The organism is Haemophilus sp. HMSC068C11, assembly GCF_001815355.1.
Classification (GTDB): Bacteria; Pseudomonadota; Gammaproteobacteria; order Enterobacterales; family Pasteurellaceae; genus Haemophilus_D.
This window is the reverse complement of record NZ_KV820375.1, coordinates 173015-230685: the sequence shown is the minus strand read 5'-3', so window position 1 is coordinate 230685 and position 57671 is coordinate 173015. Positions and strand designations below refer to the sequence as shown.

General features: G+C 39.7%; 53 protein-coding genes, 2 pseudogenes and 1 riboswitch (1 of these 56 cut by a window edge). Of the genes and pseudogenes, 34 read left to right on the top strand and 21 right to left on the bottom strand.

Annotation, left to right across the window (positions count from 1 at the left end; genetic code table 11):
* From leuS to HMPREF3020_RS08130, 5 genes are all read right to left on the bottom strand, one after another.
* Positions 1–2219 carry the 5' portion of a leucine--tRNA ligase gene (gene leuS, locus HMPREF3020_RS08150; RefSeq protein WP_070776151.1) on the bottom strand. It extends 370 nt beyond the left edge of the window, so 2219 of the gene's 2589 nt are visible here — the first part of the coding sequence; it begins with the start codon at positions 2217–2219; the stop codon falls past the left edge of the window.
* Positions 2220–2337: 118 nt separating this feature from the next.
* Positions 2338–2625 (bottom strand): DUF167 family protein YggU, encoded by a 288-nt coding sequence (yggU, locus tag HMPREF3020_RS08145; RefSeq protein WP_070776150.1) that lies wholly within the window; start codon positions 2623–2625, stop codon positions 2338–2340.
* Positions 2626–2703: 78 nt separating this feature from the next.
* Entirely contained in the window at positions 2704–3249 is a 546-nt protein-coding gene (locus tag HMPREF3020_RS08140; protein WP_070776149.1) for a YggT family protein, read from the bottom strand.
* Positions 3249–4196 (bottom strand): magnesium/cobalt transporter CorA, encoded by a 948-nt coding sequence (gene corA, locus HMPREF3020_RS08135; RefSeq protein WP_070776148.1) that lies wholly within the window; start codon positions 4194–4196, stop codon positions 3249–3251. The genes HMPREF3020_RS08140 and corA overlap by 1 nt, the downstream gene beginning before the upstream one ends.
* Before the next feature lie 313 nt (positions 4197–4509).
* Complete coding sequence (locus HMPREF3020_RS08130; protein WP_049364852.1) at positions 4510–5109, bottom strand: YajG family lipoprotein; 600 nt, start codon at positions 5107–5109, stop codon at positions 4510–4512.
* An 84-nt stretch (positions 5110–5193) separates the two neighbouring features.
* Between HMPREF3020_RS08130 and HMPREF3020_RS08125 the strand changes: the two genes are divergently transcribed.
* From HMPREF3020_RS08125 to rplS, 24 genes are all read left to right on the top strand, one after another.
* Positions 5194–5505 (top strand): BolA family protein, encoded by a 312-nt coding sequence (locus HMPREF3020_RS08125; RefSeq protein ID WP_070776147.1) that lies wholly within the window; start codon positions 5194–5196, stop codon positions 5503–5505.
* Positions 5506–5772: 267 nt separating this feature from the next.
* On the top strand, positions 5773–8181 hold the full coding sequence (locus tag HMPREF3020_RS08120) for an Hsp70 family protein (RefSeq protein ID WP_070776146.1): 2409 nt from the start codon (positions 5773–5775) through the stop codon (positions 8179–8181).
* A gap of 10 nt (positions 8182–8191) precedes the next feature.
* Complete coding sequence (locus HMPREF3020_RS08115; protein ID WP_070776145.1) at positions 8192–9403, top strand: 3'-5' exonuclease; 1212 nt, start codon at positions 8192–8194, stop codon at positions 9401–9403.
* An 18-nt stretch (positions 9404–9421) separates the two neighbouring features.
* Entirely contained in the window at positions 9422–10798 is a 1377-nt protein-coding gene (locus tag HMPREF3020_RS08110) for a hypothetical protein (RefSeq protein ID WP_070776144.1), read from the top strand.
* A gap of 457 nt (positions 10799–11255) precedes the next feature.
* A complete protein-coding gene (locus HMPREF3020_RS08105) occupies positions 11256–12599 on the top strand; it encodes a Na(+)-translocating NADH-quinone reductase subunit A (RefSeq protein ID WP_070776143.1) in 1344 nt (447 codons plus the stop codon).
* A gap of 2 nt (positions 12600–12601) precedes the next feature.
* Positions 12602–13837: an NADH:ubiquinone reductase (Na(+)-transporting) subunit B gene (locus tag HMPREF3020_RS08100; protein ID WP_049375788.1), complete on the top strand. Its 1236-nt coding sequence runs from the start codon at positions 12602–12604 to the stop codon at positions 13835–13837.
* On the top strand, positions 13830–14621 hold the full coding sequence (locus HMPREF3020_RS08095) for a Na(+)-translocating NADH-quinone reductase subunit C (RefSeq protein WP_005695373.1): 792 nt from the start codon (positions 13830–13832) through the stop codon (positions 14619–14621). The genes HMPREF3020_RS08100 and HMPREF3020_RS08095 overlap by 8 nt, the downstream gene beginning before the upstream one ends.
* Complete coding sequence (locus HMPREF3020_RS08090; RefSeq protein WP_049379887.1) at positions 14621–15250, top strand: NADH:ubiquinone reductase (Na(+)-transporting) subunit D; 630 nt, start codon at positions 14621–14623, stop codon at positions 15248–15250. Before HMPREF3020_RS08095 ends, HMPREF3020_RS08090 begins: the two co-directional genes overlap by 1 nt.
* Positions 15251–15253: 3 nt before the next feature.
* Positions 15254–15850: an NADH:ubiquinone reductase (Na(+)-transporting) subunit E gene (gene nqrE / locus HMPREF3020_RS08085; protein ID WP_049362633.1), complete on the top strand. Its 597-nt coding sequence runs from the start codon at positions 15254–15256 to the stop codon at positions 15848–15850.
* Between the two features lie 10 nt (positions 15851–15860).
* On the top strand, positions 15861–17096 hold the full coding sequence (gene nqrF / locus HMPREF3020_RS08080; protein WP_049362635.1) for an NADH:ubiquinone reductase (Na(+)-transporting) subunit F: 1236 nt from the start codon (positions 15861–15863) through the stop codon (positions 17094–17096).
* A 132-nt stretch (positions 17097–17228) separates the two neighbouring features.
* Positions 17229–18269 carry an FAD:protein FMN transferase gene (locus HMPREF3020_RS08075; protein WP_070776142.1) on the top strand — a complete coding sequence of 347 codons (1041 nt, stop codon included), beginning with the start codon at positions 17229–17231 and terminating at the stop codon, positions 18267–18269.
* A gap of 2 nt (positions 18270–18271) precedes the next feature.
* A complete protein-coding gene (gene nqrM / locus HMPREF3020_RS08070) occupies positions 18272–18532 on the top strand; it encodes a (Na+)-NQR maturation NqrM (RefSeq protein WP_070776141.1) in 261 nt (86 codons plus the stop codon).
* 120 nt (positions 18533–18652) lie between these two features.
* Positions 18653–19804: a tRNA 2-thiouridine(34) synthase MnmA gene (gene mnmA / locus HMPREF3020_RS08065; protein ID WP_070776140.1), complete on the top strand. Its 1152-nt coding sequence runs from the start codon at positions 18653–18655 to the stop codon at positions 19802–19804.
* 282 nt (positions 19805–20086) lie between these two features.
* A complete protein-coding gene (locus HMPREF3020_RS08060; protein WP_070776139.1) occupies positions 20087–22114 on the top strand; it encodes a BCCT family transporter in 2028 nt (675 codons plus the stop codon).
* A gap of 64 nt (positions 22115–22178) precedes the next feature.
* Complete coding sequence (locus tag HMPREF3020_RS08055) at positions 22179–24098, top strand: BCCT family transporter (protein ID WP_070776138.1); 1920 nt, start codon at positions 22179–22181, stop codon at positions 24096–24098.
* 166 nt (positions 24099–24264) lie between these two features.
* Positions 24265–24495 carry a twin-arginine translocase TatA/TatE family subunit gene (tatA, locus tag HMPREF3020_RS08050; RefSeq protein WP_005695386.1) on the top strand — a complete coding sequence of 77 codons (231 nt, stop codon included), beginning with the start codon at positions 24265–24267 and terminating at the stop codon, positions 24493–24495.
* 2 nt (positions 24496–24497) lie between these two features.
* Positions 24498–25103, top strand: coding sequence for a Sec-independent protein translocase protein TatB (tatB, locus tag HMPREF3020_RS08045; protein WP_070776137.1), 606 nt, complete (start codon positions 24498–24500; stop codon positions 25101–25103).
* A gap of 9 nt (positions 25104–25112) precedes the next feature.
* Positions 25113–25907: a twin-arginine translocase subunit TatC gene (tatC, locus tag HMPREF3020_RS08040; protein ID WP_049372776.1), complete on the top strand. Its 795-nt coding sequence runs from the start codon at positions 25113–25115 to the stop codon at positions 25905–25907.
* Between the two features lie 56 nt (positions 25908–25963).
* The gene (gene hemB / locus HMPREF3020_RS08035) at positions 25964–26986 is read left to right on the top strand and encodes a porphobilinogen synthase (RefSeq protein ID WP_049363661.1); all 1023 of its coding nucleotides are present in this window, start codon (positions 25964–25966) and stop codon (positions 26984–26986) included.
* Between the two features lie 233 nt (positions 26987–27219).
* Positions 27220–28569 carry an NADP-specific glutamate dehydrogenase gene (gene gdhA / locus HMPREF3020_RS08030; RefSeq protein ID WP_070776136.1) on the top strand — a complete coding sequence of 450 codons (1350 nt, stop codon included), beginning with the start codon at positions 27220–27222 and terminating at the stop codon, positions 28567–28569.
* A gap of 226 nt (positions 28570–28795) precedes the next feature.
* Positions 28796–29041, top strand: a complete 246-nt coding sequence (rpsP, locus tag HMPREF3020_RS08025) for a 30S ribosomal protein S16 (protein ID WP_005697005.1) — start codon at positions 28796–28798, stop codon at positions 29039–29041.
* 44 nt (positions 29042–29085) lie between these two features.
* Positions 29086–29613 (top strand): ribosome maturation factor RimM, encoded by a 528-nt coding sequence (gene rimM / locus HMPREF3020_RS08020; RefSeq protein ID WP_065244522.1) that lies wholly within the window; start codon positions 29086–29088, stop codon positions 29611–29613.
* A 37-nt stretch (positions 29614–29650) separates the two neighbouring features.
* Positions 29651–30391, top strand: coding sequence for a tRNA (guanosine(37)-N1)-methyltransferase TrmD (gene trmD, locus HMPREF3020_RS08015; RefSeq protein WP_005634352.1), 741 nt, complete (start codon positions 29651–29653; stop codon positions 30389–30391).
* Between the two features lie 36 nt (positions 30392–30427).
* Complete coding sequence (gene rplS, locus HMPREF3020_RS08010; protein ID WP_005697898.1) at positions 30428–30778, top strand: 50S ribosomal protein L19; 351 nt, start codon at positions 30428–30430, stop codon at positions 30776–30778.
* A 60-nt stretch (positions 30779–30838) separates the two neighbouring features.
* Here rplS and rho read toward each other — a convergent pair whose 3' ends face one another.
* Positions 30839–32101, bottom strand: a complete 1263-nt coding sequence (rho, locus tag HMPREF3020_RS08005; RefSeq protein WP_005695393.1) for a transcription termination factor Rho — start codon at positions 32099–32101, stop codon at positions 30839–30841.
* A 230-nt stretch (positions 32102–32331) separates the two neighbouring features.
* Between rho and argH the strand changes: the two genes are divergently transcribed.
* On the top strand, positions 32332–33705 hold the full coding sequence (gene argH / locus HMPREF3020_RS08000; protein ID WP_070776135.1) for an argininosuccinate lyase: 1374 nt from the start codon (positions 32332–32334) through the stop codon (positions 33703–33705).
* A gap of 60 nt (positions 33706–33765) precedes the next feature.
* Here the strand turns inward: argH and HMPREF3020_RS07995 are convergent, their stop codons facing one another.
* Both HMPREF3020_RS07995 and serB read right to left on the bottom strand, forming a co-directional pair.
* Complete coding sequence (locus HMPREF3020_RS07995; protein WP_049371578.1) at positions 33766–34257, bottom strand: YajQ family cyclic di-GMP-binding protein; 492 nt, start codon at positions 34255–34257, stop codon at positions 33766–33768.
* A gap of 20 nt (positions 34258–34277) precedes the next feature.
* The gene (serB, locus tag HMPREF3020_RS07990; protein WP_070776134.1) at positions 34278–35222 is read right to left on the bottom strand and encodes a phosphoserine phosphatase; all 945 of its coding nucleotides are present in this window, start codon (positions 35220–35222) and stop codon (positions 34278–34280) included.
* Between the two features lie 68 nt (positions 35223–35290).
* Here serB and HMPREF3020_RS07985 point away from each other — a divergent pair, with 68 nt between their 5' ends.
* The 4 genes from HMPREF3020_RS07985 (at position 35291) to hpf (ending at position 40501) form a co-directional block, all read left to right on the top strand.
* Positions 35291–35968, top strand: coding sequence for a YtjB family periplasmic protein (locus HMPREF3020_RS07985; protein WP_144049853.1), 678 nt, complete (start codon positions 35291–35293; stop codon positions 35966–35968).
* Between the two features lie 85 nt (positions 35969–36053).
* Positions 36054–38051, top strand: coding sequence for a transketolase (gene tkt, locus HMPREF3020_RS07980; protein WP_070776133.1), 1998 nt, complete (start codon positions 36054–36056; stop codon positions 38049–38051).
* 303 nt (positions 38052–38354) lie between these two features.
* Positions 38355–38476: riboswitch (glycine riboswitch) on the top strand.
* A gap of 88 nt (positions 38477–38564) precedes the next feature.
* Positions 38565–39935: an alanine/glycine:cation symporter family protein gene (locus HMPREF3020_RS07975; protein WP_070776132.1), complete on the top strand. Its 1371-nt coding sequence runs from the start codon at positions 38565–38567 to the stop codon at positions 39933–39935.
* Between the two features lie 242 nt (positions 39936–40177).
* Positions 40178–40501 carry a ribosome hibernation-promoting factor, HPF/YfiA family gene (gene hpf / locus HMPREF3020_RS07970; RefSeq protein ID WP_005695412.1) on the top strand — a complete coding sequence of 108 codons (324 nt, stop codon included), beginning with the start codon at positions 40178–40180 and terminating at the stop codon, positions 40499–40501.
* Between the two features lie 45 nt (positions 40502–40546).
* On the opposite strand, the gene HMPREF3020_RS09490 is transcribed toward hpf, so the two are convergent.
* The 5 genes from HMPREF3020_RS09490 to pnp all read right to left on the bottom strand — a co-directional run bounded on the left by HMPREF3020_RS09490 (position 40547) and on the right by pnp (position 47294).
* A complete protein-coding gene (locus HMPREF3020_RS09490) occupies positions 40547–40690 on the bottom strand; it encodes a hypothetical protein (RefSeq protein ID WP_005697833.1) in 144 nt (47 codons plus the stop codon).
* Positions 40691–40745: 55 nt separating this feature from the next.
* The gene (gene mltF, locus HMPREF3020_RS07965) at positions 40746–42140 is read right to left on the bottom strand and encodes a membrane-bound lytic murein transglycosylase MltF (protein ID WP_049372788.1); all 1395 of its coding nucleotides are present in this window, start codon (positions 42138–42140) and stop codon (positions 40746–40748) included.
* Between the two features lie 95 nt (positions 42141–42235).
* Positions 42236–44074: a DEAD/DEAH box helicase gene (locus HMPREF3020_RS07960; protein ID WP_070776131.1), complete on the bottom strand. Its 1839-nt coding sequence runs from the start codon at positions 44072–44074 to the stop codon at positions 42236–42238.
* Between the two features lie 75 nt (positions 44075–44149).
* A complete protein-coding gene (gene nlpI / locus HMPREF3020_RS07955) occupies positions 44150–45091 on the bottom strand; it encodes a lipoprotein NlpI (protein WP_070776275.1) in 942 nt (313 codons plus the stop codon).
* A 64-nt stretch (positions 45092–45155) separates the two neighbouring features.
* A complete protein-coding gene (gene pnp / locus HMPREF3020_RS07950) occupies positions 45156–47294 on the bottom strand; it encodes a polyribonucleotide nucleotidyltransferase (protein ID WP_070776130.1) in 2139 nt (712 codons plus the stop codon).
* A gap of 242 nt (positions 47295–47536) precedes the next feature.
* Here pnp and nanQ point away from each other — a divergent pair, with 242 nt between their 5' ends.
* Positions 47537–48004: an N-acetylneuraminate anomerase gene (nanQ, locus tag HMPREF3020_RS07945; protein WP_014064125.1), complete on the top strand. Its 468-nt coding sequence runs from the start codon at positions 47537–47539 to the stop codon at positions 48002–48004.
* Between the two features lie 67 nt (positions 48005–48071).
* Here the strand turns inward: nanQ and HMPREF3020_RS07940 are convergent, their stop codons facing one another.
* The 3 genes and pseudogenes from HMPREF3020_RS07940 to HMPREF3020_RS09485 form a co-directional block, all read right to left on the bottom strand.
* Positions 48072–48293: a sulfurtransferase TusA family protein gene (locus tag HMPREF3020_RS07940; RefSeq protein ID WP_005631077.1), complete on the bottom strand. Its 222-nt coding sequence runs from the start codon at positions 48291–48293 to the stop codon at positions 48072–48074.
* 8 nt (positions 48294–48301) lie between these two features.
* Positions 48302–49342, bottom strand: a complete 1041-nt coding sequence (locus HMPREF3020_RS07935) for a YeeE/YedE family protein (protein WP_070776129.1) — start codon at positions 49340–49342, stop codon at positions 48302–48304.
* 164 nt (positions 49343–49506) lie between these two features.
* Positions 49507–49653: pseudogene (locus HMPREF3020_RS09485) on the bottom strand (serine dehydratase subunit alpha family protein); the annotation flags it as partial.
* On the opposite strand from HMPREF3020_RS09485, the pseudogene HMPREF3020_RS09385 reads away from it, so the two are divergent.
* Positions 49648–49869 (top strand): annotated as a pseudogene (locus tag HMPREF3020_RS09385) (transposase); the annotation flags it as partial. The pseudogenes HMPREF3020_RS09485 and HMPREF3020_RS09385 sit on opposite strands and share 6 nt — an antisense overlap.
* Positions 49870–49988: 119 nt before the next feature.
* Here HMPREF3020_RS09385 and HMPREF3020_RS07925 read toward each other — a convergent pair.
* From HMPREF3020_RS07925 to polA, 3 genes are read right to left on the bottom strand one after another with little or no spacing between them, the layout of a single operon-like run.
* Positions 49989–51293, bottom strand: a complete 1305-nt coding sequence (locus tag HMPREF3020_RS07925; protein WP_070776128.1) for an L-cysteine desulfidase family protein — start codon at positions 51291–51293, stop codon at positions 49989–49991.
* Between the two features lie 19 nt (positions 51294–51312).
* Positions 51313–51627, bottom strand: a complete 315-nt coding sequence (locus HMPREF3020_RS07920; protein ID WP_070776127.1) for a cupin domain-containing protein — start codon at positions 51625–51627, stop codon at positions 51313–51315.
* An 11-nt stretch (positions 51628–51638) separates the two neighbouring features.
* Positions 51639–54437 (bottom strand): DNA polymerase I, encoded by a 2799-nt coding sequence (gene polA, locus HMPREF3020_RS07915; RefSeq protein WP_070776126.1) that lies wholly within the window; start codon positions 54435–54437, stop codon positions 51639–51641.
* A gap of 160 nt (positions 54438–54597) precedes the next feature.
* Here polA and HMPREF3020_RS07910 point away from each other — a divergent pair, with 160 nt between their 5' ends.
* Positions 54598–54903: a cell division protein ZapA gene (locus tag HMPREF3020_RS07910; protein WP_005695425.1), complete on the top strand. Its 306-nt coding sequence runs from the start codon at positions 54598–54600 to the stop codon at positions 54901–54903.
* A gap of 49 nt (positions 54904–54952) precedes the next feature.
* Here HMPREF3020_RS07910 and HMPREF3020_RS07905 read toward each other — a convergent pair whose 3' ends face one another.
* Positions 54953–55693, bottom strand: coding sequence for an epoxyqueuosine reductase QueH (locus tag HMPREF3020_RS07905; RefSeq protein WP_049369547.1), 741 nt, complete (start codon positions 55691–55693; stop codon positions 54953–54955).
* A 1-nt stretch (position 55694) separates the two neighbouring features.
* Positions 55695–56684, bottom strand: a complete 990-nt coding sequence (gene ispB / locus HMPREF3020_RS07900; RefSeq protein ID WP_049369546.1) for an octaprenyl diphosphate synthase — start codon at positions 56682–56684, stop codon at positions 55695–55697.
* A gap of 229 nt (positions 56685–56913) precedes the next feature.
* Between ispB and rplU the strand changes: the two genes are divergently transcribed.
* Positions 56914–57225 carry a 50S ribosomal protein L21 gene (gene rplU, locus HMPREF3020_RS07895; RefSeq protein ID WP_005695431.1) on the top strand — a complete coding sequence of 104 codons (312 nt, stop codon included), beginning with the start codon at positions 56914–56916 and terminating at the stop codon, positions 57223–57225.
* A 20-nt stretch (positions 57226–57245) separates the two neighbouring features.
* Positions 57246–57503, top strand: a complete 258-nt coding sequence (gene rpmA / locus HMPREF3020_RS07890; RefSeq protein ID WP_005539872.1) for a 50S ribosomal protein L27 — start codon at positions 57246–57248, stop codon at positions 57501–57503.
* The last annotated feature ends 168 nt before the right edge of the window (positions 57504–57671 follow it).

The following is a 57671-nucleotide window of genomic DNA, read 5'->3' as shown; positions in this document are numbered from 1 at the left end:
GGCGCACGGGTTAATTTATTCATTAACTCCATTACTGCCGCGATAGCGGTATTGAACGTTTGACGGCGACCAATGTCATCACTCACTTTAGCAATTGTTTTATGGACATCACGGCGAAGTGCTTTTTGGTCTGCAGAAAGTGCGGTCACATCTAAAGCGGTTTTTGCAGGATTTTGACTGTATTCATACACCAAATTCCATACACGACCTAAGAAACGTTTTGCCCCTTCAACACCAGATTCTTGCCATTCAAGCGTCATTTCCGCAGGAGACGCGAACATCATGAAGAGGCGCACAGTATCTGCGCCGTATTTTTCCACCATTTCTTGTGGGTCGATACCGTTGTTTTTGGATTTTGACATTTTGGTCATACCGGTATGCACCAATTCACGGCCTTCTGGATCGGTTGCTTTGACGATACGACCTTTTTCATCACGCTCAAGAGTCACTTGCGTTGGGCTCACCCAAATACGCTCGTTAGTCGGGCTGGTGTAGTAGAACGCATCGGCTAATACCATGCCTTGGCATAATAATTTTTGTGCCGGCTCATCGCTCGTGACGAAACCTGCATCACGCAATAATTTGTGGAAGAAACGGAAGTAGAGCAAGTGCATTGTCGCGTGCTCAATACCGCCGATATATTGATCCACCGGTAACCAGTAGTTCGCTTCCTCTTTATCCAACATGCCTTCTGCATAGCTTGGTGAAGTGTAGCGCGCGTAGTACCAAGACGATTCCATAAAGGTATCAAAAGTATCGGTTTCTTTTAACGCAGGCTCACCGTTGAAAGTGGTTTTCGCCCAGTTCGGATCTGCTTTAATTGGGCTTTTTACGCCATCCATGACCACGTCTTCTGGCAGGATAATCGGTAAATCTTCGATTGGTGCTGGTACAGTTTCACCGTTTGGCAAGGTGAGCATTGGAATTGGTGCGCCCCAATAACGTTGACGGGAAACACCCCAGTCACGTAAACGATAGTTAACTTGGCGTTTGCCTACGCCTAATTTTTCTAATTTGTCTGCGATACCGTTAAATGCACCATCAAAATCCAAACCGTCAAACTCAGCAGAATTCACTAATTTGCCATGTTCAACGAAAGCTTGTTTGGTTAAATCAATTTCTTCATCTGCAAGCGGTGCGATTACCTGTTTAATTGGCAAATTGTATTTTTGAGCAAATTCAAAGTCGCGTTGGTCGTGAGCTGGAACCGCCATTACTGCGCCAGTACCGTAATGCATTAACACGAAGTTTGCTACCCAAATTGGTAATTTTTCACCAGTTAATGGGTGAATCGCAAATAAGCCGGTTGCCATCCCTTTTTTCTCCATGGTGGCAAGGTCTGCTTCTGCCACTTTGGCATTTTTCGCTTCACGGATGAATTCGGCTAATTCAGGATTATTTTCTGCTGCTAATTCTGCTAATGGGTGAGCAGCTGCAATACCTAAATAGCTCACACCATAGAAAGTATCTGGACGGGTCGTATAAACTGCAACTTTTTCTGCGGTATCTGCCACATCAAAAGTAATTTCTACCCCTTCAGAACGGCCGATCCAGTTGCGTTGCATGGTTTTAACCATGTCTGGCCACTGTGGTAGTTGGTCTAATCCACCTAATAATTGTTCTGCATAGTCGGTGATTTTAATAAACCATTGAGGGATCTCTTTTTGTTCTACTGGAGTATCACAACGCCAGCAGCAACCATCGTGTACTTGTTCGTTCGCCAACACAGTTACATCGTTCGGACACCAGTTTACGGTTGAGTTTTTTTTGTACACTAAGCCTTTTTTATAAAGCTCAGTGAAGAACCATTGTTCCCATTTGTAGTATTCTGGACGGCAGGTCGCAATTTCGCGATCCCAGTCATAACCAAAGCCCAACATTTTGAGTTGGTTTTTCATGTATTCGATATTTTCGTAAGTCCATTTTGCGGGTGCAGTTTTATTTTTAATTGCAGCCCCTTCAGCTGGCAAACCGAATGCATCCCAACCAATTGGCTGTAATACGTTTTTGCCGTTCATACGTTGATAACGAGAAACCACATCACCGATCGTGTAGTTACGCACGTGGCCCATGTGTAAACGACCAGATGGGTAAGGGAACATTGAAAGACAGTAATATTTTTCTTTAGACGTATCTTTGATTGCTTTGAAGACTTTATTTTCAGCCCAATATTGTTGAACTGCTGGTTCAATCAAATCGGGACGGTAATGTTGTTGCATAGAAAATCACCTTAAATTTTGACCGCACTTTGCGGCATATTTTGCTTTGTAAAATGTGATATAGGATAGCGTAAAACAGGGAAAATTGGTAGAAAGTGCGGTGATTTTTTTGCTGATTTTATAAGAGATTTTGAATTTCAGATGGAATTAATTTAGGCGAAGGAATCCAAACTTGTTTATGTCGGTTTAATTCACCTTTTTCAAGAACTATTGAGCTCTTAGGTACTTTGAATGCTTTACTCAAAAATTTCAGCAAGTGAGCATTGGCTTGACCATCAACAGGTGGCGCGGTGATCGTGATTTTGAGTTCGTCATTATGTAATCCCACAATTTGATCTTTACTGGCTTTGGGTTGCAGAATGATTTTGAGACGTAGCCCTTCAGGCGTTTGTTCGATTGCTGACATAACTAAATTTACTTACCATATTTACAATAAGGGCTGGAAAATCCAGCCCGAAAAAATAATGTTATTTTTACCTGCACTTTACGCAGCAATTGCCCATAAAAGGTTAAAGTAATCGTAAAAGAGATTATTCAAAAATAACAGGATAATGGCAATAACCATCGGTGAAAAATCAATCACGCCCACAGTTGGTAAAATGCGTTTAATGGGTTTCAATAATGGTTCGGTAAGTTGATATAACGCATAGAATGCAGGATTATTGCCACGATTAAACCAACTTAAAATTGCACCGGCGATTAACACATAGAAAATGGCCACTCCGATATTTTTAATTAGCCCCAATATACCCAAAAGTAAGAAGAAACTGAGATTTAATCCGCCAAAGAGAATCGATTTTAGTCCGCAAAGCAAGAAAACTAGAACCAGAGCAGCAGTTTCTACTTTTTTCACCACAGGAAAAACTTTACGTAATGGTGCAATAACCGGTTGGGTAAATTTCAGCGTAAATTGAGAAATGGGATTGTAATAATCCACGTTCGCTAAGGGGAGCCATACGCGTAAAATTAACACTAAACAATACAGATCGATAATCGATCCTAAAAATAATGCAGTTTGGGAAATTTCCATTATAACCAACCTTTCCGTTTGAAATAGATATAAGGCGTAAGCGCCGCACCAATCATTAATCCAATAGCCATTGGATAACCATATTTAAAATGGATCTCCGGCATAAATTCAAAGTTCATTCCGTAAGTAGATGCGACAAGTGTTGCCGGTAGGAACATAACCGATACGACCGAGAAGAATTTCATGATTTTATTCTGCTCGATATTAATATAACCCATTGCCGCCTGCATTAAAAAGTTTACTTTTTGGAACAAAGACTCATTATGCGGTTGCAAGGATTCAATATCTCGTAAGATTTCTCGTGCTTGTTCTAACTGGTTTGGCGGCAAGCGCGTTTTACGTACCAAGAAACCCAATGCACGTTGTGTATCCATCAAACACAAACGCACTTTAGAACTGGTATCTTCTTGTTCTGTTAGGGTATTTAAGGCTTCATCGAAAGCTTCATCTTGCGTACCGTTTAAAATTACGCGACTTAATTTTTCCAAATCCGCATAAACGTTTTCGATAACATCGGCTAATTGCTCAATTTTGGTTTCAAATAAGTCGAGTAAGACTTCATATGCATTACATTCGAATAAGCGCTGGCTACGAGAACGCATACGATATAAACGGAATGCCGGCAATTCACGATCACGTAGGGTAAATAGGCGGCCATCACGAATAGTAAATGCCACGCTTGCGAGATCTGCGTAGTTTTCTTCGTCTTCACAATAGAAGAATGAGTGCAAGTGCAAGCCATCTTCGTCTTCGAAGAAACGTGCGGACGCTTCGATATCTTCCAATTCGAGGAATGAGGCGAGACTTTGTCCTAAGCCTTCTTGCAACATTTCACGTTCTTCCCCTGTCGGCTCCAGCAAATCTAACCAAATGGCAGAGCTGAGATCGGCTGGTTCGTCATCAATACGAAGCAAGCGGGAATCGTTAATGGCAAAAGCGTTAATCATTGGTCATACTCCTTTTGGGATTATGAAGATCCAACTGTGAACAAAAAAAGATCAAACGAAATTGGCACTAGAGAAAAGTGCGGTCAAATTTTTGTATGTTTTAAAATGGGTTTCGTTCGATAAAAGATGCCGAAGAAAGGTAAATTGATTACCAGCGAGCTCTCGCTGATAAGAGGCGAGAGTCTAGAGCGATATTCGGTATCGACTATGACTGTCCAAAGTGTGTGTCCTTCTCGTTAAAAAATCGGTCGAATGTTACGCTTGAAAGGCGTATTCGTCAAGTGATTATTGAAAAGGACACGGCACTTTTTAATTAATTGGTATATTGATTAATGGCGTTAGTAACTTCTTGATCTTGATAAATATTATTAACAATATCTTTGAAGGTTTCGCCTAACACTTTTTGAATTTCATCATTGCTCGCATTAAATGCGCCAGATTGTGAACGGGTCGCATTAAAGGTTTTGTTGTATTGTCCGCGTGGACCTTGTACATAAACCACCGCTTGAATTTTACTGTTTAAGGTATAACGTAAATTACCTTGCTCTACTTTAGCGTTGAATTCTTTCACATCAACAGTTACGCCAGCATTCGCATTATTCGCTTGTCCGATACGGAAACCTTTACTAACTAAATTTTGTTGCATCACTTGTTGGAAAAGTTGAGTAACGCTTGGTGATGCATTTAATTTAATTAGCTCGCCTGATTTAGTATAAGTTGCAATTTCTTGTTGTGGACGAGAATCGCGAGTATTAACTGTTACCACTGCTGATTGGTTAATATTCATTGATGCAGTCGGAGATTGAGGCGCAAAAGTTAAGGTATTAGATTGCGCTTGACAACCCGCTAAAAATAATGTCGCAGCGGCCAACGTCATTGTTGATAATGCTTTGATTTTGTTTGTTACTTTCATAATTTCCTCATTGAATTAGGTTAATTTGTGTTATTCTTACAAACTTAACGCTGAATGTATAGCAAAAAGTTAGGGAGTTTATTTATGTCAAAACAGCAAGAATTATTAGAGAGAATTCAAGCCAAATTTCAACCGCACTTTGCCACCGTGGAAAATGAAAGCCATATGCACAGTTCCGGTCGAGGGGCTGATTCTCATTTTAAATTAGTGATTGTCAGCGATGCTTTTGAAGGCATGCGCAAGGTGCAACGCCACCAAAAACTTTACCAACTTTTTGCCGATGATTTAAAAAATGGCATTCACGCATTAGCGCTTCACCTTTATACAAAAAGCGAATGGGAAAGCCTAGGTGAAGCATTTCCAAAATCACCAAATTGTCTTGGTGTTGGACAGTAAGTATTTCCTTACGTTCCCTGTATTAGATTTAGGAAATACTACAAGATACTAATGTGTACATAACTCTAAATATTAAATTTTAATAATTATTTAATGAATGTATGAAAGCTAAATGATGTTTTAAAGTTACAATATTTTAGGTATTATTTAATAGTTTTATTTAGAGATTTTCTGTAGCGTATTCAAAAATTTATATGTATTAAATGTATTGTTGATTTTATGTTAAATCTCAAGTTGTTTTAAAGTTAGTAATAAGGAGTCATGTAGATGGCAACTGATATCAGTATTCAAAGCTTATTCCCTTCAGTACAAAAAAATACACTTTCAGATCCTAATCAAATGACTTTCGTTGGGATTGATTTTGGAACATCTACAACCGTAGTTTCAGTTGCTTTACGAGATTCTAAAGGAATTCAAGTTACTCCGGTTTGGATGAATCAAAAGTTTGCTGATGGGGCAGTAATGTCATCAGAAAAAGTTCCTACAGTAATTGCTTGGTATAATCAACAATTATTAATAGGTAAAGGTGCCGCAGATCTTAAGTATCGGTTAAAAAAGGGTGCAAATGTTTGGTATTCCTTCAAAATGGAGTTAGGTGAGGATGTTGGTGCTAAATACTTCAATAGTGAACTTGGGCAGAATACCCCATTTCCATTGCTGAACCCAAAAGATGCAGTAAAACTTTTTTTTAAATACCTTAAAGTTCAAATCGATCGATACATTCAACAAAATAGTTTGCCTGCTAATGTACAGTATGCGGTCAGTATTCCTGCTTCTTTTGAGGCTAACCAACGTAAGGAATTAATAGATGCCCTCGCTGAAAATGATATTTCATTAAATAAACAAGCATTAATAGATGAACCCAATGCTGCATTTTTAAGCTTTGTTCAAGCATCAGTTAATGAAGGGTACCCATTGCTTTTGCCAGATGATGATAATCCAACAATATTAGTTTTTGATTTTGGTGCTGGAACTTGTGATGTATCTATATTGGAATTAGGGAAGGATATCAACGGCGTTTACTCTAAAAATTTATCTATTTCTAAGTTTGAAAAACTAGGAGGGGATGATATTGACCGATTAATTGCTACGGATTATTTGCTCCCTCAACTTTTAGCTGATAATAATCAAGATGAAGAGAATTTTCGCACTCCAGAAAAAAAACGCATAATAAACCAACTACTTAAATTTGCCGAACAATTAAAAATACAAATCTGTGAAAAAGTGGCATTACAAATGAATCAGTTTGAATTACCAGAACTAGCTTTTAGTAAAAAAATAGAAGTTGTTAATGCTAATTTAACTATTGATACCCGATGTGGTCAGCTTTTTCTCTCACAGGCGAAATTAAGTTATGTTCAATTTGCTGAGATAATGAAGCATTTCTTAGATCAAAACCGTTTGTCTGCATATTACTCAAATTATTCTGATGAAGAATTTAACAATATTTTTAGCTCAATTAATACCGCTTTAGAAAAAGCTAATTTAAGTAATGAGCAAATTGATTATGTACTTTTTATTGGGGGAAGTAGCAAGAACCCTTATCTTCAATCTAAATTAAATGAATATTTTAAAGATTCAGATTTATTAATTCCAAGAGAATTACAAACCCATGTTTCTGCTGGAGCTGCGATTCATTCTTTGATTTATAATGGTTTTGGAAAAAATATTATTCAACCAATTACAAGTGAGCCATTATTAGTAATAACAAGAAATAATTTACCAAAAGTTTTATTAAGAGCTGGTACACATATTCCATGTGAAAAAATTGTAGTTGATGATTTAGTTACTCAACAAGGACAAAAAACGATTGAATTGCCAATTTGTTTGGGTAATGTCAATAAAATTCTCTATAACATAAAAATCAATTCAGATAGTTTAAGCGGTTTTGATGCTAATACACCTATAAAACTAGAAATTGAGATCAATACAGATAAATTATTAATAGTAAAAGCTACTGCGGCAGGAAAGAGTATTTCTGTTGAGCCTATGAATCCATTCGCTAATAAAGAACTTTCTTCAGCAGAACGAATTATTTTAGCAGCAGAACGTGAAGCTAATTTACAAACATTAAGGAATGGAGGAAAACCGACTGAAAAGAGCTTATCTACTTTAGTAGAAGCCTATGAAAAAGCAGGCAATTATTTACGAGCAGCAGAAACATTAGAATTACAAAATGAGCTCTATCCAAATAAAATAAATTTAAACCAAATAGCCTTGTTATATGATCGTGCTGGTTTTGATAGTAAGCAGTTAGAGTATTCTGAAAAAGCTTATAAAATGAATAGAAACTCTACTACAGCAAGTAATTTTGCACTGACAATTAAATATATTCATCCAGGAAAGTATAGAGATGCATTAGAAGATGCTATTTCTCTAAATAAAGATAATCCAGTTGCACTATATGAGTTAGGTAAATTACTGGAAAAGGAAAATAACCCGAAAGGGAAAGAAATGATAGAAAGATCTTTTTCTTTATTCAAAGAGAGGTTTGAAAGAAACTGCCTATCTGATAATGGTTATGATTGGTTAGCATCCATAGCTAGTTATTTAGGCCACCATGATTTTGCGAATGAAGTAAGAAATTCAAAACCAGACGAAACATTAGAAGAGCGTTTATATAATAAAAATAACCTTGCATCTTCCAAATTTAGTTCAGATATAACTACATTATAAGGAGCCAAGGATGAGTAGTTGGATGATTCGTGAAGATCAATTAGATCCTGATCAACGAGATTTTATTAATATTGAAAGTAAAAAAGAAGGTAATATTTGGATTAAAGGTTTTGCTGGTAGTGGAAAATCGGTGTTACTTTTACATAAATTAAGGGAGGTTTTACAAAAAGAGCCAGAGGCTAACGTTTGTATTATTGTTTTTACCCATTCTTTAATTGCAATGTTTGAAGCAGGAATAAAGGAGCTTAATATTAAGCAAAAGGTTCCAGTAATGACATATTTCCAATTTAGAAAAGCTTTGTACGATAAAACTTACATATATTGGTTTGATTATATTTTTTGTGATGAAGTTCAGGATTTACCTGGTGAAATGTTAGCTTTAATGAAGAGCTGGGGAAAACGTGTAATTGTTGCAGGAGATGCTAATCAATCTATTTATGATAAAGCGCCAGGTCTAGATTATCCAGTAGTAAAGTGGGGTGAAATTGAACCGCTACTTTCAGCTAGACCGTTCAATTTAAATATTATTCATCGTTTAACAAAAAGTGTGATTGGCTTAGTTGAAAAACTTCTACCAGAGATGAATATTTGGAGAGCCAAAAGGGACTTAACCAAACAAGATGTGAATGTTAGGCTAGCTAAAGCAGATAATTTAACTCAGGAAATAAAATATGTTTATCAAGAAGCGTTAAAAGCAGTGAATGTAGGAGATAGCGTCGTAATCTTATTTCCTCATCGAAAATTAATAACAGAGTTTGCTAATGAAGTACTTTCGCAAAATAGTATTGAAAAATGGAATGAAAGTAATGATAAGTATGGCAAAGTCGATTATGAGCAACTTAATGAACATTTAGATAAACATAATATCCGGTTACACTATATTGGTAATGGTGTAGGAAGTTTGATTGAAGCTAGTGACGCCCAAAAAATTATTTTAATGACTTATCATAGTTCAAAAGGATTAGATTTTGATAACGTTTTTTTACCGATGCTTGATGAGGGTAATATGTGGTTTCCCTCTGACAAGTATAACGAAGAGAAGTTAAAGACATTGTTTATGGTGGCAATGACTCGTAGTAAGAAAAACTTATACCTAAGCTATATTTATAACTTAAATCCGTTATTAAGTAATTTATCTGATAGCTGTCGTTCAATTTATATTAGTGAAATTTTAACCCCTGAAACTTCATTGTCATCTAATCCATTTGATTTTGATTTTTAATCATAGAGAAAGCTCAGAATGAAAAACTACCTTTGTATCTTATTACGAAGCCAATTTACTTTTTGGTATCGTTTTGGTTATATTCAGTTACACTCATCGCAGATGATGCCTTTTGAAGGTAAAATAACATCAAAAGAAAAAATTAATATTTTTAAGGAGTTTTTAAATATACCCTTTGAATATGATGAAGAATATTTAGTTTTTCATATAGTTGCTCAAAGTGGTTTTGAAAAGCAAAATATTGATATTCAACAGATTAAGGCAATCTATCCATTAACTGAAAATGCCAGACTCTCTATTAGCCAAAAAATTGATCCAAGAATTCAATTATCTATGCCATTTTTTAATCATGTTGAAATTGAAAAACTAGAACGGGAATTAGATAAGAAAGAACGAAAAAAAGCAATTTCCATGCTATGGTCATTATGTGATATAGAAGTAAGTTATGAACCTTATTTAGATAGATTAGGAATTGAGAATTTAGATAAGGCAATTGAACGTCGATTTGCAAGACAGAAGCCTAATGAAATTTATCGAGGTAACTACCTTGATTATCTTTATGCATATGATAGAACTGAATACTATGAACCAACAAAATTAGGTTATTTCCAAGATACAATTGCAATCCTGACATTCTATTTCTGTTTTAAGCAGGAAAATAAGGAGGATTTCTCACCTGAAAAAATTGCACAGATTACAGCGAATAGTGAGGTTTTTAAATGCTTATCGACTGTTCCAAAAGAGGATAGAAATTCTTTTAAGCTTATTTTTAATTTTATTAAAAAACAGGAAAAGTATATAGAAAAATCTAAAATTGATGGATTTGATTTTTATGTTATTACACCTATTTTCTTATTTTTAAAAGGAGAGATGATTGGTAATAATGACTTATCGAAAACATCGCTAATGGATTCAAATAAGATTAGAGAGATGAAAAAGTATAAAGAGAATTTTTATTTTGCAGTAATTCTATTTGCTTATTTTTTTGGCTATAAATATATTTATGATCAGTATTATTTTAGTAGAAAGTTGAGTATTTTTACTTCTGCGGAGGAAGAAAATATAACTGAAAGTTTAAATGATGATGACTTTGTTTTTCTTGGTTCACCAGGAGGGAATAATGAGTCTCCAATAGGGACTAAAAAAACGAGAAAAGTTAAAGAGGAAGCGGGTGAAAGGAAAGAGCTTATTGAGAAATACATAGCTGATCAAATAGCTAATAATAAGCGTTTTGAAATTCCTTTTTCTGAAATAAAGAAAAAGCTTGAACTCTGTGGTTTTAAATCTCGATTAAGTGATGAAGAGCTTAAGGGGTATTACCCTGATGCCACCATAGATAGGAAAAAGAACAAAAAATATCTTTGTTTTACGCAGAGAACACTCGCTTTACAGTGAATGCGTATAAATAAAGTTATCACCCCATTTTCTTAAGTTTTGAGTGGACCGTTGCTTATTGAAGATAAGTTAAGAAAGACTTTGACAGGTTGGTTAATCTGCCCTTAGAGAATTAGTTTAAAGATCTAATTACTTCGAGGGCAGATTTTTTATGTCTGGATATAACCATCTTTTAAACTTCACAAATATTTCACAAAAAGTAAGGGTATAAAGTGGCATAAAAGTCCAATTTTCGATAGAATGGGGCGCTTTTAATTTTCGAATTTCAATTTCTGGATGTGTAAGTGCTTTCTTACTCCTCGAGGAATTAAACAGATTTGAGTTTTTAAATTTATGTGTCAGTTAATAACACTTTGATTTGTAAGTGTTTTCTGTCACGCTCAATCGCGAGATTGCTTTTAAAGCGTGTGCTTTAATTGCAATCGTGTTTTTAACCTAGAAAAGTAGTGCAAACAGTATGATTACAATCAAAAAAGGCTTGGATCTTCCTATTGCAGGAAAACCAGCACAAGTAATCCATAGCGGTAACGCTGTGAATCAGGTTGCGATTCTTGGTGAAGAGTATGTGGGTATGCGTCCTTCTATGAAGGTACGCGAAGGCGATGTCGTGAAAAAAGGCCAAGTACTTTTTGAAGACAAGAAAAACCCTGGAGTGGTTTTCACAGCCCCTGCGAGTGGTACTATCACTGTAATTAATCGTGGCGAAAAACGTGTATTACAATCTGTGGTCATTGATGTGCAAGGTAACGATCAAGTTACTTTCGCTAAATATAACGCAGGTGAGCTCAATACGCTTTCTTCTGAACAAGTTAAACAAAACCTCGTTGAATCCGGTTTGTGGACAGCGTTCCGCACTCGTCCGTTCAGCAAAGTGCCTGCCGTAGATGCAGAACCTTCTTCTCTGTTTGTAAATGCGATGGATACCAATCCTTTGGCAGCAAATCCAGAGGTGGTGTTAAAAGAGCATTGGCAAGATTTTATTGACGGTTTAACAGTATTAAGTCGTCTATTCCCAAATAAACCATTAAATCTATGTAAAGCGGGTGATAGCAATATCCCAACCGTGGATTTACCTAACCTAAAAGTACATGATTTTGGTGGTGTTCATCCTGCTGGTTTAGTGGGGACACATATTCACTTTATCGATCCGGTTGGTGTAAATAAAACTGTATGGCATATCAATTACCAAGATGTGATTGCTGTCGGTAAATTATTTACCACGGGCGAACTTTATGTAGAACGCATTATTTCTCTTGCAGGTCCGCAAGTGAAAGAGCCTCGTTTAGTTCGTACAGTAATCGGTGCTAACCTTTCTCAATTAACGGCAGGTGAGTTAAAAGACGGTAATAACCGTGTGATTTCAGGTTCAGTACTTTGTGGTCAAACTGCAAAAGATGCTCATGACTATTTAGGTCGTTATGCATTACAAGTGTCTGTGATTGCAGAAGGTAATGAGAAAGAATTCTTAGGCTGGATTACACCACAATCGAACAAATATTCGATTACCCGTACCGTATTGGGTCACTTCGGTAAGAAATTATTCAACTTCACTACTGCAGAAAATGGTGGTGAGCGTGCAATGGTACCAATTGGTAGCTATGAGCGCGTGATGCCGTTGGATATTTTACCGACATTATTATTACGTGATTTAATCGTGGGCGATACTGATGGCGCGCAAGCGTTAGGTTGTCTTGAATTAGATGAAGAAGACTTAGCGTTATGTTCTTTCGTTTGCCCGGGCAAATATGAATACGGTTCAATCTTGCGTCAAGTATTAGATAAGATTGAGAAGGAAGGTTAAAAATGGGTTTAAAAAATCTTTTTGAAAAAATGGAACCCGCGTTTTTACCAGGTGGTAAATACAGCAAGCTTTATCCGGTCTTTGAATCGATTTATACCTTGCTTTATACACCAGGTACGGTAACGCACAAAAACACACACGTTCGTGATGCGTTAGACTCAAAACGTATGATGATTACGGTTTTCCTTGCGTTGTTCCCTGCGATTTTCTATGGGATGTACAATGTGGGTAACCAAGCGATCCCTGCCTTAAATCAATTAGGCAATTTAGATCAATTAATTGCTAACGATTGGCACTATGCACTTGCAAGTTCATTAGGTTTAGACTTAACCAATAATGCAACTTGGGGCTCAAAAATGGCGTTAGGGGCGATCTTCTTCTTACCAATTTACTTAGTGGTATTTACCGTTTGTACAATTTGGGAATTATTGTTCTCAGTAGTGCGCGGTCACGAAGTAAATGAAGGGATGTTCGTTTCAACCATTTTATTTGCGTTAATCGTTCCACCAACATTGCCATTATGGCAAGCTGCACTTGGTATCAGTTTTGGTATCGTGGTAGCGAAAGAAATCTTCGGTGGTGTAGGTCGTAACTTTATGAACCCTGCGCTTGCTGGTCGTGCATTCTTATTCTTCGCTTATCCGGCTCAAATTTCTGGTGACTTAGTATGGACTGCTGCAGATGGTTTCTCTGGTGCAACCGCACTTTCGCAATGGTCTCAAGGTGGTCAAGCAGCATTACAACACACTGTAACTGGTCAACCTATTACTTGGATGGATGCATTCATCGGTAATATTCCTGGTTCAATGGGTGAGGTTTCAACGCTTGCGTTATTAATCGGTGGTGCGTTAATTGTATTCACCCGTATTGCTTCTTGGCGCATTATGGCTGGTGTCATGATCGGTATGATTGGTACAGCAACCTTATTCAACTTAATCGGTTCTGATTCTAACCAAATGTTCTCAATGCCTTGGCATTGGCACTTTGTATTAGGTGGTTTTGCACTTGGTATGATCTTCATGGCAACCGACCCTGTGTCAGCTTCATTCACCAACACAGGTAAATGGTGGTACGGTGCGTTAATTGGCGTGATGGCGGTATTAATTCGTACCGTGAACCCAGCTTATCCAGAAGGGATGATGTTAGCGATTTTATTTGCAAACTTATTTGCACCAATTTTCGACTACATCGTGGTTCAAGCAAATATCAAACGTCGGAGAGCAAGAACAAATGGCTAAATTTAATAAAGATAGCGTTAGCGGTACAGTTACCGTTGTTGTGTTGCTAAGTTTAGTGTGTTCTATCGTGGTTTCTGGTGCTGCAGTAGCATTAAAATCCAAACAAGATGAACAAAAAGCACTCGACGTTCAACGTAACATTTTAACTGTTGCTGGCTTAATGAAAGAAGATAATGCATCAGTAATTAAAGACACTTACAGCAAATTTATTGAACCACGTTTAGTGGATTTGCAAAGTGGTGATTACGTTCAAGCTTCAGCAGAAGAAATTAATAAATTTGAACCTAAAGATGCCGTTAAAGATCCAGCTAAAAGCCAAGCTATCCCAGCTGAGGCTGATAAAGCAGGAATTAAAGTTCGTGCAAATCAAGCACGTGTTTATCTTGTAAAAGATGAGCAAGGCAATGTAACCCAAGTTGTATTACCAATGTATGGTCGTGGTTTATGGTCAACCATGTATGGTTTTGTTTCTGTTGCACCAGATGCGAATACTATCAAAGGTATTACTTACTATGATCAAGGTGAAACAGCCGGTCTTGGGGGCGAAATTGCGAACCCTCGTTGGCAAGCACAGTTTGTCGATAAAAAATTATTCGATGAACAAGGTAACCAAAAATTCAAAATCTACAAAGGTAGTTCTGCTGCAGATAAAGAGCACGGTGTAGATGGTTTATCAGGTGCAACTTTAACCAGTAACGGTGTTCAAGGTTCATTTGATTATTGGTTCAGCCAAAATGGCTTTGGTCCATTCTTAGCGAAATTTAAAGCAGGAGAAATCAAATAATGGCTGATGCAAAAGTAAATTTAAAAGGTCTTTTATTAGATCCTATTGCTAAAAATAACCCGATTGCCTTGCAAATTTTGGGTATCTGTTCTGCATTAGCGGTAACAACCCAATTACAAACCGCGATCGTTATGGCGATTGCGGTAAGTTTGGTAACCGGTTTTTCCAGTTTGTTTATTTCATTGATTCGTAACTATATTCCAAATAGTATCCGTATCATTGTGCAACTGGCGATTATCGCGTCTTTAGTAATCTTGGTTGACCAAGTATTAAAAGCTTATGCTTATGGTTTATCTAAACAGCTCTCTGTATTCGTCGGTCTTATCATTACAAACTGTATCGTAATGGGCCGTGCAGAAGCGTTTGCGATGAAATCACCACCGTTAGAAAGCTTTGTTGACGGTATCGGTAACGGTTTAGGTTATGGTGCGATCTTATTAATTGTTGCAACATTACGTGAACTAATCGGTTCTGGTCGTTTATTTGGTTTCCCTGTATTCCAAACAATTCAAGACGGTGGTTGGTATCAACCAAACGGTTTATTCCTTCTTGCACCAAGTGCGTTCTTTATTATCGGCTTCGTTATTTGGGGCTTAAGAACGTGGAAACCTGAGCAACAGGAGAAATAATCAATGGAACATTATATTAGCCTATTCGTGAAGGCGATCTTCATTGAAAACATGGCGCTCTCTTTCTTCTTAGGGATGTGTACTTTCCTTGCGGTTTCTAAGAAAGTTTCTACGGCATTTGGCCTTGGTGTTGCGGTAACAGTAGTACTTGGTATTGCGGTACCTGCGAACCAATTTGTGTATGAACATGTATTAAAAGATGGCGCATTGGTAGAAGGTGTAAGCCTTGAGTTTTTAAACTTCATTACCTTTATTGGGATTATTGCGGGTCTTGTTCAATTACTTGAAATGACTTTAGATAAATTCTTCCCAGCACTTTATAACGCATTAGGTATCTTCCTTCCACTTATCGCCGTAAACTGTGCGATCTTTGGTGGTGTATCTTTTGCGGTACAACGTGAATACACTTTTGCAGAATCTGCAGTTTATGGTGTAGGTGCAGGGTTAGGTTGGATGTTAGCAATCGTTGCGCTTGCAGGCTTAACCGAAAAAATGAAATATGCCGATGTACCGGCAGGCTTAAAAGGATTAGGGATTACCTTTATTACTGCAGGCTTGATGGCGCTTGGCTTTATGTCATTCTCTGGTATTCAGTTATAAGGAGGCATAAATGAGCGAATCTTCAATTTTATTATTAGGTGTTGCGGCATTTACGGTTATCCTTTTAGTGCTCGTTGCGATTATTTTATTCGCTAAATCAAAATTAGTGGATTCTGGTGATATCACCATTTCTATTAATGACGATCCTGAAAAAGCGATCACTTTACCTGCTGGCGGTAAATTACTTGGTGCGTTAGCAAGTAAAGGTATCTTCGTTTCTTCTGCTTGTGGTGGCGGTGGCTCTTGTGGCCAATGTATTGTGAAAGTGAAAAGTGGCGGTGGTGAAATTCTCCCAACTGAACTTTCTCATATTAATAAACGTGAAGCAAAAGAAGGCTATCGTTTAGCTTGCCAAGTTAATGTAAAAGGCAATATGGACGTTGAACTTCCAGAAGAAATTTTCGGTGTGAAAAAATGGGAATGTACAGTTATTTCTAACGATAACAAAGCAACCTTCATCAAAGAGCTTAAATTAGCGATTCCTGAAGGCGAAGAAGTACCTTTCCGTGCGGGTGGTTATATCCAAATCGAAGCTGATCCACATACGGTTTACTATAAAGATTTTGATATTCCAGAAGAATACCACGAAGATTGGGACAAATACGATTTATGGCGTTATGTGTCTAAAGTGGATGAGCATATTATCCGTGCTTACTCAATGGCTTCATATCCAGAAGAGAAAGGCATCATTATGCTTAACGTGCGTATTGCAACGCCTCCACCACGTCAACCTGATGCGCCTCCAGGTCAAATGTCTTCTTACATTTGGTCATTAAAACCAGGTGATAAAGTGACAATTTCTGGTCCATTCGGTGAATTCTTCGCGAAAGAAACCGATAATGAGATGGTATTCATCGGTGGTGGTGCAGGTATGGCACCAATGCGTTCTCATATCTTTGACCAATTAAAACGTTTACACTCTAAACGTAAAATGTCATTCTGGTATGGTGCACGCTCTAAACGTGAAATGTTCTATGTAGAAGATTTTGATCAGCTTCAAGCCGAAAATCCGAACTTTACATGGCACGTGGCATTATCTGATCCGTTACCAGAAGATAACTGGACAGGTTACACTGGCTTTATTCACAACGTACTTTATGAAAACTACTTGAAAAATCATGAAGCACCAGAAGATTGTGAATACTACATGTGTGGACCTCCGGTGATGAACGCTGCGGTAATCAAAATGTTGAAAGACCTCGGTGTTGAAGATGAAAACATCTTATTAGATGACTTCGGTGGTTGATTTTAGTTAATCAAAACATCATGAAAACTGACCGCACTTTGTGATGAAGTGCGGTCAATATTTAAGATGGATTACAGGCAAGCTGATGGAAGAGTCGGTTTGCCTGTAATTCATATATTTAGGAAGGAATAGATGAAAAAAATATTAAGCGGATTGATTGCAATTGCCTTGGCTTGTTCATTAAGTGCTTGTAAAAAAGATCCGGAAATTATTTCACTTAGCGGTAAAACCATGGGAACCACTTACCATATCCGCTACATTGATGACGGTTCAGTTAAAGAAAATGCTGAAAAAACACATGAGCAGATTGAAGTGGTTTTAAAAGACGTGAATCAGAAAATGTCCACTTACATTAAAGATTCCGAATTGAGCCGTTTTAATCAAAATACACAAGTGAATACGCCAATTGAAATCTCTGCGGACTTTGCCAAAGTATTACAAGAAGCGATCCGTTTAAATCAGGTTACTGAGGGTTCATTGGATGTGACAGTAGGGCCAGTAGTAAATTTGTGGGGCTTTGGGCCAGAAAAACGCCCAGAACGTAAGCCAACCCCAGAGCAACTTGCTGAACGTCAAAGTTGGGTGGGAATTGATAAAATTCACCTTGATATGAGCGGTAAAATCCCAACTTTAAGTAAAGCCGTGCCACAGGTTTATATTGATTTATCATCCATTGCTAAAGGTTTTGGTGTGGATCAAGTCGCGGATGTCTTAGAGCAAAATCACGTACAAAACTATATGGTGGAAATTGGCGGAGAAATCCGTGCAAAAGGTAAAAATGCCGAAAATAAAGCGTGGCAAATCGCTATTGAAAAACCGAATAATACGGGTGAAAGATCAGTTCAAGAAGTAATTGGTTTAAATAATATGGCGATGGCGACCTCAGGCGATTACCGTATTTATTTTGAGGAAAACGGTCAACGCTTTGCTCATGAAATTGACCCGAAAACCGGCTATCCAATTCAGCATCATTTAGCCTCAATTACCGTGCTTGCACCAAGCTCAATGACTGCTGATGGCTTATCTACAGGCCTATTTGTACTTGGTGAAGATAAAGCATTGGAAGTGGCTGAGAAAGAAAATATTCCGGTTTATTTAATTATGAAAACGGAACAAGGCTTTGAAACAAAAATGTCTTCAGCCTTCCAAAAGTTACTCGTAAATAAGGAATAATTATGCAAACTTTATTTTTTACCCTAATCGCTTTTGTGGCAATTATTGTATTAATGTCTGTAGGCTTTATCTTTAAAAAACAAAGCTTAAAGGGCAGCTGTGGCGGACTTTCATCACTCGGTATTGCGAAAGCCTGTGACTGCGATAAACCTTGCGACACTTTACAAGAAAAATTAGATGCTGGCGATGAAACTGCCAAAGCTGAATACGAACAAAAATTTGCGAAGAAAGACGATGATTCGCAATTTTATGAAGTGAAATAATTCACTCAAAATCAACCGCACTTTGTGCAATAACCTTAATTTATGGGGCGGAAGTCATTCCGCTATGTTTCAATCATTATCACCAATGTGCTTCGCCTTAACCGAAGTTACGGGAGACTTATGTTAACTTCAAATACTTATAATCAACATTTCGCACCCTTGAGTGCAGAACAACTTGCCGAAAATGCCACTAAAAAAGTCATTTGTGGTATGTCTGGTGGGGTAGACTCCTCCGTTTCTGCGTTTATTCTTCAACAGCAAGGCTACCAAGTGGAAGGCCTATTTATGAAAAACTGGGAAGAAGATGACGATACCGATTATTGTACAGCTGCAGCGGATCTTGCTGATGCACAGGCGGTATGTGACAAGCTAGGTATTAAGCTGCATAAAATTAATTTTGCTGCGGAATATTGGGATAACGTGTTTGAACATTTCTTAACAGAATACAAAGCCGGTCGTACGCCAAACCCGGATATTTTGTGCAATAAAGAAATTAAATTTAAAGCTTTCTTGGAATATGCAGCTGAAGATTTAGGTGCTAATTATATTGCTACCGGCCATTATGTGCGTCGTCGTGGGGCCGATGATCAGGCTGAATTATTGCGTGGTTTAGATAGCAACAAAGACCAGAGCTATTTCCTTTATACCTTGAGTAAAAATCAGGTAGGGCAGAGCCTTTTCCCTGTAGGCGAAATTGAAAAGCCGATTGTGCGTGCTATTGCGGAAGATTTAGGTTTAATTACCGCGAAGAAAAAAGACTCTACGGGAATTTGTTTTATCGGTGAGCGTAAGTTTAAGGATTTCTTAGCGCGTTATTTGCCTGCACAACCGGGCGATATCCGTACCGTAGATGGCGAGATTATTGGTCGCCATGAAGGCTTGATGTATCACACACTCGGACAGCGTAAAGGGCTGGGTATTGGTGGATTAAAAAATGCCGGTGATGAAGCCTGGTATGTGGTGGATAAAGATGTCGAAAACAATGAGTTGATTGTTGCACAAGGACATGATCATCCACGTTTGTTCTCCAAAGGCTTAATTGCCAAACAGCTACATTGGGTGAGTCGCGAACCTGTGCGTGAAGCGTTCCGTTGTACGGTAAAAACTCGTTATCGCCAAACGGATATTGCTTGTTTGGTAGAGCCGATTGATGACGATTGCATTCGAGTGATTTTTGACGAACCACAAGCCGCGGTCACTCCAGGTCAATCAGCCGTGTTTTACCTAGATGAAGTCTGCTTAGGTGGCGGCATTATCGAAGAACGAATTTAGTCAATATTCAATAAAGTGCGGTCAGAAATTTAGAGATTTTCTGACCGCACTTTTTCTTCTATCGCATTTCAATTTTCGTCAATTTGAAAAAATATTGATATTTTGATAATATATATTTCGTATCTGGAAACAATCCACTCAAATCCTACTGAGCGTTTCCTTCAAAATCGCACTTCTCCGTGCTATCATTTGCGATGGTTCCATCGCACCATTTAGGGCTTAAGGCCTTGTTTTATTTAATCTGATTTTATTTTTATTCACTTAATTTTTAAGGGGAAAGCGTTGTCTTTATCTAAATTTATGGAAAAGCAAACGTCGTTCAATCCTTTAGTGATTGGTGCAACGTTATTTTTTGTGGTGTTACTTGTCGCGATGATTTTAATCGCACCTGAACAAACGCAAACTTTATTAAATGCCGCCAAATCGGGCATTTTTGCCAATTTTAGTTGGTTTTACGTATTAGCATTCTCAGTGTTTTTGGGCTTTTTAGTCATTTTATCAGTCAGTAGCCTAGGTAATATCAAATTAGGCAATGATGAAGAAGAGCCTGAATTCGGTTTTCTGTCTTGGTTAGCGATGTTATTTGCCGCCGGTATGGGGGTGGGGTTGATGTTCTTTGGTGTGGCAGAGCCCTTAACACATTACTTATCTGATATTACTACAGGCAGTGCAGAGCATAAGCAACAAGAAGCCTTGTTACACACCGTATTCCACTGGGGAATTCATGCCTGGGCAGTGTATGGCACGATTGCGTTGGCATTGGCTTACTTTGGATTCCGTTACAAATTACCTTTGGCGTTACGCTCTTGTTTTTATCCATTATTGAAAGAGCGTATTAATGGCAAGTTAGGCGATCTTATCGACATTATGGCGTTACTTGCCACCTTATTCGGTATTATTACAACGTTAGGTTTCGGTGCTTCTCAATTGGGGGCAGGCTTACATCAATTAGGCTGGATTAGTGAAAATAGCTTCAGCTTGCAAATTGTCGTGATTACTGTGGTGATGAGTTTAGCCATATTTTCCGCGATTTCTGGCGTAGGGAAAGGGGTAAAAATCTTAAGTGAGCTGAATTTAACATTAGCTTTCTGTTTGTTGATTTTCGTATTAGTGGCGGGGCCAACACTTTATTTGTTATCAGCGTTCAGCGACAACATCGGAACTTATCTCAGCAACTTAGTACAATTAAGCTTCAAAACCTATGTTTATGAACAAGAACATACTGGCTGGTTTAGCGGTTGGACCATTCTGTATTGGGCATGGTGGTGTTCTTGGGCGCCATTTGTAGGTTTATTTATTGCGCGTATCTCGAAAGGACGCACCATTCGCGAATTTATTTTCGGTGTGTTGGTGATTCCTAGCATGTTCGGCATCTTGTGGTTTACCGTATTTGGTAATACGGCCATTTGGTTGAATGATGGGGAAGCTGCAGGTACGTTAGGACAAATGATTTCCTCGCCTGAAACGTTGCTCTTTAAATTCTTAGATTATTTACCGCTTTCTAGTGTGACCGGTTTAGTGAGTTTGGTGGTGATTTCTTTATTCTTTATCACCTCGGCAGACTCTGGTATTTATGTATTAAATAACATTGCATCACGCGATAAAAGCCTTGTAGCACCTCGTTGGCAGGCCGTAATGTGGGGTGTATTAATGTCAGTCGTCGCGATTGTTTTAATGCAATCGGGTGGTTTGGCAAACCTGCAGGCCATGACTTTGTTGGTAGCATTACCTTTTGCGATGTTGATGTTGCTGATGTGCTTTAGTTTATGGAAAGGCTTGAGTGCGGATAAAAAATATTTTGATACCAAAGTTAATCCAACCAGTATTTTCTGGACGGGGGATAAATGGAAAGAACGTTTGGAACAAATGATGAACCAAACGCAAGAAAAAGATATTTTACGTTTCCTTAAACATACGGTTCTACCAGCTATGCGTGAATTACGTCAAGAGTTGATTGGCAAATATGACTTAAGCGTACAAATTAACACGTTATTTGATCAAGATGAACCTGCAGTCGAGTTAGTCATTCAGAAAGATTTGATGCGAGACTTTATGTATGGGGTGAAATCTATCGGTCGTGAGGTGTCAGAGCAATTAATTAATGACGATAACTTGCCACATATCCAGCATAGTATGACTTATGAACCATACACTTACTTCTTTGATGGTCGAGTGGGTTATGATGTGCAATATATGGATCAAGATGAATTAATTGCTGATATGTTGAAACATTATGAACGTTACTTAAGTTTGCTAGATGACGTTGGCCAAGAATTGATGGCACACGAGCAAACTGAACTGGCTGAATAATAAGACTAAAGTGCGGTTGAAAATCCTCTAAATTTTTAACCGCACTTTTTATCTTAAAACAAATATGAAGATACAAAATACGTTCAAAGCAAATGTTATTTGGGGCAGTTTAGGTTTAAGCTTAGCGATTATTGCAGCCCTTTTATTTGATACGCAGCAAACGATATCTTATCTTGCTGCGGCGAAAGCATTTATTTTCTCTCAATTTAGCTGGTTTTATATTTTACTGAGTGCATTTTTTCTATTCTTTTTACTCTTCTTGGCATTAGGACGATATGGCGATATTAAACTCGGGAGTGATGAGGAAGAACCAGAGTTTAAATTAGGCTCTTGGATTGCATTACTCTTTACCTCTGGAATTGGTATTGGCATTGTTTTTCTTGGTGTCGCTGAACCGCTTTCACACTTTCTTTCACCAATAGGTGAATATGAGAAAGTTAAAACGGCATTATTTTTTAGTATTTTTCATTGGAGCATCAGTGCTTGGGCTATTTATGGATTGATCGCACTTACGATTGCTTACTTCGGATTTCGCTATAAATTGCCATTTTCTTTACGTTCTTGTTTTTATCCCTTACTGAAAGAAAAGATTAATGGAAGAGTCGGGGATATCATTGATATTCTCGGAATTTGCACTACCTTATTTGGCGTGGTCGCAACTTTAGGTTACAGTGCAATTCGATTAGCTGCAGCGTTCCATTCCATGCATTTATTGGATAACTCACCGTATTTGGTTCCCCTTATTTTGGTGAGTGTTTTTATCATTGCTATTTTAATTTCACTGCAGGGCATAGCTAACGGATTCCGCATTCTTAGTGAGCTTAATCTAGGCGTCACATTTCTCTTTATGCTACTGGTTTTGTTATTCGGTCCGACAATATATTTAATTTCTGCGTTTACAGAAAATATTGGTACCTACTTAAGCGGTTTAATTAGAGTAGGCTTCAAGGCTTATGCCTATGATGTAGAACATCTAGACTGGTTTATGGATTGGACAGTTTTTTACTGGGCATGGTGGTTTTCATGGGCTCCAGGGTTTGGAATTTTTATCGCACGGATTTCTCGCGGACGAACTTTACGGGAGTTTATTTTCGGCGTATTGATGGTGCCAAGTTTATTCTTTGTTTTATGGTTCACAGTATTTGGAAATGGGGCCATTTGGGTCAATGAACATCTTGCTAAGGGGGCATTAGGTCAAGCTGTAAATAATGTGGGGTCACTCCTTTTTGATTTTCTGAGTTATTTACCCTATTCCGGCTTAACTAAAACGTTAGCTTTATTTATTATCACACTCTTTTTTATCGTCACCATTAACTTTGGTATTTATACGCTTAATAATATTGCGATTGAAGACAAAAGCCAGGTTTCACCTCGTTGGCAATCTATGTTCTGGGGTGGGCTATTGTCAGCAGTTACGTTTGTGCTTTATCTTTTTGGTGGTATTGAAATACTCCAATCAACGATGTTGTTTTTCTCTTTACCTTTTGCTCTATTGATGTCTGTGATGGCATGGAGTTTGTTGAAAGGTTTACGATTTGAACGTCAATATTATTCCACAGAGGTTTCAGATTTGTGGACAGGTGCAAACTGGCGTAGCCGTTTAAGACAGTTAGTGATTGAACCTAAGCGAGATGATGCCATTTTACATTTAAAAACAACGGCGCTTTTGGCAATGAGAGAGTTGCGCCAGTTACTCATTGGTACCTATGGTTTAAATGTGACCTTACAGCAACATTTTGTTCGTGATAATAATCAACTGGTTCTTTCTATTGAAAATGGTTTAGCAGAAGATTTTTTTTACCAAATTACCTTGTTCGAGAAGCCTGAGCCTGAAACTGCACAAGTTCATCATGCATTAATGGTTTCAACCAATATTCAATTGGAAGGTTATCCTTTGAGTATTACAAATGAAGAGGATTTGATCGTGGACATCTTGCAATGTTATGAGCGATACATGAAAGAACTGGATTTTGTTATTTCATAATTCCTGTCTCATGAGCAAACAGAACTGGCTGAATAATAAGACTAAAGTGTGGTTGAAAATCCTCTAATTTTTTTGACCGCACTTTTAAAATTACCTCTTGAGACAAATGCATAAAAAGAGTATATTCAAGCCCAAATTTTCAATTTAATTCTAACGGAGTTTTTCTATGTTTGGTTTATCCCCAGCACAAATGATTATTTTATTAGTCGTAATTTTATTAGTATTCGGTACCAAAAAATTACGCAATGCGGGATCTGATCTTGGCGCAGCAGTAAAAGGCTTTAAAAAAGCGATGTCTGATGACGAGCCGAAAAAAGATGCGGAGTTTACTCAAATTAAAGACGGTACAACCACCGCTGAAAAAACTGAAACTGTAAAAGATAAAGAACAGGCATAACCGTGTTTGATATTGGTTTTTCCGAACTTGTTTTATTGATGCTTGTGGGCTTAGTAGTGCTAGGCCCTAAGCGTTTACCTGTGGCTATTCGCACGGTAATGGGCTGGGTGAAAACGATCCGTGGATTGGCAGCTAATGTTCAAAATGAATTAAAACAAGAGCTTAAATTGCAAGAGTTGCAAGATAGTATTAAGAAAGCGGAACAACTTAATCTCAAACAGCTTTCCCCAGATTTAAGTAAAACCGTTGAAGAGCTGAAAGAGCAAGCTCAAAAAATGCGCGTAGAGTTAGAAGAAAAAGCAGCTGCAGCAGGTACAACGGTAGAAGAGCAAATTAAAGAAATTAAAAGTGTGGCTGAAAATCCGCCTGATTCTGCGGAAAAACTTGAGGTAAGCGTACAAGAAACAGCGGAGAAACCGGTTGAAACAGCATCCACAGAACATGCAGAGAATGAAACTGCCGAAGTTTTGGAATCTGAAAAAACAGAAGTGGATTTGACCGCACTTGAACCTCATGAACAAGCTGAATTAACTGAGCGTTTATCCGATTACTATTCGCCGGATGATGTGGAGCTACAGCCAGCACCGAAATCTGAAGCGAAGTCCTAGAGAATAATTATGAGCAATATGACGGACGATTCCCAACCGTTAATTACCCATCTTGTTGAACTCAGAAACCGCTTATTACGTTGTGTAATTTGTATTTTAGTGGTTTTTGTGGCGTTGGTTTATTTTTCTAATGATATTTATCATTTTGTCGCCGCACCTTTAACAGCGGTGATGCCAAAAGGTGCAACGATGATTGCAACCAATATCCAAACGCCTTTCTTTACGCCAATTAAATTAACCGCGATTGTTTCGGTGTTTATTTCTGTACCTTATTTGCTTTATCAAATTTGGGCATTTGTTGCACCAGCACTGTATCAACATGAAAAACGTTTAATTTATCCGTTATTATTTTCCAGTACAGTTTTATTCTATTGCGGTGTAGCGTTTGCTTATTATGTTGTTTTCCCTTTCGTGTTTAGTTTCTTTACGCAAACTGCACCAGAAGGGGTAGCTATCGCAACAGATATCAGCAGTTACCTTGATTTTGCGCTAGCATTATTCTTGGCTTTCGGTGTGTGCTTTGAAGTACCCGTTGCCATTATTTTGCTTTGCTGGACAGGTGTCACAACCACGAAAGCATTGGCGGCAAAACGCCCTTATATTATTGTGGGAGCATTCTTTGTTGGCATGATCTTAACGCCACCAGACGTGTTCTCTCAAACTTTACTTGCTGTACCAATGTGTCTTCTCTTTGAATTAGGCTTGTTAGTTGCTCGTTTCTATCAACCGAAAGAGGATGAAGAAGAGGCAACTGATGAGGAAAGTGCGGTAGAAAATCAGGGTGATTTGAATCACAAAGATTAAGAAAATGGGCGTAGGTGATACGCCCTTTTAACATCATAAAAACAGGAAATATTATTATGACTCAACAAATTTTAGGCGGTTTTCCAACCCGTCGTCTTCGTCGTTTACGTAAACATGATTTTAGTCGCCGTTTAGTGGCAGAAAATACTTTAACCGCGAATGATTTAATTTATCCAGTATTTATCATTGAAGGTGAAAATCATCGTGAACCAGTCCCTTCTATGCCTAAAGTTGAACGTTTAACGATCGATCAATTATTAATTGAAGCAGGCCTTTTAGTGAAATACGGTGTGCCTGTGATTTCATTATTCCCTGTGGTTGAGCAAGATAAAAAATCGTTAATGGCAGATGAAGCGTTTAATCCGAATGGTTTGGTACAGCGTGCAGTGAGAGCATTGAAAGCCGCTTATCCAGAATTAGGTGTATTAACCGATGTCGCACTCGATCCTTATACACTACACGGGCAAGACGGGATCATTGATGAAGAAGGCTATGTATTAAACGATATTACAACAGATATCCTGATTAAACAGGCTGTTTCACACGCTGAAGCTGGTGCTGATATTGTTGCACCGAGTGATATGATGGATGGACGTATTGGTCGTATTCGTCAGGCATTGGAAGAAAATGGTCATATCAATACGCAAATTATGGCGTATTCTGCAAAATATGCGTCTAATTATTATGGTCCATTCCGTGATGCAGTCGGTTCTGCTGGTAACCTGAAAGGTGGTGACAAGAAAACCTATCAACTTGATCCAGCCAACGGTAATGAAGGCTTGCAAGAAGTGGCTCTTGATTTACAAGAAGGGGCAGATATGGTGATGGTAAAACCAGGTATGCCATATTTAGACATGGTATATCGTGTGAAAGACTATTTCGGCGTGCCAACCTTTGCTTATCAAGTTTCTGGTGAATATGCGATGCATATGGCAGCCATTCAAAATGGTTGGTTGAAAGAAAAAGAATGCATTATGGAATCATTGCTTTGCTTTAAACGTGCGGGTGCAGACGGTATTTTGACGTATTTTGCGAAGCAAGTCGCTGAATGGCTTTACTTAGAAGGTAAAAATAAATAAGCACTTTTTAACTTGAAGTGCTAATCCAGGTGCTAATTTTAGATGCCGTCTAATAAAAACGAGAAAATATTAAATGTTTTCTCGTTTTTTATTTTTTCTTCATTTTTTCTATAAAAAAACTATTGCCTAGTTGATTTTTCTATTGTTATATTGATGACACGCCGCAACAAGACGGTGATAAATAAAATAACGTTACACACATCATATTAACTCACTACTAGAAGGAAAATCCTATGTCAGCAGTAGCATCATTAGACGCATTTCTTGAAAAAGTGGCTCAACGTGACGGCCACCAACCTGAATTTTTACAAGCCGTTCGTGAAGTCTTCACGTCAATCTGGCCTTTCTTGGAAGCAAACCCTAAATACCGTTCAGAAGCTTTATTAGAGCGTTTAGTTGAGCCAGAGCGCGCAATCCAATTCCGTGTGGCATGGACTGATGATAAAGGCCAAGTTCAAGTAAACCGTGCTTTCCGTGTGCAATTCAACAGTGCAATTGGTCCTTTTAAAGGTGGCATGCGTTTCCATCCATCCGTTAACTTATCAATCTTAAAATTCTTAGGTTTTGAACAGATCTTTAAAAATGCCTTAACCACATTGCCAATGGGCGGTGCGAAAGGCGGCTCAGATTTTGATCCTAAAGGAAAATCAGATGCTGAAGTGATGCGTTTCTGCCAAGCGTTAATGGCTGAATTGTATCGTCATGTTGGCCCAGATACCGATGTGCCCGCCGGTGATATTGGTGTAGGTGGTCGTGAAGTAGGCTATCTTGCAGGCTATATGAAAAAATTATCAAACCAAGCTGCTTGCGTGTTTACTGGTCGTGGTCTTTCATTCGGTGGAAGTTTAATTCGTCCAGAAGCAACGGGGTATGGATTGGTTTATTTTGCCCAAGCAATGCTTGCAGAGAAAGGGGATAGCTTCCAAGGTAAAACGGTTTTAGTTTCCGGTTCGGGTAACGTGGCGCAATATGCGATTGAAAAAGCGATGGCGCTCGGTGCGAAAGTCGTAACCTGTTCTGACTCTGCGGGTTATGTGTATTTACCTGAAGGATTCGATCGTGAAAAATTAGAAGCTTTATTAGAGCTCAAAAATGTAAAACGTGGTCGAGTAGAAGAGTTTGCAAAACAATTCGGTCTTCAATATTTTGCAGGCAAACGTCCTTGGGAAGTGAAAGCAGATATTGCACTTCCTTGCGCAACCCAAAATGAATTAGAGATTTCAGATGCGAAAGCCTTAATCTCAAATGGAGTGAAATTAGTCGCAGAAGGTGCAAACATGCCAACCACTATCGAAGCGACAGGAGCATTCTTAGAGGCTGGTGTATTATTTGGCCCAGGTAAAGCAGCTAATGCAGGTGGTGTTGCGACATCAGGCTTAGAGATGGCGCAAAGTTCACAACGTTTATACTGGACGGCTGAAGAAGTGGATAAACAGCTTCATCGTATCATGTTAGATATTCATGCAAACTGTAAAAAATACGGTTCAGCAGAAGGCCAAGCAAACATTAACTACGTAGTTGGCGCAAACGTAGCAGGCTTTGTAAAAGTAGCCGATGCAATGTTGGCTCAAGGGGTTTATTAATCCAATAAATTAATGAAAAATTGACCGCACTTTGTGATGAAGTGCGGTCATTTTTTATGGTGAATTTCTCAAGTAGAAATAGGCTATTGGCTTGCTTTTTTGCTCAAAAAGTGTAAAATCTTCAGGCTTTTTGTCTATATATACAGAGAAAAAAGTAAGCTATATTCTTAAATCACTTTCGAGTTTGAGAATATTCTTTTAGTAATTAAACATTTAGAGGAAGGTTATGGTAACCATTCGTTTATCTCGTGGCGGAGCTAAAAAACGCCCATTTTATCAAATCGTAGTAGCTGACAGTCGTTCACCACGTGACGGTCGTTTCATTGAGCGTGTAGGTTTCTTCAACCCAATCGCACAAGGTAACGCAGAACGTCTTCGTGTTGATCTTGAGCGTGTAAACCACTGGGTTGCTCAAGGTGCATCACTTTCAGACCGTGTTGCAACTTTGGTAAAAGAAGCTCAAAAAGCATAATCTCGCTTTTTGATTTAGTTCTTAAACTAAGATAGGTGAAAAATATGGAACAACAACGCATTGAAGTTGTGGGCAAATTAGGCTCAACCTACGGTATTCGTGGGTGGTTACGTATTTATTCATCAACAGAACAAGCTGAAAGCATTTTTGATTATCAACCTTGGTTTTTAAAAATCAAAGGTGAATGGCAGCCAACTGAATTAGAAAACTGGCGCCATCATAATCACGAAATCATCGTTAAATTAAAAGGCGTTGATGATCGTGAAGCCGCACAAATTTTAGCAAATGTTGAAATTGGTGTGGATTTATCTGTTTTCCCTGAACTGGAAGAGGGCGATTATTACTGGCACGATTTAATCGGTTGTTCAGTCGTCAACCTAGAAGGTTATACAATGGGAACGGTAACAGAGATGATGGAAACTGGCTCTAATGATGTGTTAGTGGTGAAAGCCAATACCAAGGATGCTTTTGGAAAACAAGAGCGGTTAATTCCGTTTTTGTATGAACAAGTAGTTAAAAGAGTCGATCTCACCACGAAAACCATTGAAGTGGATTGGGACGCTGGTTTCTAATCTCAAGTATGCACAAACGTAATGTAGTAGGCTTTTTATGTGGATAGGGGTAATTTCATTGTTCCCCGAAATGTTTAAAGCGATTACGGAATTTGGGGTTACAGGTAGAGCCGTAAAACATAATCTTCTGCAAGTGGAATGTTGGAATCCAAGAGATTTTACATTCGATAAGCATAAAACTGTGGATGACCGCCCTTATGGTGGTGGTCCGGGAATGCTGATGATGGTGCAACCTTTACGGGATGCGATTCATGCTGCAAAGGCAGCGGCAGGAGAAGGCGCAAAGGTGATTTACCTTTCGCCACAAGGACGTAAACTCGATCAAGGCGGCGTAACCGAGCTTGCTCAAAATCAGAAATTGATTTTGGTATGTGGACGTTACGAAGGTATTGATGAGCGATTGATTCAAACTGAAATTGATGAAGAATGGTCAATTGGTGATTACGTTCTGACCGGTGGGGAATTGCCTGCAATGACATTAATTGATGCTGTTGCGCGTTTTATTCCCGGTGTATTAGGCAAGCAAGCCTCTGCAGAAGAAGATTCTTTTGCTGATGGTTTATTAGATTGTCCGCATTACACCAGACCGGAAGTGTTAGAAGGATTAACTGTACCACCAGTGCTGATGTCGGGACATCACGAAGAAATTCGGAAATGGCGATTAAAGCAATCGCTACAAAGAACGTGGCTCCGACGCCCTGAGCTCTTAGAAGGCCTAGCTCTGACTGACGAACAACGTAAGCTGTTAAAAGAGGCGCAAGCCGAACATAACAGTTAGTTTCAGTTACATCTAGGATCAATAAAGGATCAAACAATGTCTAACATTATCAAACAACTTGAACAAGAACAATTAAAACAAAACGTACCTAGCTTCCGCCCAGGTGATACTTTAGAAGTTAAAGTATGGGTAGTTGAAGGTAGCAAACGTCGTTTGCAAGCATTCGAAGGCGTGGTTATTGCAATTCGTAACCGTGGCTTGCACTCAGCATTCACTTTACGTAAAATTTCTAACGGCGTAGGTGTTGAGCGTGTATTCCAAACTCACTCTCCAGCTGTAGATTCTATCGCTGTTAAACGTAAAGGTGCAGTACGTAAAGCTAAACTTTACTACTTACGTGAACGTTCAGGTAAATCAGCTCGTATTAAAGAGCGTTTGGGCGAATAATTCGCAAAATAAAAAAGGCTTGGTTTTCCAAGCCTTTTTTGTTTTTAAGTTCGGTCAGAATTAAGACCGCTTCATAATTTCAAAAAACTCATCGTTGGTTTTCGCCACCATAAGTTTGTCGATGAGGAATTCCATCGCTTCCACTTCACCCATTGGGTTAAGGATTTTGCGAAGAATCCACATTTTTTGTAATTCATCTGGTGTGGTAAGTAAGTCTTCTTTACGCGTACCTGAACGGTTGAAGTCGATTGCTGGGAACACACGTTTTTCAGCGATTTTGCGAGAAAGATGTAATTCCATGTTACCGGTACCTTTAAATTCTTCAAAGATAACCTCATCCATTTTTGAACCGGTATCTACAAGTGCAGTTGCAATAATGGTTAAACTACCACCTTCTTCTACGTTACGTGCAGCACCAAAGAAACGTTTTGGTCTATGCAACGCATTTGCATCCACACCACCAGAAAGAATTTTACCAGACGCTGGTGTAACGGTATTGTAAGCACGTGCTAAACGCGTGATAGAGTCGAGTAAAATCACCACATCTTTTTTGTGTTCAACAGAACGTTTTGCTTTCTCGATAACCATTTCAGCCACTTGAACGTGACGAGCGGCTGGTTCATCAAAAGTTGAAGCAATCACTTCACCTTTTACTGAACGTTGCATTTCCGTTACTTCTTCTGGACGCTCATCGATTAAAAGCACAATAAGTTCACATTCTGGGTAGTTGTGCGTGATGCTTTGTGCAATATTTTGTAGCAACATGGTTTTACCGGCTTTTGGTGGTGCCACGATAAGACCACGTTGACCTTTACCAATCGGAGAGGCTAAATCCAAAATACGCGCGGTTAAATCTTCGGTTGAGCCATTACCACGTTCCATTCTTAAACGGGAATTCGCATGTAATGGGGTTAAGTTTTCGAAAAGAATTTTGCTACGAGAGACTTCAGGTTTGTCATCGTTGACTTGGTCGACTTTTAAAAGTGCAAAATAGCGTTCGCCCTCTTTTGGTGGACGGATTTTGCCTTCAATTTTATCACCAGTTTGAAGATTGAAGCGACGAATTTGACTTGGAGAAACGTAGATGTCATCAGGACCAGCAAGGTAGGAACTGTCTGCGGAGCGTAAGAAACCGAAACCATCGGGTAAAATCTCTAACACGCCGCCGCCAAAAATATCTTCACCGCTCTTTGCGTGTTGTTTCAAAATAGCAAAAACAATATCTTGTTTACGTAAACGGGCAAGATTTTCCAAACCCATTTGTTCTTCGCCAAGTTTCACAAGATCAGAAACAGGCGTATTTTTAAGTTCTGTAAGATGCATAATTAATAATGTTGGAACGAATAAGAGTTGATAATACTGAAATGTTTGAATGGTGGGCAATGCCCTTAAGAATGGTGCGTAAATTACCACTAAAATTTAATACTGTCTAGTTTTTGTTAGAAAAAACAGGGTAAAATAGCAAACTATGAAGAGATTATTATTGCATGTCGATTAATTATGCGTAATAATTGAATAATTAATCATCGTCAAAATTAAAAGAAGGATAATCTATGGCTCTCTGGGGTGGTCGTTTTACACAAGCGGCAGATAAACGTTTTAAAGATTTTAATGATAGCCTGCGTTTTGATTATCGCTTGGCAGAGCAAGATATTGAAGGCTCCATTGGCTGGTCTAAAGCTTTAGTCAATGTTGGTGTATTAAGTGCTGAAGAGCAACAACAGCTAGAAGTTGCCTTAAATGAATTATTAATCGAAGTGCGGTCAAATCCACAAGCGATTTTGCAAGATGATGCAGAAGATATTCATAGCTGGGTAGAAAGTAAGCTTATCGATAAAGTGGGTAATTTAGGTAAAAAATTACACACGGGTCGTAGCCGTAATGACCAAGTTGCACTCGATATCAAAATGTGGTGCAAACAGCGTGTAATCGAGTTACAAGAGTCTGTTCGTAATCTTCAACGTCATTTGGTGCAAACTGCTGAAAATACTCAAGATGCGGTGATGCCGGGTTATACCCATTTACAACGTGCACAACCAATCACTTTTGCCCATTGGTGTATGGCTTATGTAGAAATGTTTGAGCGTGATTATTCACGTCTCGCTGATGCTTATAAACGCATGAATAGTTGCCCATTAGGCAGTGGTGCACTTGCAGGAACAGCCTATGCGGTCGATCGTGAACAATTAGCTGCAGATCTTGGGTTTGCTTTTGCGACGCGTAATAGCTTGGATAGTGTGTCTGATCGTGACCATATTGTGGAATTACTCTCAACAGCTTCTTTAAGTATGGCGCACCTTTCTCGTTTCGCAGAAGATATGATCATTTTTAACAGTGGTGAAGCGAATTTTGTGGAATTGTCAGATCGTGTGACTTCAGGTTCCTCTTTAATGCCACAAAAGAAAAATCCAGATGCTTGTGAATTGATTCGTGGTAAAGCGGGCCGTGTAATGGGCGCATTAACCGGTATGTTGATGACCTTAAAAGGTTTACCGTTAGCGTATAACAAAGATATGCAAGAAGACAAAGAAGGGATCTTTGATGCGTTAGATACCTGGCAAGATTGCGTAGATATGGCGACTTTTGTATTAGATGAGTTAAAAGTGAATACCGATCGTACTCGTGAAGCTGCTTTAAAAGGTTACTCAAATGCAACAGAGCTAGCAGATTACCTTGTGGCAAAAGGTGTACCATTCCGTGATTCTCACCATATTGTCGGTGAAACCGTGGTTTATGCGATTGAAAAAGGCAAAGCCTTGGAAGACTTAACCATTCCTGAGTTCCGTCAATTCAGTGATGTGGTAGGGGATGATGTATATGACATTCTTTCACTACAATCTTGTTTAGATAAACGTTGTGCGAAAGGTGGGGTTTCACCACTTCGTGTAGCTGAAGCGATTGCAGAAGCAAAAGCGAGATTAGTTTAATTAACGTAAATAAAAAGAGCGGTCAAAAATGTTGTGTTTTTTGACCGCTCTTTCGTTTTCTTAATCTCTGAAGTTATTAAATTGGAATGGTTGGCCTAATTCAGCGCCTTTCACTAATTGAATAACAGCTTGTAAATCATCACGAGATTTGCCGGTTACGCGTACTTGTTCACCTTGAATTTGAGTTTGAACTTTGATTTTTGAATCTTTCACTAATTTAGTGATTTTCTTCGCCATCTCTGGTTCAATTCCTTGTTTTAATTTGATTTCTTTGGTGTAAAGTTTACCGTGGTGTTCACTTTCTGTTGGGATATCCAATGAGCTATGCTCAATGCCACGTTTTACAAACGCACCAATTAAGATTTCAATTAATTGTTCTAATTGGAAATCTGATTCGGTGGTCACTTTCACGGTTTCGCTTTTTTCATTTAATTCAATGACGGCTTCCACGCCACGGAAATCATAACGTGTACTTAATACGCGGTTTGCATTTTCAACCGCATTACGCACTTCGTGCATAGTAATTTCAGATACGATATCAAAAGATGGCATAAGTTTTCTCCCAAAATGAATTAAATTCGATCATTTGCACTTAAAAGACATAAAAGTGCGGTTAAGTCAGCAAAGTTTACCACAATTTGCGCTTGTTGTTGCACCTTCGGTTTGGCATGGAATGCCACACCTAATCCTGCAACATTCATCATCGCCAAATCATTGGCTCCATCTCCAATAGCAAGGGTGTTTTTGCGTGGAATACCGTATTCTTCAGCGAGTTTTTGCAAGGTGTTCGCTTTGTATTGTGCATCCACCACGCTACCTTTTACATTTCCAGTCAGCGTGCCATCAATAATTTCAAATTGATTAGACGCCGCAAAATCGAGGTTTAATAAACTTTTTAAGTAATCGGCGAAATAGGTAAATCCACCAGAAGCAATGGCGGTTTTCCAACCATGTTGTTGTAATGTCTTAATGGTTTCAATTAAGCCTGGCATTAAAGGCAATTTTTCACGTACTTGTTGCAAAATGCTTTCTGGCGCGCCTTTAAGCGTACCGACACGACGACGCAAACTTTGTTCAAAATCGAGCTCGCCACGCATTGCGCTTTCAGTAATGGCAGAAACTAATTCACCTGTACCAGCCAGTTTGGCAATTTCATCAATGCATTCAATTTGAATGGCGGTAGAGTCCATATCCATCACCAATAAACCTTTTTCTGATAATTTTGCATCAAAATCCAGTTTGGCGATGTCTAATTGCAGGTTGTGAGCATGGGCAATAAAATCGGCTAGCCATTCGCCTTTTAAAAGGACAATAGTATTTTTTTCAACGTTCCATGCATCAAAACACAGAAAAGTTTGACCGCACTTTTGTTGGAATTCGAGTAATTTGGCTAAATTCAGCGTTGTACCGTATAAAATAAACGCATGCGATTCATCGGAGTGAGGCAAATCAGACGAAAGTGCGGTGGGTAATTGGGGATATTTTTGGGTAATGCTTGCAAGGTTTTGAATTTGCATAGAAAATCCTGTAAATTGTGAATACTCATCTATTCTAGCCGATCTTGGCGAAAAAATGGAAAAACAACGTGCAATTAATTAAAGAAAAACTTCAAAAATCACTGATGTTTGGGCTCATCATTCTGCTTTGTATCGGTGCCATGGCGGTGATTTTATTTGGTGTGAAACAATTTAAGATCGGTTCACAGCTTTCAAGTGTGAATCAAGTAGCGAATTTATCGCATACTTTGGTTCGTCAGCAAGCCAATTTATTTTCAGTTTTATTAACCAATAATGCGAAATCCGATCAGCTCGTCGAAAATTTAGATAATTTAGTCAAAGAAAACTTTGTGCTCGATGCAACCATTTATGATTATAACGGCAAAGAATTGGCACAAAGTACCAATACCGGCAATCTTCGTGAGCAACTTGGTCTTGAGCATAAAAATGAAGGTGAGTTTTCAACACAACAAATTGTTGAACCGATTTACTCGGCTTCCAATAATGCGGTTCGTGGCTTTTTGCGCGTGACCTTTGACGCCCAATATGCTCAAACAACACAGAACAAAATCAATCAAGTTTTTCACCGCTTATATGGTGAAATTGTCGTGGTCTTTTTATTAGGCGCGTTATTCGCCAGTTCCATTCATTATTTTTTAAGTCATTATCGTCGAACATATCGAAAACCAGTGGAAACTAAAACAGTCGTCAATTTACAAGGTAAATCGAGTAGCCAACGTTTCCATCAACGTCGTCGAAGAATTTGATCAAGGTAAATAAAATTGCAAATATTGGTTAAGCCAATCAGTAAATAAGGTAGAATACTGAGAATTATTTAGATAGGAGAAAAACATGGCAACTCGTAGACAACTCGCCAACGCAATTCGTGCGCTATCAATGGATGCAGTACAAAAAGCAAAATCAGGCCACCCAGGTGCACCGATGGGAATGGCGGATATCGCTGAAGTATTATGGCGCGATTTCTTAAAACATAACCCAAACAATCCTAAATGGGCCGATCGCGACCGTTTTGTACTTTCTAATGGCCACGGTTCAATGTTGATCTATAGCTTATTACATTTAACAGGCTATGATCTTTCTATCGAAGATTTAAAACAATTCCGTCAATTACATTCTAAAACCCCAGGCCACCCAGAATATGGTTATGCACCAGGTGTTGAAACCACAACTGGTCCGTTAGGCCAAGGTATCACTAATGCAGTAGGGATGGCGATTGCTGAGAAAACCTTAGCAGGTCAATTTAACCGTGAAGGCCATGAAATTGTCGATCACCACACTTATGTGTTCTTAGGTGATGGCTGTTTAATGGAAGGGATTTCTCACGAAGCTTGCTCTTTAGCAGGCACATTAGGTCTTGGTAAATTAATCGCATTCTACGATGACAACAACATTTCGATTGATGGTCATGTTGATGGTTGGTTCAGTGATGATACGGCAGAACGTTTTGAAGCTTATGGCTGGCAAGTAATCCGTAATGTAGATGGTCACGATGCAGAACAAATTCGTGCCGCAACCATTCTTGCTCAAGCAGAAAAAGAAAAACCAACATTAATTATTTGTAAAACCATCATCGGTTTTGGTTCACCAAATAAATCAGGCTCTCATGATTGCCACGGTGCACCATTAGGTGATGAAGAAATCGCATTAACCCGTAAAGCACTTGGCTGGGAATATGGTCCATTTGAAATTCCGGCTGAGTACTATGCAGAATGGTCTGCGAAAGAAAAAGGCGCTGCAGCAGAAAAATCTTGGGAAGAAAAATTTGCCGCTTATGCAAAAGCATACCCTGAACTTGCAGCAGAATTTACACGTCGTGTAAACGGTGAATTACCAGCAAATTGGGCGGCAGAATCTAAAGCGTTCATTGAAAAATTACAAGCGAATCCTGCAAGTATTGCAAGCCGTAAAGCATCACAAAATGCAATCGAAGCTTATGCACATGTATTACCTGAATTCTTAGGTGGCTCTGCAGACTTAGCAAGCTCTAACTTAACGTTATGGAGTGGTTCTAAACCAATTCGTGCCCGCGAAAACGTAGGTGGTAATTATATCAACTATGGTGTTCGTGAGTTCGGTATGTCAGCGATTATGAATGGTATTGCTTTACACGGCGGTTTCATTCCTTATGGCGCAACCTTCTTAATGTTCTACGAATATGCACACAATGCGGTGCGTATGGCAGCATTAATGAAACAACGCACTTTATTCGTTTATACTCATGACTCGATCGGTTTAGGCGAAGATGGTCCAACTCACCAACCAGTTGAGCAAACCACCTCATTACGCTTAATTCCAAATCTTGAAACATGGCGTCCATGTGACCAAGTGGAATCAGCCATCGCATGGCAACAAGCGGTTGAACGTCAAGATGGCCCAAGTGCGTTGATCTTTACCCGTCAAAACTTAGCACAAATGGACCGCACTTCTGCACAATTAGATGCAGTTAAACGTGGTGCTTATGTGTTAAAAGACTGTGAGGGTACACCAGAGTTAATCTTCATTGCGACAGGTTCTGAAGTAGAATTAGCGGTGAAAGCAGCAGATGTATTGACTGCTGAAGGTAAAAAAGTACGTGTCGTCTCTATGCCAAGTACTAACCGTTTCGACAAACAAGATGCAGCGTACCGTGAAAGTGTGTTACCTGTAGCCGTAACCAAACGTGTTGCAATCGAAGCAGGTATTGCAGACTTCTGGTATAAATACGTCGGCTTTGAAGGTCGCGTGGTAGGTATGAATAGCTTCGGCGAATCAGCTCCAGCAGATCAATTATTCAAACTCTTTGGTTTCACCGTGGATAACGTAGTGGCAAAAGCAAAAGAGATTTTATAATTATTAAAATAGATAAGGGCAGGTCATGACCTGCCTTTCTTTTTTAAGAAAGTGCGGTCAAAAAATAAGAAAATTTTTGACCGCACTTTGTTTTTATCTGCTTTCACCTTGTTATCTAAGCCTTTTTTCGTCAATCCATTGAGTTAGCTTTTCAAGTTTGTTAGAATTTGCAGTACTTTTTGCAATAAGAATAAAACGTAAAAAGTGAGTTCGGAAGAAGGTAGCTGGAGAGTAGGGAATTGCCCCTACGCCGACGAGGTAAAATCTTTCAGGCGCAATCGCAAGATTGCAGGGACTGTTACTGGACGAACCCTTGGAGAGATCCATTGCATTTTATTGATGTAAATGGACGCCGAAGGCGCAAAAGAGCGGTCGATTTTTCGATTGTTTTCCAAACGCTCAGGCAAAAGGACAGGGGCAAAAGACAATCGGTATTATCAAAAATATTTCTATCGGGATTCTTCTTGTCTCCTTGTCGAGTTTATTTGTATTTTAAACGACGAGGAATCATCAATGTCATTACAGACAATCTTATCGGCTATTAGTAGCTTTATATGGGGACCGCCCCTACTTATTCTATTGTCCGGAACCGGACTTTATCTCACCCTTCGTTTAGGCTTTTTGCAAATTCGTTATTTGCCTCGTGCCTTGGGCTATTTATTTGCTCGTGGTGCAAATAAAGGCAAAGGGGACGTGTCTTCTTTTGCTGCACTTTGTACCGCATTAGCGGCAACCATTGGTACAGGGAATATCGTGGGTGTAGCGACCGCTGTGCAAGCGGGGGGGCCTGGCGCAATTTTTTGGATGTGGCTAGTTGCATTATTAGGCATGGCAACCAAATATGCCGAATGTTTGCTTGCAGTGAAATATCGTGTGCGCGATAAATACGGTTTTATGGCTGGTGGACCAATGTATTACATCGAACGTGGTCTTGGTATCAAATGGTTAGCGAAATTATTTGCGTTATTTGGGGTGTTGGTGGCCTTTTTCGGTATCGGTACTTTCCCTCAAGTGAATGCGATTACGCATGCGATGCAAGACACCTTTAACGTGCCTGTTGTGATTACTGCAACAGTGGTGACGGTATTGGTCGCGATGATTATTCTTGGTGGAGTAAGACGTATTGCGAGAGCCTCTGCAGTCATTGTGCCTTTTATGGCGCTGGGTTATGTGACGACCTCAATTATCATCTTAATCGTTAATTACGATAAATTACCAGCTGCAATTTCATTAATTATTCAGAGTGCGTTTAATCCTCAGGCAGCTTTAGGTGGAGCAGTTGGCTTTACCGTGATGAAAGCCATTCAATCGGGTGTGGCGCGCGGTATTTTCTCAAATGAATCAGGTTTAGGGAGTGCGCCGATCGCAGCCGCAGCAGCGCAAACGAAAGAGCCCGTTCGCCAAGGTTTAATTTCGATGACAGGAACATTCCTAGATACCATCATCGTATGTACGATGACGGGCTTAGTGCTTGTGATTACGGGTGCATGGAGCAACCCAGAGCTTTCAGGTGCAAGTGTGACTAACTATGCTTTTGCACAGGGATTAGGTACATCATTTGGTGCAACGATTGTAACAGTAGGATTATTATTCTTTGCTTTCACCACTATTTTAGGGTGGTGCTACTACGGTGAGCGTTGTTTCCTTTACTTAGTCGGTATCCGTGGTATTAAATTGTATCGCTTCGTGTTTATTGTTCTAGTTGGAGCGGGTTCATTCCTCACCTTAGATTTAATCTGGATCTTAGCGGATATTGTGAATGGTTTAATGGCCTTCCCGAACTTAGTTGCATTAATTGGTTTACGCAAAGAGATTATTTCAGAAACCAAAGATTACTTCGAACGTTTAAAAGCGACGCAACATGATCAAGATGAATTAGCCTAATTTAGGCTCGTAAAAAGAAAAGGGAAGCAGAACGCTTCCCTTTGTTGTTTACAGCTTTACATCATAACAAGTTTACACGGAAATGAAATCACATTTTTTCAGAAATTAGATCCCGATCATATTTTTGAACATTTGTTTTTTTATTTACCTAAAAGCACTTGAAAAAGTGGTTCAAGGTCGATATGTTGTTATTAAAGATGAACGGAACCGAAGGGTTCATTTAAGCAAAAGAGGTAAATGCTATGACACTCAATATCACAAGTAAACAAATGGAAATCACCCCTGCAATTCGTGAACATGTGGAGGGAAGACTTGCAAAATTAGAGAAATGGCACACTCAACTGATTAGCCCGCATTTTGTTTTAAGTAAAGTACCAAACGGCTTTTCTGTAGAGGCTTCAATTGGAACTCCATTAGGTAATCTGTTAGCCACTGCAACGGCTGATGATATGTATAAAGCGATCAATGAAGTCGAAGAAAAATTAGAACGCCAGTTAAATAAACTTCAACATAAAGGTGAATCTCGCCGAGCAGATGAGCGTTTGAAAGATTCTTTTGAAAAATAAAGGATAATGAATAAATAAAAGGGCGAACATGATGTTCGCCCTTTTTTAGATATCTTGAATCACTAATTGCAACGCATGACGTTGGAATTGTTTTGCTTTACGGTGTTTTAAGCGTCTTAAACGCAAGTTGCGTGAGGCAGAGATATCTCTTGATGCTTTTTTCTTTAAAAAAGTTTTTCTTTTTAACATCTTTTTCTCCTTGTTTTCTTTGAGTTCAATAAAACGTTGCTTTTTCTGACCGCACTTACTCTGTTGCAGTCGCTTGGTTTTCTTGAACGCGATGATAATTCACAATGCTGTTCATGTAACGGCGAATATTTTCGACATATTGGTAGGCTTCATAGCCTCGGGCGTAGCCATATTTTAAGTTTGAATAATGGCGCTTTTCCGATAATAGTTGAAGATTATTTTTTACATCTAACCAGTTATCTGGGTTACCACCTAATTTTTTTGTTAAGCGACGTGCGTCCAAAATATGCCCTAATCCCATATTATATGCTGCTAAAGAATACCAAATTCGATCTTCTTCTGGAATACTGTCTGGCATTTGGTCGAGTAGCCAATGCAAATACTCCGATCCCGCTTTTATACTTTGTTCGGCATCCGTGCGATTATTAATATTCATCCGCACAGCCGTATCTTTGGTAAGCATCATCATCCCGCGTACACCTGTTGGAGAGGTGGCATAAGGGTCCCAATGCGATTCTTGATAGGCCACTGCGGCTAATAATCGCCAGTCTAAATTCCCTTTATATTTTTCAAAGAGCGGTTGATATTGAGGCAGAATTTTTTCAACCGCCTCCAGATAAGCCTGAGTATCTACATAATCAAAGGCAGTAATATGGCGGAAATATTTTTCCTCAATACGATCAATTAATCCCGTTTCAATGGCATTATTCATAAAATCCAATAAGCCTGCTTGTAGCTCATTATAGGATTGATTGGAAAGATACCAATGCACGGTCATTTCATCGGTTAAGTCAAATGCAATTGCTAAGTTAGGGCGAATTTGTTGTGCTGCCGCCACATCAATACTGTTTGCAATAGTATAAGGAATTTTGCCTTCCGCTACTTGAATCAATAATTCCTCTTGGGTCAGCTGCTTGTTATTCTGCCATTTAAGAGCAGGAAGTTTTTTCTGTGCAAGGGATAATAATTTTTCTAAGTCTTCTCCTGCAGAAATAATAATTTCTTGCTGGACTTGTGCTAAATCTTTCGGGCGATTTTCACCTTTTTTATACACAAGCTGCCAAGAGGCAGAGGTGTAAGATGGTCCTAACTGAAATTTTTCTGCACGCTGAGGCTGGAACAAAAGATTCGCAGCGGCGATATCAATATTATTGTTCTCCAATTCATTAAAAAGTTGATCGTTATTTTCTAAGGTTTTAATTTGTAAGCGAACCCCTAAATAATCAGCAAAGTTTTTTGCTAATTCGTATTCCAAGCCTGATTCGCCTTCATTCCCAATAAAATAGTAAATGGGATTATTAATGGTGCCGACAATCAGGCTACCGCGATTTTTGATCGTGGTGTAAGGGTTTTGCTCCGATTGCATAATTTTTTGCCAAGGGAAGACCATATCAATTGCCCAAAGTAATAATGCAAAAGCAGCAATAATACGTAAAAATAGACCTTTCAATAGATAAACCTTATAAATTGAGATAAGAGACGATTGTAACGAGAATTAAGACAATAAAAAAGCCCCTTTTACTTCAAGGGGCTGTTAAATAAGGATTAACGTTGGCGATCTCGGCGACCACGTTCATTAAAACTGCGGTCATTTTTATCGTTAAATTTACGCTGACGACGCTCACCATTACGTTCACCACGGAAACGATCTTGGCCTCGGTCTCCACGTTCATTACGGCGACCTTTTCCACCAAAGTCATTGCCACCACGTCTGTTGTCTGACTGTGCTGCACCCATAAAGCTCATTTGCATTTGTTTATTTAAAACGCGAGTTTTTCCGAATTGTTGGAGCAATTCTTTTGGCATACCTTGTGGTAATTCAACAGTAGAGTAGTCATCGTAAAGTTTGATATGGCCAATGTAACGGCTGTTAATATCACCTTCATTTGCGATCGCACCTACGATATGACGCACTTCTACACCATCTGCACGACCTACTTCGATGCGATATAAATCCATCGGCTGTGGTGTGCCGTAGCCTTTACGTTCACCACGACGTTCAGCTGAACGTGGATTTTCACGACGATCACCGCGATCATGACGGTCACGACGACGTTTATCCATTGGTGGATCAGGTGGAAGAATGAGTTTTTGTTTTCCTTGAAGTAACATCAACATGGCTGCAGCAATATCTTCTTGATCCTGATCTGCCGTGAATAAATCTTCCAATAAGCTACGATACATTTCCAGATCGTGATGTTCCAATTGTTTGGTGATCTTGTCTTGGAATTTTTTACGACGACAGGCTTGCAATACTTCATGATTTGGCAATTCAACTTCATTGATTGGTTTTTTCATCAAGTGTTCGATATTGCGAAGTAAACGGCGTTCACGTGGTTCAACGAATAATAATGCACGACCAGAACGACCAGCACGGCCAGTACGGCCGATACGGTGAACGTAAGACTCTGCATCAAGTGGGATGTCATAGTTCACTACAAGGCTGATTCGTTCAATATCAATACCGCGCGCAGCCACATCGGTTGCAACGACGATATCAAGGCTACCATTACGTAAGCGATCTAAGGTTTGTTCACGTAATTGTTGGGTCATATCACCGTTTAATGCCGCAGCACGGAAACCGTGTTTTTCTAATAATTCGGTCACATCAAGTGTACCTGTTTTAGTGCGGGTAAAAATGATTGCCGCATCAAACTCTTCCACTTCTAAGAAGCGTAATAACGCATCATTTTTACGGAAACCTTGAACATACCAACAGTTTTGTTCAATATCCGGCGCATTATCGTTATTTACTTTGATTTTCACTTCTTGTGGATTGTTCATGAAGCGTTTTGTGATACGACGAATTGGCTCAGGCATGGTTGCTGAGAAAAGGGCAGTTTGGTGCTCTTCCGGTAATTCAGCCATAACGGTTTCTACATCATCAATAAAGCCCATACGAAGCATTTCATCTGCTTCATCAAGTACGATTGCTTTTAATTCAGATAGATTTAATGTGTTACGACGGATGTGATCTAAAATACGACCCGGTGTACCTACAACAACTTGTGCACCTTGTTTTAATGCACGTAATTGAATGTCATAGCGTTGACCACCATAAAGAGTCACGATGTTAATGCCTTTTGCATATTTCATGAAGTGTTCACAAGCATCAGCAACTTGAATGGCAAGTTCACGCGTTGGTGCCATCACCAATAATTGTGGATGTTTTGCGGCAGGATCAATTTTTGCCAAAATAGGCAAAGAGAATGCGGCAGTTTTACCACTACCAGTTTGTGCCATACCAAGTACATCTCTGCCTTCTAGAAGAGCAGGAATACAAGCTTGTTGGATTGGCGAAGGTGTTTCAAAACCAAGGTCAGAAACGGCTTTTAGAATGAATTCAGGCAAGCCTAAATCATTAAAAGTGATTTTGTCTGTCATTAAAATGCTCGAATATAATTAAGGAAAGCTCAATTTAGCTTTCAGGTTTATTTGTTATAAAAGAAGGAGGCAAGTCTAAAAAACAGCTGTTTTTGTGACCGCACTTTTTTCTTCTTTTTCGTCTTCAGTTTGAGCTGGTTTCAATTTCATCAGCTCTAACACGGCAAAACGATACTCAACAAAGTTATACACCTGATTCGCAATAGCAAGTTTGAATAAAGCCGCAGCTTCATCAATTTGCCCCAAATTGAGTTTTTGTTTTGCTAGATAAAAGTAGGTTTCGGTTAATATTTCTGCATATTGTTGCGAGTTTTCTGCAAATTTGGTTGCCCGCTCTTGCAAGTCACTCACGGAGATATTACCTAAATAGTATTGAACGATATTTGTTCCCCAGAAGTCCTTAGATAGCCCTTTAGCTCGTTCAACAAGGTTGGCATGGGCTTCTTGTGGTTTTAATTTTTGTTCGTTCAAATAGAGCCAGAGTACGCGATAAGGATCTTTGGTATCGGCTTCGTAAAACTTCATCAAATCGTCTTCAGCAAGATTATAGCGTTCGACGTAATAAAAATTTAAACCACGATTAAGGTGGGTATAGTCATAACTTGGGTCCAATTCAAACACCGCATTAAAGGTTTCTAATGCACTGTCGTAATCTTCTTCAAGTAGTAAGTAAAGCCCTAAATAATTGTAAACAGAAGCCATCTTTGGCTGTAACGCGAGGGCTTGTGTAAAGTCATAACGAGCGAGGCCCCATAAACCGAGGGAATCATATAATACGCCACGTTCAAAGTGAAGCGTCGCCCGTTCTTCATTACTCATTTTTCCAACTAATAAAACCTGCCCGATTCGGGTAATCATCACTTCTTGTTCGAAGTGCGTATTCGGCGTTTGATCCGCTAGCACGACTTTATTTGGTGCGACAAACACGTTTCCCGATTGTACACAACCGGAAATAAATAAAATCACACTTAGGCTAGACAACGAAACTAGAAAACGGAATAACCGAAAATACTGCATTGTTTTATAAGTTAGTTTGATAATCAAAATGGGTGTGTAAACTGTATTCACACACCCTGTGAGATTATTCTTGTTCTTCTGAAATGTCTTCTGCTGATGCAGATTCTGCTTCAGTTTCTTGTTTTGGTGCAAGATCTTTCATGGTTAAGCGGATACGACCTTGGCGATCGATTTCAACCACTTTAACTGTCACTTCTTGACCCACTTGAAGATAATCACTCACTTTCTCCACGCGTTCTTCTGCGATTTGAGAAATATGAACTAAACCTTCTTTATTTCCAACGATAGCGACGAATGCACCGAAGTCAGCAAGACGAGTTACTTTACCTTTGTAAATTGCGCCAGCTTCAACTTCAGCCACGATTTCTTCAATACGCGCCATCACGTTTTTCGCTGCACTGCTATCTACTGCAGCAATTTTCACTGTACCATCATCATCGATATCGATAGACGTACCGGTTTCTTCAGTTAATGCACGGATAGTTGCACCACCTTTACCGATAACATCTTTGATTTTCTTCGGATCAATTTTCATGGTGTGAATACGCGGCGCGTAGTCAGAAATATCTGCACGAGGTGCAGGGATTGCTTGTTCCATTACACCAAGAATGTGCATACGTGCACCTTTTGCTTGGTTTAATGCAATTTGCATAATTTCAGGGGTGATACCTTCAATTTTGATGTCCATTTGAAGTGCGGTGACACCTTCACGTGTACCGGCCACTTTGAAGTCCATATCACCTAAGTGGTCTTCATCACCTAAAATATCTGAAAGAACCACAAATTTCTCTTCTTCTTTCACTAAGCCCATTGCGATACCTGCAACAGCGGCTTTGATTGGAACACCCGCATCCATTAATGCTAAAGATGCACCACATACAGATGCCATAGAAGAAGAACCGTTAGATTCAGTGATTTCAGATACAACACGCACGACATACGGGAATTCTGCTAGGCTAGGCATAACAGCCGCTACACCGCGTTTTGCTAAACGACCGTGACCGATTTCACGACGTTTTGGTGAGCCGATCATACCGGTTTCACCTACAGAGTATGGAGGGAAGTTGTAGTGGAATAAGAAGTGATCTTGACGTTCACCCGTTAATTCATCAATGATTTGTGCATCACGTTCAGTACCTAAAGTCGCTACGGCTAATGCTTGCGTTTCACCACGGGTGAAAATTGCAGAACCGTGAGTACGTGGTAATACACCAGTACAAATATCTAATGCACGAACGGTATCAACGGTACGACCATCAATACGTGGTTCACCTGCAATGATACGGCCACGAACGATTTGGCTTTCAAGTGCGGTGAAAATATCCACGATTTTACCCTCGCTGATTTCTTCATCTTCAGCTGTGATTTGTGCAATCACATCCGCTTTAATCGCATCGATCTGTTCGTAACGTGCTTGTTTTTCAGTAATGCGGTATGCATCGCCTAAACGTGCTTCAGCAATCGCTTTTACTTTGTTGATTAAATCTGTGTTTGGTTGTGGTGCAACCCAATCCCAACGTGGTTTGCCTGCTTCTTTGGCAAATTCTTTGATTGCTTCAATTACAACTTGTTGTTGTTGATGACCGAATACCACTGCCGCTAACATTTGTTCTTCAGTTAAAATGTCAGCTTCAGATTCAACCATTAATACGGCTTTGTCAGTACCTGCAACCACTAAGTCCAAACGGCTTTGTTTTTGTTCGGCCATAGTTGGGTTTAATACGAATTGGTTGTCGATAAAACCAACGCGCGCTGCACCGATAGGGCCATTGAAAGGTACACCAGATAAGGTTAATGCTGCAGAAGCACCGATCATTGCCACTAAGTCAGGGCTGATTTGTGGGTTTACAGAAACTACAGTTGCCACAACTTGGATTTCGTTGAAGAAACCTTCTGGGAATAATGGACGAATTGGACGGTCGATTAAACGTGCGATTAAGGTTTCGCCTTCAGATGGACGACCTTCACGTTTGAAGAAACCACCAGGGATTTTACCCGCCGCATAAGTACGCTCTTGATAGTTTACGGTTAATGGGAAGAAGTCTTGACCTTCCTTCACATCTTTTTTAGCAACAACAGTCACGAATACCGTGGTATCGTCCATGCTTGCCATGACCGCAGCAGTTGCTTGACGTGCAATTGCGCAGGTTTCTAGAGTAACGGTATGTTGACCGTATTTAAATTGTTTAACAATTGGATTCACAATGTTTTCCTTCAAAATAATATTTAAAACAAAGCTTTATTTTCCAGATTGCGACTAGCAAAAGAAATCTCTCGAAAAAATGACCGCACTTTGGTCGTTTAAAAATTTCTTTTGATAGCCGCACGCTAATGCAGAAAATAAAGCTCGCTTATTATACAGAGTTTTAAATTTATTGGTAACTTTATTTAATATAAGCAACTTGTTATCATATTGTCATACAAATACATACGTAAGGAGACACTATGATTATCAGTGCATTAAATAACCCAAATTTCAAAGTGGGTTTACCAAAAGTTATCGCGGACATTTGCGATCATCTCAACACCTTAGATCTTGAAGCATTAGAAAATGGCCGTCATGATTTAAGCGAGCAAGTCTATATGAATGTCATGGAATTTGATACGGTTGAGGCGGATAGTAAACAAGCTGAACTTCACCATAAATATCTAGATATTCAATTACTTATTCGTGGTGAAGAAAATGTTGAAGTAAGTGCGACCTATCCAAACCTCAGCTTATACGATGAATATCGTGATGCCGATGATTACCAACTTACCCCGCAAATTGAAGATAAAAGCACGGTAACACTTTTACCAAAAATGTTCGCCGTCTTTTTCCCTTATGAACCCCATAAGCCAGGTTGCACCGTAAACGGTAAATCAAGTTTTGTGAAAAAACTGGTGGTGAAAGTACCAGTCGAATTGATTTAATTATTTCGATTCATTAAAGAAAAAGTGCGGTCAGAAATTTTGGTGTTTTTCTGACCGCACTTTTTTATTATTTAATCACCGTGATTGACCATTTTGCATCATCAATTTGCTCGAAGTTTGTGACTTCATAGCCTTCTTCTGCTGCCCAAGCGGGAATAGCCTCGGTGGCTTGTGTGCAGTCGAATTCAATTTCTAGGCCATCGCCTTTATTTAACTTAGCCATGGCTTCCTTAGCTTCAACGAGAGGAAATGGGCAAACAAGGCCAAGTGTAGGTAATTTAACGATCATATAAGCTCCTATGCTTTTGATAATTTTAAACGTTGTGGACGAATAATGGTGAAGTAGGCGGCCACCCAAGTGCCGAGAATCATCAAGGGCAATGATACCCAACCTTGCCAAGAGAAAAAGGCGGTTTCGACTAAGCCATTACCGATAGAACAGCCACCTGCAAGCGTTGCGCCAATACCCATAAGAATACCGCCGAATCCGCTGCGTAGAATCGTGGTGGCATCCGGTACGCGGACACGAAATTCATTGCTTGCTTTCGCGCCGATGAATGATCCAATAAAAATTCCTAAAACTAAGAATACGCCCCAGTTAATAAATTTACCGTCGCCAGTAACGAGGAATTGCATAATATTAGCGGATGGACCAGTGATCCCAAGTCCAAACTCACGACCAGTAGCGACACTGAGTGGCCAAGCGGCAAGCGCGATTAATCCGATTAACACGGCTGAGAAAAATGGGTGCCAGCGTTTTTCAAATAATAAGTGGGCAAGCCCTGTTTTCTTTGGTTTTAATGCCGCGACTTTTACGCTTGGTTTGCTGAGATGTTTGTACACATAGAAAGCTGTCACTAAAGTTAATAATGCGACTAACCACCAAGGTGAAATACTGAATGTGTCGTAAATATTGCGTTGTTCAATATTGATACTGCGTAAGGTTTTATTGAATTCGCCTAATGGGCCAGTACGCATGATGGCACTTAATAACATATAAGTGAATAACGCAACCCAACTGCCGACTAAGCCTTCTGCAGCGCGGTACCATGTACCTGTTGCACAACCGCCAGCAAGAACAATACCGATACCAAACACGAAGGCACCGATAATCACCGCTAAAAAGGCAAAATTTTCAGCTGGATCGACATTTAATACACCGATTTCTTTTAAAAGAAAGAAACCAATAGATTGCACGGTAATTGCCAATAGAAGGGCAACAAACATTTTGTTATTTTTGGTGACATACATATCGCGAAATGCGCCAGTAATACAAAAGCGCCCACGCTGCATGACAAATCCGAGTAAAATTCCGCAAAGTAATCCGGTTAAAAGCATAAATATTCCTTTCTTTTAGAACTAAGTAGGGCAGTATTTTCTAAAAAAAGAAGAAGATAACGCCAATAACTTTTAGCTAGAAAATATGTTTTTTTGATATAAAAAAGTGCGGTCAGAAATTTGAGTGATTTTCTGACCGCACTTTATCGTAAGTTACCACGCTATTAAGGACAGGGTTTACTCACCATAATTTCAATCACTTGGCGATCGATATGATGCATACTTTTAGACGCAATCGAGCATAGATTGTCGATCGTGCGATCGAGATCATGTTCAACGATACCTTCATTACCCGTAACATGGGTTTTATCCATTACCGTATCAACCATTCCAAGGAATTTGCAGACCGTCAGAACCACATTAACGGCATTGAGAATTTTTGGAATCAGGCAAAACGCGTCTTGCGCAAATATAACGGAATTGATCGCAAATCCTTCCCGCTGTTCTTGAAAGAATGCGAATTTCGGTTTAACTTTGGCACACCGTCTCAACAGCTTAAAATTCTGCGGGATTGGTGTGGAATTTAGGGCTAATCTACGTCAGCCCCATAACTTTTGGCTAGAAAATATGTTTTTTTGATATAAAAAAGTGCAGTCAGAAATTTGTGTGTTTTTCTGACCGCACTTTATCGTAAGTTATCACGATATTAAGGACAGGGTTTACTCACCATAATTTCAATCACTTGGCGATCGATATGGTGCATACTCTTAGACGCAATCGAACATAGATTATCGATGGTGCGATCGAGATCGTGTTCAACAATGCCTTCATTACCCGTAACATGGGTTTCATCCATGGCCATGAGTACCGATTTATAGCCAGAAGCCACGCTGGTGGACACTTTCATCGCACAGCTATTGGATGCCCCATCGCAGATTATTCCGCTTATGTCACCAATCATGCTGCAAATCCCCATGCTCACGGTTTCGAATTTACCCGTAAGTAAATAGGCGATACCCGCACAGCTTCCCATTGATGCGGTTGTTACTGCGCAAAGGGCAGACAGTTTGGGTAATTTACTGTGGATATAAATGGCCATTAAGTGTGATAAGAAGAGGGCGCGGAGACGTTTTTCTTCACTCACGTTTAAATAATCAGCGACCACAACCACGGGCATAGTGGCGGCAATACCTTGGTTACCTGAGCCGGAATTACTCATCGCTGGCAATGTAGCCCCACCCATACGTGCATCGGAGGCTGCAGTGGTTTCGATCATAATTTTACTGAGCAAATCGTCTGACATTAAGCCACTACCAACTTGTTTGCGTAACGTTCTGCCAATATGTAGGCCGTAATTTTCGCGTAACCCTTCATTAGATAGCGCGCGGTTGAGCGCGGCAGCTTGTCCGATAAAACGGATTTTATCGAGCTCAACTTCACAAGAAAATTCAAAAATTTCACGTGCGCTCACCTGCTTGAAAATATCATAAGGGTCGCAATCAGCGCATTCATCCTGTTCTTTTTCAAAAACAACTTCGCCATTTTTTTCAATTAAAATGATATTAGTGTGTAGATCTTGAATCGCTACTTTCACTCGGTCATTATCCGCAAGCAACACCGCTTCTGAATATAAAATATGCTCGGTTTGATGAATATCGACATTAACGAGTTTTTTATCAAGCATCACTTTGGCTTGGGAAACTTGTTCTGGTGTGATGTGTTTTAACACTTCTAACTCACCCTCAGGGTCACCACCTAAAGCACCAATCGCCGCGGCAATAGGTAAGCCCACCATGCCCGTTCCCGGTACTGCAACACCTAAACCATTTTTCATTAAGTTTGGTGACACTTTGGCTTCAATGCGTTCAGGTGTTTTGCCTAAATATTTGGCTGCAGTTGCTGCTGCAAGCGCTAAAGAGATAGGTTCAGTACAGCCAAGTGCGGGAACCACATCACGTTCCACAAGGTGAAGTAATGGTTTTTCGATTTCGTTGAGTCTTTCTTGATTCATAAAATTCTTTTTAAGTCTGTTAAATGCTGTCTTCTTTCTCTATAACTAATATGCGCGCTTCGCCTTGTGGATGAGCAACATGTTCGGTACCGATACTCGCATAAAAAATATCACCCGTATGGAGCAATACGGCTTTCTCTTGACCCTCTTCTTTGTAGCGCATTTCCACCGTACCATCCATGACAGCAAAGACTTCTTCACCGTCATTGATATGCCATTTGTAAGGTTTATCTGTCCAGTGAAGACGCACGGAAATGCCATTCATATTGGTAATATCAAGGGCTCCCCAAGCACGTTCTGCCGTAAAGTGCTGACTTTGAATAACTTTATTCATGACTAAATTCCTTAGTGCGCCTCATCCCAGTTCGTGCCTTGCCCCACTTCTACAATCAGTGGTACCACTAAATCAGCGGCACTTTCCATTTGTGTTTTGATGAGCTCGCTATAAAACGCGACTTTTTCGGACCGCACTTCAAACACCAATTCATCGTGCACTTGCATAATCATCGCAATATCGGGATCATTTTGTAGTTTTTGATCCAATTGAATCATGGCGCGTTTAATAATGTCTGCGGCGGTACCTTGCATTGGTGCATTGATCGCGACACGTTCGGCTGCTTTACGGCGCATACCATTAGAAGAGTTAATATCAGGCAGATATAAACGACGGCCGAATAGGGTTTCCACATAGCCTTGGGCTTTGGCTTTTTCGCGAATATCGTGCATAAAAGTTTGTACGCCCGGATAGCGTTTGAAATATAAATCCATATAGCTTTGGGCATCGGCACGGCCAATACCGAGTTGACGCGATAAGCCAAAGGCTGACATACCGTAAATTAATCCGAAGTTAATCGCTTTAGCATTACGACGTTGTTCGGACGTCACTTCATCCAGTGCGACACCAAAGATTTCTGCCGCAGTAGAGCGGTGAATATCTTTGCCTTGGGTAAAAGCATTAATTAAGCCCTGATCCTGTGATAGGTGCGCCATAATGCGCAGCTCGATTTGTGAATAGTCGGCCGCAACAACAGTAAAGCCTTCGCGCGCAATAAACGCCTGACGAATACGACGGCCTTCTTCATTACGAATTGGAATGTTTTGCAGATTCGGATCGCTTGATGAAAGACGACCGGTTGCTGTCACCGCTTGATGGTAGGAAGTATGAACTCGACCGGTTTGCGGATTCACCATTTGCGGCAATTTATCAGTGTAGGTCGATTTTAGTTTGCTGAGACCACGATGTTCTACCAACACTTTCGGCAATTCATGACTAAATGCCAGTTCCTCCAATACTTCCTCGTTGGTGGATGGCGCCCCTTTTGGTGTTTTTTGAATGACCGGTAAACCTAATTTATCAAATAAAATTTCTTGTAATTGTTTGGTGGAAGCTAAATTAAATGGTTGCCCCGCCAAGACATAGGCTTGTTCTTCTAATTCACTTAAACGGTTAGCGATTTCGTTGGATTGCAGGAATAGCGCATCGCTATCAATTAAGACACCGCGACGTTCCATACGGGAAAGTACGCCTAACAACGGCAATTCCATTTCTTTAAAGAGTTTTTCAAGAGTGGGTTCTTTAGAGAGTTTTTCCCATAGCACTTGTTGCAGCTTCATCGTTACATCGGCATCTTCCACCGCGTACTCGGCGGCTTGTTCCAACTGAATTTGGTTAAAGGTCAGCTGATTTTTACCTTTGCCTGCAATCTCTTCAAAACTAATAGTTTGATGCCCTAAATAACGTTTCGCCAGATCGTCCATATTATGACGGCCTGTGCTGTTGAGTACATAGGACTCCAACATAGTATCGAAAGCCACACCTTGCACATCGATGCCATTACGGGCGAAGATGGTGAGATCGTATTTGAAGTTTTGCCCGACTTTTTGAATAGCAGGATTTTCTAAAACCGGTTTTAACAACGTAAGTGCGGTTGTTTTTTCGAGAGTTTTTGGTGCGCCTAAATAATCTAATTGTAGCGGTAAATAAGCCGCCTCGCCGTTTTCTAACGCAAAGGAAATCCCCACTAAGTTGGCAGCCATATAATCTAAATTATCGGTTTCTGTATCCAACGCAAAAAGTTTAGCTTGCTTGAGTTTTTCCACCCAACGATTTAAATCTGCTTCAGTGAGCAAGGTTTCATAACGGCTGCGATCAATTTGAATTGCCGGCAATGCTTCATCGCTATTGTCTTGAGCGAGGGCAGGCGTAGCTTGATAGTGATTAATCTTGGTCGGTTGTTCGTTATTATTAGTGATGGAATCAGCGCCATTCATCACTTCATTGAGCCAACGTTTAAATTCATAACGGCCGAAATATTCGGTAAGTTGATCGTTATTGCTTGCACCAAGGGTAAGTTGTTCCGGAGTGATATCGAGAGCGACATCGGTTTTGATCGTGGCAAGGCGATAGGATAAGTCGGCCATTTCTTTTTCAGCCAATAATTTATCACCTAATTTTTTTGCCCCACGAATTGGCAATTCGGCCACTTTGTCTAAGTTGGCATAAATTTCTGCCATGCTGCCGATACCTTGCAAGAGACCAAGTGCGGTTTTTTCACCGACCCCCGCCACGCCTGAAATATTGTCGGCACTATCACCCATTAGCGCTAAGTAATCAATAATGAGTTCTGGTGGAATACCGTATTTTTCAATCACGGCCTCGCGATCTAATAAGGTGTTATTCATGGTGTTGATCAACATAATGTTGTCATCCACTAGTTGCGCCATATCTTTATCACCGGTACTGATCAAGACTTTTTGATTGGCTTTGGAAGCCGCTACCGCTAAGGTTCCAATGACATCATCAGCTTCTACACCTTCAATGACTAAAAGAGGAATGCCAAGGGCGCGTATAATATCGTGCAATGGCTGAATTTGTTTGCGTAGATCATCCGGCATCGGTGGACGATGGGATTTATATTGCTCAAACATTTCATCACGGAAAGTTTTGCCTTTCGCATCAAAGACCACTGCAATATGGCTCGGTTGCACTTGCGAAATCAGGCTTTTGAGCATATTTAACACACCGTACATAGCACCAGTCGGCTCGCCAGCAGAATTGGTGAGCGGCGGAAAAGCATGAAAAGCACGATATAAATAAGATGAACCGTCCACTAGGACTAATGGATTAGGAGCGATAGTTGGCATAAATATTCCGTTCAAAAATAATGAAAAGTGTCGCATTATAGCGTAAATTGCGAAATGGGGCGAACGGATAAAGTGCGGTCAATTAAACGTAAAAATTATGACGAAGGCGTTTGGCTGTGGCATAATAGGATTACTTGAGCATTCAACATAAGGGAATAACATGTCATTAAAACTGGTTGAAGTTGTTGTATTAGGGCAAGTGCTGCGCTTGAATGTCCCTGCAGAACAAGAAGAGATTTTGCGTCAAGCGGCGCGTAATTTAGATCTTCAAGTGTCTGAAATGAAAGAGCGTACAGGTTTATTGCAATTAGACCGTGTGCTTTCTATTGTTGCCTTGAATTTAAGTTTTGAATTAACCCAAGAAAAAAATAAAAATGCCCAGATTGAAAACGTGTTATGTACGCGAATTCAGCAGTTAGATCATTCTTTAGAGAATGCATTAGGTGGGCGTACCATCGTAGATTAAATAAAAAAGAACCGCATGTTGAAAGTGCGGTTCTTTTTTTATGTGTTTTTTAATCGGGCGTGTAATAGAGTTTACCAATTTCAATTTTTTGTCGCCCCGTTTCTTCACGCCATTTATTGCTGTCTCGTAAAGAATAAACACAGCCACAATATTCTTGCTGATAAAAACGTTCACGTTTACTGATTTCGATCATGCGTTGCGATCCACCAGCTTTACGCCAGTTATAATCCCAATAAATCACATCATCATATTTTTCAGCCGCACGGTGACCACAACCATTAATTTGCTCCATGTCTTTCCAGCGAGAAATACCAAGGCAGCTAGTAAATACAGGGAAACCATTTTCATGAGCATATTCAGCGGCTTTTTCAAAACGCATATCAAAACACATGGTACAGCGAATGCCACGTTCAGGTTCCCATTCCATACCTTTTGCGCGATCAAACCATTGTTGGCGATCGTAGTCAGCATCAATAAACGGAATCCCAAATTTTTGGGCAAAGCGGATATTTTCTTCTTTACGAATTAAATATTCTTTTAATGGATGAATATTCGGGTTGTAAAAATAAATCGTAAATTCAATACCCGAGGCCAAAATGGCTTCCATCACTTCACCTGAGCAAGGCGCGCAGCAGGAGTGGAGAAGTAACTTATTATGTCCTTCGGGTAATTCGAGTTTTTCACGAATAAAAGGCGCATTGGGATCCTTGCGCACTTTTTGTTTACGTGTTTTTTGAAATTTAGGTTGAGAATCGACCGCACTTTGCGGTTGAATTTGTTCTTCAGTCATATTAATAAGTTCGGTCTACCGATAAATAAGCCAGTGAAATTAAGGCTTTTTTGTATTGGCTTTCAGGTAATAATGCAATGGCATCAACCGCTTTTTGAGCTTCTTGTTTTGCGCGCTCCATTGCGTAATCGAGAGATTTATGTTCTGTCATAATTGCAAGTACGTCATCGATCGCATCACGTTTTCCGCCTTGTTCAATGGCTTCACGAATAAGCGCGGCTTGTTGTGGATTACCGTGACGCATTGCGTGTAATAAAGGAAGAGTTGGTTTACCTTCAGCGAGGTCATCACCCACATTTTTACCTAATGCTGCAGCGTTTGCGCTGTAATCTAGCACGTCATCTACTAATTGGAATGCGGTACCAAGATAACGACCATATTCTTGAAATGCGGTTTCAATTGATTTTTCAGCACCTGCAACAATTGCAACAGATTGTGCCGCCACCTCAAATAAGCGTGCCGTTTTACTATAAATCACACGCATATAGCTTTCTTCTGTGGTATCGGGATCGTTCACGTTCATTAATTGTTGAACTTCACCTTCCGCCAACACGTTGGTGGCGTCCGCCATAATACGAAGAATATCTAGCGATTGTAACTGTGCCACTAATTGGAATGCGCGAGTATAAATGAAGTCTCCCACTAATACGCTAGCCGCATTACCAAAGGCTGAGTTTGCCGTTGCTCGACCACGACGCATATCCGATTCATCTACCACATCATCATGTAATAAAGAAGCGGTGTGAATAAATTCTACAAAGGTAGCACAAGTGGCCACTTTATCGCTTTCGTAGCCTAATGCACGCGCCGCTAAAACCGCAATAAGTGGTCGAATACGTTTTCCGCCACCTTGCACAATATAAAAACCAAGCTGATTAACCATCGGCACATCGGAGTTAATTTGTGCTAAAATGGCTTGGTTGACTTTCTGCATATCCGCATCTGTTAATGCTTGGATTGCATGCATATCCATTAAATCTTGTTTGTTCATCTTCATTTGGTTCGATGGTTGTGTATATAAAAGAAAAGTGCGGTGAATTTTACCCGATTTTTCAGGGTTTCTGAAATTAAACTCGAGGAAAAGCGCTTTTTTTTATTTTATTGCAAATAAGTGCTTGCGATCGAGTTGTTTTTTCCGTAGAATTTACGACCTATTTATATGAATTTTGAAGTGCGGACCGAAAATAGTAACGGAGAAGCACAATTATAGCGGAGTATTTATGTACGCAGTTTTCCAAAGTGGCGGTAAACAACACCGTGTGAGCGAAGGTCAAGTAGTTCGTTTAGAAAAACTTGAACTTGCAACTGGCGCAACAGTTGAGTTCGACTCAGTGTTGATGGTCGTTAATGGTGAAGATGTTAAAATTGGTGCACCAGTAGTAGCTGGCGCGAAAGTAGTGGCTGAAGTTGTGGCACAAGGTCGTGGCGATAAAGTTAAAATCGTTAAGTTCCGTCGTCGTAAACACAGCCGTAAACAACAAGGTCATCGTCAGTGGTTCACAGAAGTGAAAATCACTGGGATTCAAGCATAATTTCAGAGGAGATCAAGTAGATGGCAACTAAAAAAGCTGGTGGTTCAACTCGTAACGGTCGTGATTCTGAAGCTAAACGCCTTGGTGTTAAACGTTTCGGTGGCGAATCTGTATTAGCAGGTAGCATCATTGTACGTCAACGTGGTACTAAATTCCACGCAGGTAACAACGTAGGTATGGGTCGTGACCACACCTTATTTGCTACTGCTGACGGTAAAGTAAAATTTGAAGTTAAAGGCGAGAAAAGCCGTAAATACGTAAGTATTGTAACTGAATAATTTTACATCTGATTTTTAAACGCCCCGCATTATCTGTGGGGCGTTTTCTTTTTTATCAGTAATTTACAATCATTAATCAAATCTGTTATCTTGGCACTGTCATTCATTCTCTTCAATATTTCTTAGAATGAAATTTACCTGAATTCCTAACTGTGCTTTAGCCAAATA

Coding starts and splice junctions, on each gene's coding strand:
- corA (WP_070776148.1), bottom strand. CDS start 4,196: ATGATTAACGCTTTTGCCATTAACGATTCCCGCTTGCTTCGTATTGAT.
- HMPREF3020_RS08125 (WP_070776147.1), top strand. CDS start 5,194: ATGTCAAAACAGCAAGAATTATTAGAGAGAATTCAAGCCAAATTTCAA.
- hpf (WP_005695412.1), top strand. CDS start 40,178: ATGACACTCAATATCACAAGTAAACAAATGGAAATCACCCCTGCAATT.
- yggU (WP_070776150.1), bottom strand. CDS start 2,625: ATGTCAGCAATCGAACAAACGCCTGAAGGGCTACGTCTCAAAATCATT.
- HMPREF3020_RS08105 (WP_070776143.1), top strand. CDS start 11,256: ATGATTACAATCAAAAAAGGCTTGGATCTTCCTATTGCAGGAAAACCA.
- nlpI (WP_070776275.1), bottom strand. CDS start 45,091: ATGCAGTATTTTCGGTTATTCCGTTTTCTAGTTTCGTTGTCTAGCCTA.
- ispB (WP_049369546.1), bottom strand. CDS start 56,684: ATGAACAAACAAGATTTAATGGATATGCATGCAATCCAAGCATTAACA.
- polA (WP_070776126.1), bottom strand. CDS start 54,437: ATGCCAACTATCGCTCCTAATCCATTAGTCCTAGTGGACGGTTCATCT.
- HMPREF3020_RS07960 (WP_070776131.1), bottom strand. CDS start 44,074: ATGACAGACAAAATCACTTTTAATGATTTAGGCTTGCCTGAATTCATT.
- argH (WP_070776135.1), top strand. CDS start 32,332: ATGGCTCTCTGGGGTGGTCGTTTTACACAAGCGGCAGATAAACGTTTT.
- HMPREF3020_RS07975 (WP_070776132.1), top strand. CDS start 38,565: ATGTCATTACAGACAATCTTATCGGCTATTAGTAGCTTTATATGGGGA.
- rho (WP_005695393.1), bottom strand. CDS start 32,101: ATGCATCTTACAGAACTTAAAAATACGCCTGTTTCTGATCTTGTGAAA.
- HMPREF3020_RS07925 (WP_070776128.1), bottom strand. CDS start 51,293: ATGAATCAAGAAAGACTCAACGAAATCGAAAAACCATTACTTCACCTT.
- mnmA (WP_070776140.1), top strand. CDS start 18,653: ATGTTAACTTCAAATACTTATAATCAACATTTCGCACCCTTGAGTGCA.
- HMPREF3020_RS08100 (WP_049375788.1), top strand. CDS start 12,602: ATGGGTTTAAAAAATCTTTTTGAAAAAATGGAACCCGCGTTTTTACCA.
- rimM (WP_065244522.1), top strand. CDS start 29,086: ATGGAACAACAACGCATTGAAGTTGTGGGCAAATTAGGCTCAACCTAC.
- HMPREF3020_RS08120 (WP_070776146.1), top strand. CDS start 5,773: ATGGCAACTGATATCAGTATTCAAAGCTTATTCCCTTCAGTACAAAAA.
- HMPREF3020_RS07905 (WP_049369547.1), bottom strand. CDS start 55,693: ATGACTGAAGAACAAATTCAACCGCAAAGTGCGGTCGATTCTCAACCT.
- nqrE (WP_049362633.1), top strand. CDS start 15,254: ATGGAACATTATATTAGCCTATTCGTGAAGGCGATCTTCATTGAAAAC.
- HMPREF3020_RS07995 (WP_049371578.1), bottom strand. CDS start 34,257: ATGCCATCTTTTGATATCGTATCTGAAATTACTATGCACGAAGTGCGT.
- HMPREF3020_RS08095 (WP_005695373.1), top strand. CDS start 13,830: ATGGCTAAATTTAATAAAGATAGCGTTAGCGGTACAGTTACCGTTGTT.
- HMPREF3020_RS08110 (WP_070776144.1), top strand. CDS start 9,422: ATGAAAAACTACCTTTGTATCTTATTACGAAGCCAATTTACTTTTTGG.
- HMPREF3020_RS07940 (WP_005631077.1), bottom strand. CDS start 48,293: ATGATCGTTAAATTACCTACACTTGGCCTTGTTTGCCCATTTCCTCTC.
- HMPREF3020_RS08115 (WP_070776145.1), top strand. CDS start 8,192: ATGAGTAGTTGGATGATTCGTGAAGATCAATTAGATCCTGATCAACGA.
- trmD (WP_005634352.1), top strand. CDS start 29,651: ATGTGGATAGGGGTAATTTCATTGTTCCCCGAAATGTTTAAAGCGATT.
- nqrF (WP_049362635.1), top strand. CDS start 15,861: ATGAGCGAATCTTCAATTTTATTATTAGGTGTTGCGGCATTTACGGTT.
- HMPREF3020_RS08130 (WP_049364852.1), bottom strand. CDS start 5,109: ATGAAAGTAACAAACAAAATCAAAGCATTATCAACAATGACGTTGGCC.
- rplS (WP_005697898.1), top strand. CDS start 30,428: ATGTCTAACATTATCAAACAACTTGAACAAGAACAATTAAAACAAAAC.
- nanQ (WP_014064125.1), top strand. CDS start 47,537: ATGATTATCAGTGCATTAAATAACCCAAATTTCAAAGTGGGTTTACCA.
- HMPREF3020_RS08075 (WP_070776142.1), top strand. CDS start 17,229: ATGAAAAAAATATTAAGCGGATTGATTGCAATTGCCTTGGCTTGTTCA.
- HMPREF3020_RS08055 (WP_070776138.1), top strand. CDS start 22,179: ATGAAGATACAAAATACGTTCAAAGCAAATGTTATTTGGGGCAGTTTA.
- rplU (WP_005695431.1), top strand. CDS start 56,914: ATGTACGCAGTTTTCCAAAGTGGCGGTAAACAACACCGTGTGAGCGAA.
- tkt (WP_070776133.1), top strand. CDS start 36,054: ATGGCAACTCGTAGACAACTCGCCAACGCAATTCGTGCGCTATCAATG.
- gdhA (WP_070776136.1), top strand. CDS start 27,220: ATGTCAGCAGTAGCATCATTAGACGCATTTCTTGAAAAAGTGGCTCAA.
- serB (WP_070776134.1), bottom strand. CDS start 35,222: ATGCAAATTCAAAACCTTGCAAGCATTACCCAAAAATATCCCCAATTA.
- nqrM (WP_070776141.1), top strand. CDS start 18,272: ATGCAAACTTTATTTTTTACCCTAATCGCTTTTGTGGCAATTATTGTA.
- rpsP (WP_005697005.1), top strand. CDS start 28,796: ATGGTAACCATTCGTTTATCTCGTGGCGGAGCTAAAAAACGCCCATTT.
- HMPREF3020_RS07920 (WP_070776127.1), bottom strand. CDS start 51,627: ATGAATAAAGTTATTCAAAGTCAGCACTTTACGGCAGAACGTGCTTGG.
- rpmA (WP_005539872.1), top strand. CDS start 57,246: ATGGCAACTAAAAAAGCTGGTGGTTCAACTCGTAACGGTCGTGATTCT.
- tatA (WP_005695386.1), top strand. CDS start 24,265: ATGTTTGGTTTATCCCCAGCACAAATGATTATTTTATTAGTCGTAATT.
- HMPREF3020_RS09490 (WP_005697833.1), bottom strand. CDS start 40,690: ATGTTAAAAAGAAAAACTTTTTTAAAGAAAAAAGCATCAAGAGATATC.
- HMPREF3020_RS08140 (WP_070776149.1), bottom strand. CDS start 3,249: ATGGAAATTTCCCAAACTGCATTATTTTTAGGATCGATTATCGATCTG.
- HMPREF3020_RS08090 (WP_049379887.1), top strand. CDS start 14,621: ATGGCTGATGCAAAAGTAAATTTAAAAGGTCTTTTATTAGATCCTATT.
- hemB (WP_049363661.1), top strand. CDS start 25,964: ATGACTCAACAAATTTTAGGCGGTTTTCCAACCCGTCGTCTTCGTCGT.
- HMPREF3020_RS07910 (WP_005695425.1), top strand. CDS start 54,598: ATGTCATTAAAACTGGTTGAAGTTGTTGTATTAGGGCAAGTGCTGCGC.
- tatC (WP_049372776.1), top strand. CDS start 25,113: ATGAGCAATATGACGGACGATTCCCAACCGTTAATTACCCATCTTGTT.
- HMPREF3020_RS07935 (WP_070776129.1), bottom strand. CDS start 49,342: ATGCTTTTAACCGGATTACTTTGCGGAATTTTACTCGGATTTGTCATG.